The sequence below is a fragment of the Streptomyces sp. NPDC017225 genome (genome assembly GCF_044331465.1).
GTDB lineage: Bacteria > Actinomycetota > Actinomycetes > Streptomycetales > Streptomycetaceae > Streptomyces.
In genome coordinates this window covers 1-55,832 of record NZ_JBIRNE010000034.1, presented here as the reverse complement: position 1 = coordinate 55,832, position 55,832 = coordinate 1, and the positions used below count along the sequence as shown (strand labels likewise).

The window sequence follows — 55,832 nt, the reverse complement described above, 5'->3', positions numbered from 1 at the left end:
CCCCGCGCGCGGGTCCGGAGGCGGCTTCGCCGCCTCCACTTGACAGCGCTTCGCGCTGTCTGCTATGCGGCCCGCTTCGCGGGCCGCTGTGATCCGCTTCGCGGATCACGTCTGCGCCTGCGGCTTGAGTGGGGGAACTAGGTGGAACCCGCCAATCGGTGCACCCCTGTGGATAGCCGCGTTTCCGCAGGTCAAGCCCACTTTTCGAGGGGTTCCGGCCTCGCCGTCTGATCACATGTGATCGCAGAACCCGCCATTTGGTGCACCCTTTTTCCACATGCCGAAAATCGAACAGAGGGAGGGGGGTGCACGGGATGGCTGGTTCGGCGTTGACCAGCGGAAACGGCCGTCCGGCACCCCCTCTTGTTGGGAATGGTTCCCAACAACCTGTTCGAGTAAGAGTCACCACCTTTGTTTCACTCCTTACGGGGCGGGGTGCGCCCGTGGCCGATTCGGGGTCCATGGACCCTGTTTCTGCTGGTCAGCGCTGAATACGCCATCCCGTGCACTCTTTTCCCACACCCCGCCGGAGCGGCGAAAGTCGCTGTGCGCTCGCGTGAGCCCCTCGACCCCCGTTGCGCACTCTGGGCCGACCGCGCGCAGCTAGGCCCGGAGAGTGGCGCCTAGGCCCCTTCTCGACCCCGTTCCGGGTGACCCTGCCCGGGTGGTCGGCCGTCCGGCCCGCACGGCGCGACACTCTCAACGCAACTCACAGTTCAACTTGTAGTTGAGATGCAACCTGGCTAGTGTGGGGACCGCACCAAACGCCACGGACCGGCCGCGGCGGACCGAACGGAAGAGGCTCGAATGACCACAACTCCCGCACTCCCGATGCCCGTTGCTGAGGCGCTCGCCGAGGGTGCCCCGCGGAACCTGGGTGCGCTCGCCGGCTCGGCCACTGACCGCGGGTGGGGCGCCATGGTGGAGCGGGACGGCGACGTTTGGACGCTGGTCATTGCCACCCCGCAGGACTCCCGTACGGAGCGCTACACGTGGCGCGCGGGTAAGTGGTCGACGTCCAACCCGCGCGGCTACCGCGCGGCGCTCAACTTCTACCGGGCGGAGGCGGACGGGGCACCCCGCGCGACGGTTGCGGACGCTGCGCCGGTCGAAACCGTCGAGTGCGGGGAGTGCGCCGACGGTTCGTGCGTCGACTGTGCGGCGGAGGCTGCGGACCGTAAGGGCGCTGAAGAGTTCCGGGTGAAGGCAACTAAGGCGCACACGCGCATGTATGACGGGTTGAAGAAAGTCAAGGCTGCGCACAAGCGGGGCAACGCTGCCCAGGAACGGGCGGAGGCGGCGGCGGAGCGTGCGAGCGCTGCGGCGGCGGCGGAAGATGAGCGGCTGTCCGCGCGGGTGGCCTACGCGGACGCTCTCGTATGGTCCCTCCCCCACGGTTCCGCGGAGCGTCGCGCGGCTTTCGGTGAGTGGCTGGCCGCCCGTTGGGACGTGTCGGAGGGTCCCGCGGCGGAGGCGTGCGCGGAGGCGGATGAGTACCTGTCTCGTGTGCAGGCGAGTGCGTCGGAGGGTTGGGCCGACGATGAGCGTGCGGGTTGGGAGGACGCTCTCGAACGGGCGGAGCACGCTTACAAGGAAATGATGATCGAATACGGCACGTTCGAGCGGGAGGAACCGCGCGGCGTGATCGTGCTCCCCTCCCTGTTCGAGGCGGAAACGGCGTGGGAGATCATCCGCGCGTACTCCCGTGACCTGACTGCCCTTGTGCGCCATGCGGAGGCGGCGGCGGATGCTGCGGAGGCGGACGCCAAGCAGGTTGAGGCTTGGGCGGACGCTGCGGAGGCGGCGGAGGGGGACGACGCTGCGGACGCACTGACTCTGTTCACCCTGGGGGCCCCGGACGCGCGACAGGAAGAGTTGGCGCGTGCGCACTACGGGGTGTCGGACCGTGTGGCGGAGGCGTGGGCGGCGGACGCTGCTCCGGTCGCTCCGGTCGCTCCGGTCGCGGAGGCGGCGGAGGCTGCTCCGGTCGCTCCGCAGAGTGCGGCGGAGACTCCGGCCGAATCGACCCCCCGGACGCGGGCCCGTACGGCGCCGTCCGTGGCGGACGTCGAGTGCGCGCGTAGGGCGGCGGAGGAGTGGCCGGAAGCGATGGAAGCGCGGTCGCTCAACGACCGATACGAGGGGGAGTTCCGTCGCTCCGATCTGCTGTCGGAACTGTCCGTGTGTGGTGAGCGGTTCCCGTTCCGCTTCCATTTCGAGTCGGGCGGCGGACACACCGTGACGCTTCCGACGGGGGACGTGCGCGGTACGTGGGGTGAGGTCACGGGGTCCGCTATCGCGTACGTGATCGCGGAGCGTCCGGCGTCGGTGCTGCGCGCGACGGCCGAGACGGCGCGCGTGTACGGCATCTATGCGGAGCGGGCGGCGGAGCGGGCGGAGGAGCACGCGCGGACGGCCGTTTTGGTCGGCATGGCGCGTGCCGCTCTCGACACGGTTCGCGAGTTCGCGCAGCGCATTGACTGGGATGGGCTGACAGATGAGCAGTACGGCAGTGCCCGGGGTGCGGTCCGTGAGGCCGAACAGTGGGCGGAGCGTGCAGAGTCCGCGTACGGGCGGGGGGACGTCGACACGGCCCGTTGGGCAGCGCGTGACACTCTCGCCGTCGCGCGCTGGTTCGGGCTCGCCGCGCCGTCGGCGCAGGAGTGCGCGGAGCGCGCGCCGGAACCGCGCGCGGTTGCCGGGCGGGCCCGGCCGGAGGCGTCGGCGTTCCTGCTGCGCATCACGCGCCCGGGGTGGGAAGGACCGGCCGGAAAGGTCGAGGTTCCGACCGGCGGGGCTCCGGCCGGTAGCGGTGTGACGCCGGACGTTCCGGCGGAGGCCGAGGAGGCGGAGACCGCTCCGGAGCCGGCGCATTCTGGGGAACTTGACGCGGACACTTCAAAGGGCGACGCCACCCCCGGCGGGGAAGGGGGGTTTTCCCGGGAACTTGACGCGAACGCGTCAAAGGAGGCGGCTCCGGAGGGGGCAGGCGCGGCGACGGAGAGGGCGCCGGTAGCCGCGGTCCCGCGGGTCGTGCGCCGCGCCGACAAGATGCGGGAGGCGGAGGCGGCGGCGGACGCTGCGGAGGCGGCGGCCGGTGTGCTCGCCGAGCTGTCGGCGGAGGCGGCGCGCGTAGCCGACTGCGCTCCCGTCGGTGACGTCCGGGCCGTTGCGGCGGCGGAGGCCGCGGACGCGCGTTGGTACCGGATGGATCGGCAGGCATGGCACGCGCGCTACGTGGCCGACCGGCTGCGGACGGAGGACGAGCAGGCTCGCGCGGACGTGGAACGGGCGCGCACGGCGGCGGCGCGGCTGCTGTCGGGTGAGGTTCCGGCCGGTCGTGGCGCGTGGCTGTCGGCGGACGGCGGGGCTGTCGTGACGTTCCCCCTGTCGTGGGAGTCGGACGACAATCCGGCGGCCGATAAGGACGGCGCCTTTGTCGCGGTGCTCGCGGATGCCGTGGCCGCCCGGGATGCGGGCCGCACGCTCAAGGCGACGGACGTCCCCAGCAAGGCGAAGACGGGGCGCGGCCCCGGGGCGGAGTTCCGCGCGGCCGTGGCCACGTCCGGCCGTCCCCTGGTGGACCTGTGGAAGGCTCCCCGGATTCCGGCGGAGGGTAAGCCGCTCGGCGCCGAGACCCTCAGCGCGTGGGACATGGCCGGTGACGTGATCTCGGAGACGGAGGCCGCTCCGGGGGTGTGGCTGCCCATGGCGGCGGTCCAGCTCGCCGAAACGGCGTGCGGCAACGGATGGACGGTGGCCATGCAGCGTGAGAACGACGGCCGGACCGTGATTGTGCGGGCGGCGGGGACGGCGGAGCGGCGGGGCGAACCGGTGGCCTACGAGCTGTCGGCGGTGTGGGTCGACGGCGCATGGTGTGAGGGCCGGTCCGGGGTGTGGGTCAACGGCGGGCGGCACCGGGGCGGGGCGCCGCTGTGGCGGCCGAAGGAGCGCGGCAGGCAGGCCCCGAGCATCCTGGGCACCCTCGCGCACGCGGCGGAGGCGGGCGCGCTCGCCCCGGCCGCCCCGCCGGCGGGAGTGGTGAGCGCTCCGGCTCCGTCCGGCGTCTCCGATCCCGGGACGGCGGAGGCGTGGGACGGCGAGGGCGGCGCGGCGCCGGGCGTTGTTGCCCCTCGGCCGGTGGCGCAATCCCGGGGACTTGACGCGGACACTTCAGGCGGGGGCGTCGCCCCGGCGGTCGGCACGGCGCCGGACGGCGACACCCCGGCCCCCGTCGCGGCCGGTGCGGCGGAGGGGGAGGCGGAGGCGGCAGACATCGTCATCCGGCACACCCACGAGGACGGCACCACCGTTGAGGGGTCCGCCAAGGGTGACGGGGTGTGGGAAGCGTTGCGCGCGCTGGGTTGGACCTACCGGCGCAACCCCGGAATTTTCATCCGCGGCAGCCGCTACAAGGGCGCCGACCGGTGGAAGATCAACCGGGCCGCGGATGCGGTGCGCGCCCTCGGCCTGTCGTGCGCTGTGGTGATCGAAGAGGGCATGTCGTTCGCCGAGCGGGAGGCCGCCCGCGTGGATGCGGCCGAGGAGCGGGCGGAGCGGTACGCGGACCGGTCCGGGCGTGCGGCGGCCTCGTCGCAGTCCGCGCGGGATGCCTCGGACCGGATCGGCGAACGGTTCTGGATGGGACAGCCGATTTTGGTAGGCCACCACTCGGAGGGGCGCGCCCGCAGGGATCAGGAGCGCATGAACAACGCGATGCGCAAGAGCATCGCCGAGGGCGAGCGGGCCGGTTACTGGGCATCCCGTGCGGCGGCGGCGGAGGCTTACGAGCGGTACCGGAAGAACCCGGGGCGCACGCTGCGCCGTATCGAGAAGTTGGAGGCGGAGCGGCGCGGCGTTCTGCGGGAGCGGGACGGCGTTGACGACAAGGGCCGCGCGGCTGACGTGTGGCGGCGTGAGCCGTCCGAGGCGCGCCGGGAGGAGTTGACGTGCCGTCTGGCCGAGTACGACGAAGAGTTGACGTACTGGGCGGAGACGATCAAGGAGGCGGAGCGGCGCGGCTTCAAGGTGTGGGGTCGGGCCGACTTCGTGAAGGGTGATTTCGCGCGGTGGCGGGGGTCCTGGTACGAGGTGACCCGGGTCAACGCCAAGACGGTGACCGTGCCGCACATCCACGCCGCGTTTGACGGCGGCGCCGTCGGCGCCGTCGACGGATGCCGCGTGGTCACCCGCGCGGCAACGGCTGAGACCCGGCACAAGGGCAGCACGTACACGCTTCCCTATAACGAGGTGAGCGGGCGCATGTCGGCCGAGCAGATGCGGGCCGCCCTGGCGGGTGAGCCGGTCCCCGCCGACCCGCGCGACGTCACCCCGGAGGCCGCCGAGGTGGAGCGGGCGGCCGAGCGCCAGGACCAGGCCGCCCCGGCGTCGGTCGCGCCGCCGGCGCCGGTGAGCGCTCCGGCTCCGGCTGGTGTGTCCGACCCCGGAACCGCGGCGGCGTGGGAGGGCGACGGCGGCGCCGTGCCGGGTGTCGCTGTCCCTCGGCCGGGGGCGCAATCCCGGGAACTTGACGCAAGCACTTCAAAGAGCGATGCCACCCCCGGCGGGGAAGGGGGGTTTTCTCGGGGACTTGACGCGGACGCGTCAACTGGCCTGGCGGGTGGCGCCGCCGAGGGGGCGCCGGTCGCCCCCGTGCCGCAGGACGGTGCGGCGCTGCGTGATGCGCTGATCGCTGCGCACGGCAACGAGGATGCAATGCGGGCGGCTGACTGGTGGTGCGACTCGCACTGTGCCACCTGTGCCGACGGCCGCGAGTGCGCCGACTGCGAGACGTGCACGGCGTTCGCCGCGCCGTGGCCTGCCCGCTGGGCACGGCGCCGCGGCAAGGGCGCTCCGGAACGGCAGGTGCACATCTGCCACGGCCCCGGCGGCATGTCGGAGGGACAGCGCCTCGCCCTGGGCGGCGACGACAGCGCGGACGTGGACGCGGTGGGAATCGAGATCGAGGCGGACGCGGCGGCGACGGCGCGCGCCGCCGGGTACACGATCATTCACGCGGACGTGCGCACGGTGGACCCGCGCCACCCCGTGCTGACGACGGTTGAGCGGCTGCACTTCTCCACTCCGTGCCCCACGATCAGCAGGGGCGGGAAGGGGTCGGGGGTCAAGCCCGCCGAGGTCGAGCGGTTCATGGACGTCATGTTCCACGCGGCGGAGTGGCTCGGTCACATCGAGGTCGAGGACGTGTGCCAGGACTACGGCGGACCGCACGACTACGACCCGCAGCAGGGAGGCGACGAGTCCGGCGAAGCGGCATGGGACCCGGACACGTACGAGGGTTCATGGCAGATGGTGTGCGGCACGCACGACGAGGACACCGACGAGTGCGGCGACGACTGCACGCAGTGGATCGAGACTCAGCACTGCATGAGCGGGCGCGCCGCCGCGGTGGGCACCCCGGACGAGTTCCGCGCCGCCGCACTGGAGGCGTGCGCCGACCAGCGAACCGCGCTCATGGCGGAAGTGATCCTGTGGCCCATGGTCATGCTCAAGGGGGGCGGCGCTCTCCAGTCGGTGACCATGGAGCAGTCGGACAACCTCATGAAGTCCGCGGCCCCCCTGTGCGCGGCGATCGAAACCGAGCTCCGTGAGTCCCTGGAATTCGATTGGGTGTCGTTCCAGGTGGAATGCGCATCCCGGTACGGGGCAGCGTCGCGCCGGTCGCGTACCTGGATGGTCGCCGTACGCGACGGGGAGCCCGCGGGCGCCGTGTGCACGGCCAACCGTGACGAGGTGCACGCCTATGAGGCCGGGCTGTGGGGCGGCCGGAAGGACAAGATCCCCGCCACCCGGCCCGATATGGCGTACCGGGTTGACTTCCTGGGTGGACGTCAGCCGCTGCCCGCGCTCACCGTGGCGCAGGCGCTCGGGTGGGATTCCGGGCTCGTGGTGGACACGCGCGGCGTGCGCAGCCTCGACCCCAGGACGGGCAGGCCCAAGGGCGGCGGCTCGTTCTCGGCTGACGTGGTGTCCCAGTGCGTCACCGCCACGTGGTACGGCGCCACCCTGCGGCGGGCGGACGAGGCGCAGGGCTGCGCGTCCCTGGGGAAGGCGTTCACGCAGCAACAGCTAGCGCTGTTGGTCGGCTTCCGGTGGGATTACCCCTGGCAGCACGTAGGGCGCGGGGTCGGCATCCGGAACATGGCACAGATGGCGGCCGATGCGGTGTCGCCGTTCATGGGCATGGCCGTGACCGGCGCGACCGTCAAGCGCGCCCGACGCGTCTGGTACCGGCGCGCCCTGGCCTATCAGCGCGCTCTGTACGCGTACGCGGAACAGCTCTGGACCGACGAACAGCGGGCCCTCGTCGCCGATCACCTGCGACCCGGAGACGTGCAGGCACAGGCAGGCGTGCGCGGGTTCCCGCGGGCCCAGGTGCCCCCGATGCTCCCCGCCCCGCCGGTTCGGCTCATGCTCGAACGGGGGCCCGTACGCCTCGAACTCCCCCCGGCGGCGCCCGGCCGCGCCGTCCGGGAGTCGAGCGAGCGAGGCAACGGCCGCGCCGGTCGTACAGTGGCGGCCCGTCCCGTGGGGCGACGCCTGCCGGTAGCGGTGCCCGTCCGTGCGATGCGTGCCACGGCCCCCGGGGCAGGGGGCGCGGTGCCGCGTGAGCCGCGCTCGGCCGCGGCGGCGGCCCCTGTCGGCGGACCCCTGTCGGGTCCGGCAGAGACCCGGGGGAACGGGGGTGTTCACGCAGGTCACAGCACACGACAGGGCGCCACGCGACAGGGCACACGACAGGGCACACGACAGCTGTCCGAGGGTGCAGAGCGGGCGTTGCCGACGGGCGGGCCGGGGCGAACCCTGCCAAGGGGTGGGGGGCGGGCGCCGCCCTCCTCGGCCCGGCCCCGGGCCGGTCGGGACCTGCCGGCACTTCCTGAGACTTGACAGGAACGCGTCAATTGTCGCGTGAGGGTGCCCGGCCCTCACCGTGAGGACCGGGCACCCTCACGCGGGTCAGGTCATCGGTGGACCTTGATACAGGGGTTGCCGGACGACTTCTTGGAGACCGCGCACAGCCATGTTCCGTCGGGGAAGTTCTTGTTGATCTTCCACGAGGTCGAGGCGAACTTCGTCAGGCCGGCACTGGCGAACTTGGCCTCCTTCCACCTGGTCACGTAGGACGAGGTGGCCGCCGAACCGGTGTGCCGGTAGACGCGGAACGCCTCGCCGTTTCGCTGCCTGGTGCTCATGACGCTGATGGAGTCGACGTGCAGCCCCTTGCCCTTGACTGAGATCGACACGGCCTCGTCGGTGTCGCTCCCGCTCATCGGGACCGCCGCCGAGGAAGACGGGGCCAGGAGAACAACGGCACCCGCCGTGGCGACGGCTGACTTGATCGCAATGGTTCGCATGAACCGGCAACGACTCGGTTGATCATGAGGCAACGGGTTAGCCGACGCGCAGCTTCCGGCCCCACCGCTCGACGGCCTTGGCGTCGCAGTACTCGCACAGTGGCGAGCGGGCACCGGATCCGTACTTGTGGGTGGGGCGTCGGCAGGTGGAGCACGGGCCGATCTGGTCGCCGGGACAGGTGCGTGCGGATGTATCCGGCTCGGTGATGGGCGGCACAGGGGAAGTCATTGCGGGTCCTCGTCTCGGCGGCCGACGTCGGCCACCTCGAACGAAGAATAGAACGCCAGCCCAGCCAAGCCCGGGAGACTGGCCTCGCGGGCAGTCGGCCGACGCGCCCGGAGGATTGCGCGGGTCATCCGTCGCCACGCCGCATCTTCACTGCGGTACTAAAGATCAGGGCGTCAGATGGGCCCCTCGTCCGGGGGCTGTCCTGTCCGTTCCGGGACGCTTGACGGCGTGATGTGCCACGGTGCCGCCATGACCACCACCGGCCCGGCATCCGACCCGATCACCGCGGACGATCTCCCTATCCGTGCCCCGCTCATCCCCGGCGAGACGACCCTCTCGTACCTCTCCCGTACGGCCGCCGCCAACGGCCTTGACCTCCCCGCGCTCCTGGGGGCATTCGACGGCCTCGACCTCCCCGTCGGCACCCTCGACCCGCAGCGGGAGGAGGTCCTCCTCCCTGCCGAGGCACTCGACCGGCTCGCCGTCCTGGTCGACCGCGACCCCGAGCAACTGACCCGCGCCCTCCCCAGTACCCACCCGGACCGTGTCGCCGCCGTCCAGGCCCCGCGCATCGAGCCGTGGCCCGACGAGCTCGCCGCCGCCCCCCTCCCCGCCTGCCCGCTGTGCATGGAGCCCGGGGCGTGGCTGGCCGCCACCGGTCACAGGTGGCGGCCGTGTCCCTGCGGCCGTCGATGGCTCGCCGGGGATGACGGCGGGTACCTCGTCGACACCGGTCCCGTCCCCGATCTCGGCCGCGCTCTCCAACGGCACCGGCAGCTCGTCCACCGCCTGGGCCCGGCCGGTGACGCCCTCCTCGCGGACGCCCATCAGGTCATGCTCTGGTGGTGGGTCTCCCTCCCCCGTCGCCGCGGCCCCGGCCGCGAGGACCGGCAGGCCGTCGCCGACGTCTGGCACGCACGCGAGGACGCCCTCGGCATGACCCGGCACCGCCGCCGGGCCGCGCCGGTCGTCGTCTACCCCGAGGCCGTCACCCTCGCCGAGCTCATGTGGACGTGGGAGGAGCGGCGCAGGAGGCGCGGAGCGTCGGCCGCGGCCTGGGTCGAGAGCGTTGTCGTCGAGCTCGTGCCGGCCGGCACCCTCACACGGCAGGAGCGCGCGCCCCTCGACTACTGGCTAGAGCAGCACCGGCCCGAACCCGCCGGGAAGCCGTCCGGCCGCACGGTCGCCGACCGGCGATGGAACCGGCTCCCTCCGCTGCACCGACGGCCGACCGAGCCCGGCCCCTTCCGGGCGCCCTCCTGCCTCATGTGGGTCTACGGCCTGCCCCTGACTTCCGTCACAGCCGTATGCCCACGCTGCGACGGCCGCGCGCCGAGCTGCCGATGGGTGCCCTACCCGGAGTGCACCGGCCTGCCTGAGAAGCGCACCCGCTGACACTCCCCGGCACTACGGTGCCGACAGGACGACAGGCCGCCCCCACCGGTAGTAGGGGCGACCCGCCGCGTCCCCCATCATCACAGACAGGAAGGCACCACCCATGGCAGAACCCGCCCCCACCCGATGGGTGCCGCCGAACCCCCGAGAGCTGCCGGAATGGCGCGCGCAGCTCGTCGAATACACGGCCTCGAACCCGTCCAACGTCGCGATGCGCGAGGCCATCCGCGCGGGCCGTTGCACGATCGTTCCCACGATGCGCAACGCGCCGATCGAGGCCGACACCCTCGCCGCGATCCTGCTCAACAAGGCCGAGCGCGCCCGGTTGGAACAAGCAGAGCTGTACTACGCCACAGCCGACATGACGGCCCTCGCCCTGGCCGCCGCCGCCACCCCGCCCCGGGAGCGAGCGAGCATCGATCGCCTGCCGGCGGAGTCCGGACTGATCGTGTTCGGCGAGCCCATCGGCGGCTACGTCGAAGACGTCGGGGCCGCCCTGGCGGACACTCTCGCCGCCCGGCCGGGGGTCGATGCCAAGATCACGACACCGATTGTGGCCGCGTCGTGGACCGCATGGACCCCGGAAGACGTGAACGTTGAGGGTGCCCCGGTGACATGGGGTCACACCACCCGTGACGGCTACGCCGCGATTCCGCCCGGCACTCGGGGAATCTGGGTGACCTTCTACAGCCCCCGGGGCCTGTTCTCCGGGCTGGCCCCGGAAACCGTGCTCGGCACGATGCGGGACGGCTCAGTCATGACGGCCGGGATGATCGAGGCGGAACGGAGCAAGGTCCCCGGGGGTCCGCTCAACTGGGACAACGAGGTGCTGTTGATCGAGGGCGTCGGGTTCGACCCCGCCCGGCCTGACACCACCGACGTATGGACGCACACCCTTTACACCGCCTGGCAGCTCATGACGTCCGACGGGGGGACTCGGTGGGCCGAGGTGGAAGAGATCCCCCGGGAGCGGTCCGGCAGGAAGCGGGACGCCCGACAGGGCATCACCGGCCCGTCGGCTGTCCGCGTCGTCAATGTCCACACCGCCCAACGGCCGCCCCGGGAAGCCGCCGACGCCGACGCCGCAGCGAGCACCGGCCGCCGGGAACCGTCGTGGTCCTGCCGATGGCCGGTGCGACCGTACCGCCGCTCAACGTGTCTCAACCCCCGCGGGCACGCAGCCGGAGACTGCCGGCACGAGGACCGCATCGTTCCCGGACACATCAAGGGACCGGAGGGCGCACCGCTCCGCACGGGCGCCACCGTGCACCTATGGGACCGGCAGCCGCAGGCCGAGACGTAGCCGCAGCCGACCGAGGGCCCCGCCGTACGTCACGACGGGGCCCTCGTCATTACTCGAAGCCCCTATGCCCCCAGCTCACAAAATATGAGCCACCGTCATACGCCCTGGTCGTGATGGGGGTGCACCGAATGGCAGTTTCAGGGTCGCCGTCGGCCCCGACTTGCCCAGCTCGCGGGCGCAGGACCAGGGGCGACGTCCCGCAGGGGTGCACACCGTGGCGTACTCGGCTCAGGGGGGTGCACGGAATGGCAGGTTCGGCGCGACCTGCGGTTTCGTCACGCGAACCCGGGCGACGCTGCCGGTATCCGTGCACCCGTGGCGAGTTCTGCGGAGCTCCTCCCGGCCGCCACGCCAAAGGGGCAGACTCGACCGGTGCCCGCTCGACCACCAGGAGGACGACCACCCATGCCCCACACCGAACCCGCCACGGCCGAGAGCGAGCTCGTCGACCACCTGCGCAGGGACGCCACCTTGCGTGGCGAACGCCCCGGATGGACACACAGCAGCGTGGCAGCCCTCCTCCTCGCGCACGGCCGCCTGTTCACCCCGGCCCCGTGGCCCGACGGCGGCACACCGCCCGGCGAACCCGGGAAGTGCTACGTAGAGGCGGCGTCTTGGGCCTGGGCCTCCGAGGGCGAGCTCGCCTATGTCGAAGGCTTCGCATGGGATATCGCCTGGCCCGTCGAGCACGCATGGTGTGCGGGCCCGGACGGCAACGCACGTGACCTCACCTGGCCCCGCCCCGGCGGCGCGTACGTCGGCCTTCCCGTGCGCGCCGAGGACGCCCGGCGCATCATGTGTGAGAGCGGTCCCCTACTGCACGGGAACGGCTTCGCCTCGGACCTCGCGGTGAAGTGGTGCCGTGAAGGCGTACCCGCCGAACTCCTCGTCGATGTCGGCCGTGCCGTCCCCGCCGCCGACTGACCGCACGCGCTCGACGGCCCGGCCCGTGCGTACGCTCGATGGATGAGCGTCGAGGAGATACCCGAGGCGGTGCCGGCCCGCCCGTGGCGACGAGAGGACGGCCCCCCACCCCAGGTGAAGACATGGCCCCCGGGAGACCGGCCCGCCCTCCTGGTGCGCTCCGCCGGGCGATGGCGCTACGCCCCGGTCAAGGCGCGGCAGGACTGGGCCGACGGCCGCGTCATCTATCAGGTGGAGGTCGACCTCCTCGGCGACACCACCGTGACCCATCGCCTCTACGAGTGGCCACAGCCCGGATTGCGGTCCGTGCGCAAGCCCGCCGCGACCGGCTCGAACGAGGCCGGAATGCCGCGCCCGACTGCGCGCGAGTGACTCCTCGCCGAGCTGCCCCCCGTCAGTAACGGACACACGACGGCGGCCCGGCGGGAAGGTCCCGCCGGGCCGCTGTCTGGCAGAAGTCAGCCCTTCGGAATCGGCGGGGTCGGCGCGCCCTCCGACTTGTAGGGGTTGGCGCATGCGTACACCACCCACCCCGCTTGCCGCTTGCCGTTGACCTTGATCACGTGCGTGTACCAGCGCTTTTCTGCGCGCTTGTAGCCCCACTGGTCGTAGGTCACCCGTGTCCCCTTCGGCAGGGCCCGGATGATGCGGGAGCGCTGCGAGGAGTCCGCCCGCAGGTTCGCCCCCTTGCTGCACGAGATCACAGTCGTGTCGGTGCTCTTGGCCGAGGCCGCCGCGGGGAAGCCCAGCACTCCCCCGGCTGCCCCCAGGGCAACCAGGGCGGCGGTAGCGGTGCGCGTCGTTGGATTCGTTGATCGCATACCGGGCCCAACACCGACCGCGGGGGCGCCGGTCACGCTGATGCCTCCGGGACCACCCTGACGGGGTACCTGGCGAGCGTGTCCGGAAATCCGGACACCAAGCGCCGCAAGGGTTGTAGGCCCTCGGGAGTGACTTTCTGCGGGGCCCGGTCCCTTCCGGGTGCCGATCATGGCTACCGTCTACGCCATGACAGTAACCACCCGGATTCCGACCCTCTCGGACGATCTTGAGTATCTCTCGATCGTCACGCAGTGGGACACGGAAGCGCTCTATCACCAGTGGTCCGCGGCGACCCTCGTCCCGGAGACCTTCCGGCCGGCGCAGCCCTCCCGCGTGTTCGTGGTCACGAACAACAAGGGTGGCGTTGGCAAGACGACTACGGCCGTCGAGCTTGCCGCCGCCTGGGCGTCCATGGGGCTGCGCGTCCGCCTGATCGACGCTGACCCGCAGAACGCGGCCATCACGTATTGGCTCGGCGTCGAGTACCCCGCGCACCTGCCTGTCGAGCAGCGCTACAACCTCCGTCACGTCTTCCTCGGCGAGCCGGTTGACCCGCAGAACCCGAACGGTGCCACCCGCGATGTGTCCCTCGACGAGGCCACCTACCCAACCCGGTTCGAGAACCTCCACGTCGTGCCCTGCACGCCGGACCTGACCCGAGTTGAGTACGAGCGCACGAGCGGCACAGACAACGCCCTGCGGTACGCCATCGCGGAGTCGAAGGAGCCTTTCGACGTGACGGTGATCGACGCCTCACGAACGATGAGCCTCGTTACGCTCGCGTGCCTGATCGCCTCTGACGACGCGATCATTCCCGTGAAGCCGGGAGCACTCGACGCTCAGGGCGTGCTCAGCATCAACACCACAATCGAGAAGATCCAGAAGCGCGAGAATCCGAAGCTGCGCGTCGCCGCCATCCTCACCACCATGTGGGAAAAGAGCGACCTTGCCCGCGAGGTTGAGGAGCAGGCCGCCGAGGACTACCCCAACGCGATTGTCTCCCCCATCAGGAAGACGACCAAGGTAGGAGAGGCCCCGGCCACCCATCAGCCCACCCGGCTGCACGCCCCCCGGGCAACCGCAGTCGCCGACTACGGGCAGGTTGCCCGGCTTCTGTTGGACCCGGTGAAGGCTGCATGAGCACTGAGACCCCCGGCCAGACCTCCGGCCGCCGTCGGAGGCGACTCGGCATCACGACCAAGGCCACGGAATCCCCGAGCGCGGGCACGGAGACGACGGGAGGAACCGGCGCCCCCGCCGACGGCGGCGCCGAATCTCCGAGCGTGGACACGGAGATGACGGGGGAAACCGGCGCCCCCGCCGACGGCGGCGCCGAATCCGCCGGCACGTCGGCGCCCGCTGAGACACCGGAGCTCACTGGGCAGGCAGAACCGCCCGAGTATCAGGACCAGGAGGACGACCTCCTTTCCAACTTCGGTGGCGGCCTGCCCGCTGCGGTCGACCCGTTCGCCCCGCAGCTCGTCGACCGGACCCGTCTCCCGAACGTCCCCGGGGAGCGGCTCGCCGTCTACGAGGCTGCGATCGAGGCATCACGCGGAACCCTGGCCGACAACGTCACCCGGGCCCGGTTCCGCGCCGAAATCGAGATTGGGTTCGTCCTCGACGCCATCCGCAGCGAGCCCGAGCTCTACGTCTCGGAGTACGGCACGATCGAGAACTACGGCTGGACCCGGTGGGGCTACAAACGGTCGACCATGTACGAGCTCATGGACACCGCCCCGATTCGCCTCGCCGCGGCATCCGGAAAGACCGTGTCCGGAAATCCGGACACCAAGGGCCGTAAGGCATTGAGGCCCCCCGCGCCTCGCGCCGCCATCGAGGCGGCACCCTCCGATGCCGGTACCGAGAAGGCTGGAACCGCCCCGAACGACGCCCGCACCGTGGAGACCGGCACCGCCCCGAAGTCGGTCAAGGTGGAGCTGTCCAAGTCGGTTGCGCTGGAGCTCGTCCCCGTCTGGCGTGCCCAGGGCGAAGAGGTGGGCCTCGCCATGCTCGCCGAGGCGAAAGAGAAGGCCCAGAAGCGAGGGGGCAAGATCACGGCGGCTCTGGTCCGCGGAGTCGTCAAGGACTGGGGCGCGGCCGTCGAGAACCAGGACCAGGGCGACGCGGGCAAACTCCTTCCGTCGGAGAAGGAGCAGCGAGAAGCGGTGAACAAGACCCTCGCCAACGCCGCCGCCGCCGTTGACAAGCTCGTCGCCGTGCTGGACAAGCTCGACATGGAGAGCGTCCCGCCGCTCGATCACGCCGAAGCCGAGCGGCACGCTAAGTCCATCCGGGCGGGCGGCCGGTGGCTGAACAGTCACGTCAAGATCCCCGCGGAAGTGGTCGACGCTGAACTCGTCCAGGACTGAGGCACACATACGGCCGGGCCCCCGCTCCTGCGCGGGGGCCCGGCCGTATGTGCGTGAGAGAGCGACTCAGCTAGCGCCCGTACCTACTGCGGCACAGCTCGGCGATAGCGGGATCAGTCACGCCGTGAGCGGCCCGACAGACGTCCCGCATGGAGTACCCACCCGGAGGTGCCGGCGCGGGACGAGCTGGGCGCGGCGCAGCACGGCCGGGCGGGGAAGGGGCCCGCTCTGCTCGGCGGGGTGGTGCCGAAGGCTGGACCCGGCGCGGTCGAGGTGCGGCCGGACGGGTGGCAGGGGCAGGCTGCGCGGCCTCGGTCGCCGAGGGGGCTCGCTTGGATCGGGGTCGGGGTGCAGTCGAGGAGGGCGAGGGCGAGGGGTCCAGGCCGGTGTGCGCGAGTGCCTCGCGGGCGGGAGCCTGGCTGACGTCGAGTGGACTCGGCGCCGCGGAGAAGGCGGGCCGGTGGCGGATGGGTGCCTTTCCGTTGTCCGGAGGGACGGACACGCACCCTGCGGCGAGGGCGGCGAGGAAGGCGGCAGCGAGACAGATAGCGGGGCGGCGCACCTGTCCACCGTGCCCGATCAGTCCCAGCCGGGCGCACCGCCGCGCGAGGATTCCACCCGTACCAGGGACAGGGAACAGCCGAAGCCGCCCCCGCTGTCGGTGCTGTCCCGAGTGCCGCGAGTACAAGCTCGCGCACGACTCTTGGCAGTGGCGCCGCCCGTCCGCCGCCACCCGGTAGCAGTGGTGCCGGCGAGACGTCCGCCCGCCGGACCGGCAGCATGTCGCGCCGCCCGCAGGGCTGGGGGAACGAGGGCGGCGGCGCGGGCCACACCGGACAACAGGCAGGCCGTCGGCAGCGGGTGCGACCGCCGCCGCTGCCGGGTGGCAGGGGCGAGCTCGACCGGTCGCACCGTGGCGGCGGAAGAGTCGAGGAGCTCCTCGCCCCCCTGGGCCTGGTCCTCGACGACGTCCTCGGCCGCCGCCGCGACGGCGGCGCGGGCCGGGTCGTAGATGGCGGCGAGTCGGGCGAGTTGCTCGCCGATCCCCCGCGTGCCTGCGAGCGGCGCGGCGAGCTCGTCCCAGACCTCCCCGGCGAGCTCGACGTACGCCCGGCCGCCGAGCACTGTCACGGCCGCCCCAGAGATCCCGAGCTCGTGTGCCTGCCGACGCAGCGTCTCGCCGTCGACCGTGCCCGGGTCGCCCACCCGGAGGTCATAGTTCAAGAGGTGCCGGTCGAGTTCGACAAGCCCGTACTTGGCCGACAGGATCACCACGCGCCCTGACCGGCCGCCCTGGGTGAGGACGTCGGCCGCCCGGCGCATCGCCCGGTGGTAGCTCCCCACGTAAAGCGCTCCGGCCCGCTCGCCGATCACCGGCTCGCCCTTGCGGACCCCGTCGGCATACACCGCCTTCCGACCCCCGCACGCCACGATCACGACGCACTCGCGCTCCTCGGCCGCCGCCCGACGACGGCCCGCCGCCGTGATCCGGACGTCTCCCGCGTCGAGCTTCCACACCGCCTCGGCCACGGGCACCGTGCGGCCCTGGGGGCGCGTCCACTGGACGAGCCCGGCCGCCCCCAGGGAGCGGGCGGTCCGCAGGTTCACGGACGCGGGGAGGAAGCCCTCGGGGTGCGCGGCGGCGGTGTGCAGCCAACGGCGCTGCACCGGAGTGAGCTCGACGGCGGGGAGCTCCTCGTCCTCCTGGTCCTCGACGACGTCCTCGGCCGCGGCCTCCTCGACCGGCGCCTCGTCGACCGGGAGCTCCTCGCCGTCGAGGGCGGCGAACAGGCGGGCGCTGCGGCGTCGCTCGGCGGCGCGCAGCTCGGCGAGCTCGCGCTCGAACGCCTCGGCGGCCGGGTCCGGGGTGCGGTCCGCGGCGGCGAGGAGCTCCTCGGCCTCGGCCTCGTCGTGCATGGCGTACAGGGACACCGGGCCCTCGGCCTTGACGACGTCCCACGCGATGCGCGCGGCCTGCTCCCACATCGGGGCGGCCGGGTCGACGTACCGGGGAAGCGCGGAGATCCCGAGGAAGTCGGCGACGGCGGTGAACGCCGCGGCACGGAACCGCCGGGCGTACGCGCGGGCCCCGCCGGAATCGGTGTATTCGAGGGCATCCTCACCGGCCGCGCTGCGGGCCCACCGGCCGTAGACGCGGGCGGCCTTGGTGGTGACGGCCTCGACGCGGGCGAGGTAGCGCGGGACGGCGGACAGGTAGCGGGCGACGCGCTCGGGGTCGCCGGACACGTCGAGGTGCAGCTCGTCGGGCGTCGGCGCCGGGGCGTCGGGGCTGGCCGGGTTGTAGTGCGGAGTCCTGTACGGGTGGCGGGCCTCTACCCGGTAGATGACGGCGAGGCGGCGGGCGGCGGCGGCGCGAGGCTTGCCCTTTCCGGCGGCGCGGTCGAATTCGAGGGCGGCCTCAGCGCGGCCACGGTCGACGGCGATCCGTGTCCGGGTGACGTACTCGGCAGGCATTCGGCGTGGCTCCTGTGGTCGGGTGTGTGATCTCCGACCACTTTCCCACGCTTGCACTATGACTACAAGTTCAACTCACAGTTGAATTCAAAGTTACAGGCAAAGGGGGCGGGCCCCGGTGACTACCGAGGCCCGCCCCCTGCTCTGTACCGCCCGCCCTACTCCTCGCGGGCCGCGTCCCTGCCCTCCTTGATGAACCGGGCGGGATTCGCTTCCTTGGCGACCGTTTCCACGTACCACGACATGGGCCGGACGCCCTCCTCCTTGCAGTAGCCCGGATTCGGGCCGAGACGGAATCCGCCCGGCAGCGGAGAACCGTCCGGCTTGCGCGGCACCACCGCGCGGGCCGTCGGGTACGCCGAGGGATAGATCACGCAGTCAGACAGAACCGCGAGCGGGACCAACCCGAGCGCGTTCCACGTCTTGACCATCTTCCGGTGAGCGCCGACCCGCGCCGCACTGATCACCGCGGCGCGAATGTCCGGCCGCCACGTCGGCCGCTTGAGTGCCGGCCACGGGGCATTACGGCCCGCCCTCTTACCCTGCGGCCGTTCCCGCAGCTTGCCGATGCCGCCCTTTGCCGTCTGCTTGATCGCGGACAGGAGGGCGACGGCCTCGGGGTCACGCTCCTTGATCGTGGCCATGGCCGAGAGATACGCCTCCTCTGGCATGTCGGCCGTGATGCCCAGATCGGCGAGGGTGGCCATGTAGGCATCCCTCAGCCGGTTGTGCCACAGGTCGAGGTAACCGCCCGACTCGGGCCGCAGCCACGCCGCGATGGGCCGGACCTCGATCCCCAGCTCGACCGCGTACGCCAGAGTCGGCGTCGCGTACCAGGCCGGGCCCGTCGGCGCCTTCCCGTCCGGAGTGAACGGAGAGGGGAACCCGGCCGGGAGCGTCTTCCACTCCTTGGTGGCGAGATCCTTCGTGCGCAGCTCGGCACCGGACAGGTCAACGAGCCAAGACCCCGGGATCTTCTTGTCGAACCGCGGCCCGTCCGTATAAACGGCCTCGCCGAGTCCCACCGTCAAGCGGCTGGCTGCTGCGAGAAAAGCGGTGTTCACGTCGAGGCCGACGACGTACGGCGCGGCGGCCTCGGCCTCGGTCGGCTCCCGGTGCCACGCGAGGGCCTCCTCGGCGAGGACGTGCGCCGGGTCCTTGGCCTCGTCCCGCGTACGGTCTGCGGCGAGCGGGTGCTCGTCCGGGGCCTCGGGCGGGGCAGGGTCGACCGGCTGAGAGAGGGAGCCCTCGACCGGCACGCGCCGCAGGCGGCCGGTTCCGCGGTCCCGGACGAGCCGGGTCGGCGGCCGGACAGCGGTCATCAGGGCCAGGCTGCATGCAGCCGTCGAGCCGCTCGGCGTGATCACGCGCTCGGCGTACTGGCCGAGGACGTACGCCAGGGCGGCCGGGTCGGCGGCGACATCCTCGACCCCGCCCCACCGCAGATGATCGGCAAACGCGCCCCACGGGACGGTGGCGACGTGGACCTCGACGCGGTCCCGGAACAGGAAGGACCAGGGGGAGAGACCCGCGCGGGACAGCTTCCACCCGCCCTCTTCCACCGCCTTGACCGCGGGGTGATCGTCCGACACCCGCAGCCGCTTGCGGTCGTCGAGCCGGGCGGGCAGGCCGAGGGCCTCGACAGCGCCCTCGGTGAGGACCAGGAGCGGGCCGGACTCCTCGCCGAACTGAGACAGCCGAGCGGCCCCGAGGCCGTAGGCGACGGCCCACTCGGCGGCCGTGGCGAGGTCGACGACGTCCGCCGGCACGTCCACGCGCTGAACATCGGGACGGTGGCCGACGAGGGCGCCGCCCTCGGCGTCGAGGACCAGGAGGGGGGCGGCGTAGGTCTTCTCGGTCAACGTCATCACCCGTTGTAGTCCAGCTCGATGTAATCAATGTCCGTGAACTCGACGTCGAGGCGCTCGGCGTCCGTGCCGGGAGTGCGGAAATACTCCTCCGCGAGGCCCTCCCCTAGAAGTCGCTGCAACTCCCCCTCGTCACCCGCCCGCAGGGCGTCGAACACCTGCGGAATCAGATGGTCGGGAACTTCCTCGCTGAGGCGGCGCATTCGCGGGTCATCGGTGCTGCCCGCATCGGAGGTGAACCCGAACCGGGCCCGCGTCTCCACGAACATGCCGCGCTGCTGGGCCTCCTTCTGTGCCTTCGCCGTCACGCGCGGCTGGTGATCCTTGGCCGCCTCCTTCTGCAAACGGCCGAGAATCTCAGGCTTGCTCTTGCCGATGTTGCGATCGCCCTTGACGTACCGCTGCACCGTCCTGCGGGAGACGCCGAGACGCTCGGCCACCCGCGCGGTGTTCCCCTTCTCCTTACGCATCAGGGCGTTGAACTGGCCCCTCGCGGTCTTCGGGGTGCTGCGCGTCTGGAACCGCGCTCGCATAGCATTGATGATCTTCCCCATGGCCACGGCTCCTCTCAACTGATCTGGTAGACGGGGGCGAGCAACGGGTCCCTGCCCGCCTCAAGGCAGTAGCCGCCGCCGCACATGACCTTGCCGGGCAGCGTGGTTCGGACGGCAGTCCGGCAGTGCGAGCACTCGGTCACTCTCGGCGCGGTCCGCTGCGTGACCATCTGCCGGGCCGGGATCACGTACTCGGGCGTGAGCTTCTGCAAGAGCTTGGCCAAGTAGCCGTTCGGCCTGTACGCGTCCCGATTCTCCGAGGCGTCCAGCGCGCGGAGGAGTGCCTCCTCCGGCCAGCCGTTGCGCAGGCACCACGTAACCGACCGGACCGCAAAACCCCGCTCCTCATCGGTGACCCCGACGAACCAGCGGACACGGTCGATGACGGACTCGGCACGTGCCGGCGCCTCCTCCCACGCCGCTCCTTCCAGCTTGCGGGCCTTGAACCCGCTCAACAGGGTGAAGCGGTCCGCCTGGCGGCCGCGGTTCTGCCCGTTCTCCCGGATCGGCACCGTGCGGAACTGGACGAGGTCGTCACGCACGAGGTGCGCCCGGTGGCGCGAGATGGTCCGCAGGCTGACACCCGCGATCTTGGCGAGCTCCTCCATGTGAACCTGTCCCTCCCACCCGATCCCGGCGAGGGCGACGAGACATTTCGCACAGGTGGGGTCCGGCGCAACGACGTTCGCGGCCCACTCCTGGGCCCCCGGCAAGAGGCGCTGACCGATGCCGCCGCCCAGCGGCGTGCGCCGGTCGGCGTCGATGCGGGAGTGTGCGAACAGGTGCGCCAAGTGGTCCTGCGTAGCGCGCTTTTTGAGGCCGACCACCCGGCCGAGTGTCTCGGTCGTGAGCCACGTCTCGGGGTCGGCGGTCTGGTGTTCTTCGAGCGCCCCGTACACCTTCCGGCAGGAAGGGCAGTCGTCGGGACTGATATCGCGGTGGGGTGCCACTTATTGGCCTTTCCGTCCGCTGCGGTGTCTCTCCGCGGGGTGCGCGGGTAGACTCCGCTACAGACCTAGAGCAGGGTCCACGCGGAAGCCTCGACGGGCGGGAGCTGGTAACTCCCGACAGATCCCCGGCGGGGCTTTCTGCATGAGGTAGGCGGGGGGTCTGCGAGCTAGACCGTGATGACCTCCTGCGAGCCGCCAATGACGTTGGCGATCCGGCGGGGGGACAACTTCTCAACGGCGTGCGTCGGACCGCACAGGAGATCGGGAACCGGGATTCCGTAGTGGGCGGACAGGCGGTCGACGTCTCCCAGGGACCACGCCGCACCCCCGTTCTGCTTCCGGCTGACCTGCCCCTGAGTGATCCGCAGGCCGCGCGCCAAGATCGTCTGATTCTCCCCGCACGCGCGCATCAGGGCCGCGACCGTGATCCGGAGCGTGGTCTCGCTCGAACTCAAGGCGGCTGCGAACTTCCCCATATGCTCTGACCTCACTTTTTGTGAGCTGGACTCATAACGACAGCTAGACGGGTCCGTTGGTTCCGGCCCAACCGGTGGCCACTCTTCCACGGTTTCACATCAACTACAAGTCTTGCTTGTAGCGATGTTGCGTTCGTGTCATCCTCGGAGCATGACCACCACACCGCGACTCGCCAAGCTGCGAGAAAAGAGCGAGGCATCCGAGGCGCAGGCCGAGAAGGACAAGCGGGCGCTGCTGGCCGCGGCCGTCGAGGAGGCCATGAAGTCGACGGCATACGGTCACCTGTCCGCCGTCGCGAAGGAAGCCGGCATTGCCTCCCAGTACCTTCGGACTCTGATCGAGACGGAGCACCCCGGATGGCTCGCCAGGGCTGCCGAGGAGCGCAAAGCGGCCAAGGCCGCCAAGGGGGCCGGGGGATCGGCCGCCGCTTGATCGTCCGCGCCTGACACCGCCCGCACCCGTCCGCCGGGTGCCAACCCGAGGAGTGACCCCGTGAGCGCCCTCCCCGCAGAGGAACCCGTCAACCCCTACCGGACCCATTCCGGCGGCGGCCCCCGCACCGTCACGCAACTACGAGCCGCCCTCACTGCTGCCTCGACTGCCGACCGCGAGCAATTCGAGGCGCAGCTCGGCGACCTCGACCTCGACGACCCCGAGGAGTACGCCGCCCTGGTCCGGTCGTGGCGGCACCGCCTCGTCATGCGCACCCGGCCCGAGATCCTCGCCGCCGTCGCCGTCTCGACCGACCCCGCCGCCCCGCGCTTCACGTCCGAGGAGATCCTCGCCGCCGACGGCCGCCAGGGGCCGGGCCGGTGACCGCCGGCACCCCCTGGGCCGTCGCCTACAGCGAGACCGGCCGCGCCGGTCTGGCCACCGCCACCGCCGAGGAGCGGGCCGCCGTCCTCAGCTTCGAGAAGCGCGTCGCAGCTTCGCCGTACACCTGCGGCGAGCTGTACCCGGACCGCGTCGGCGGCCTCTACACGGCACTACTCAATGTCGGCGGCCGGATGGCGTGGACCAGCGTTCTGTACCGAGTCGACGAGACCCGACGCGAGGTGCTGATCGTCGCCATCGTGTCCGGTCCCTGACCCACAAGCCGAGCCGCACGGGCGGCGGGCGATGTTGCCCGGGGCAAGCCCGCCAAAGGCGAGAGCGCCCGCCCCCTGATGGGGCGGGCGCTCCTGTGTGTTCATCAAAGAGCGGGTGACGTCTCGTCGTGATGCCCCTTGACCTGCAAAGGGAGAGGGCCGTACACCAGGCGCACCCGATGGCAGGCGCCGACGAGTCGTGCGAGCTCGATCACGCGGCCGGTCTCGTCGCGCGTGATCCGGTCCACCAGGAGGACCGACGATTGCGGGCTGATGCCGAGCCGTGCGGCCTGATCGGGTGTGGCAGGTTCGACCGTGACCGATTCCTCGGCCTGCGCCGGAAGGATGCCGGCGGCCACCACTGAGCCAAGGGCGCCGCCGTCGCTCTGGTCGGGGTGGTCGAGGCCCGCGGCCTGGGCGACGTCGAAGGGGTGCCACTCCTCGCGTAGCGCCGCGGTGCTTGCGTCGAGCATGGTCGAGCCCTGGTGGCAGACGACGGGCGTTCCTGTGGGAACGGCGAGGAGTTCGGCGACGTCGGCGGGAGCATCGAGCGTCTGAATCGTGGGCGTCCCCTCCCACGAACCGGGGGCCGTCGGGTCGAGGACTTGCTCGTATCGGTGCACGGTCACCCGAGGGCGGGGCGGGTCGAGGACCACGGTCCCCCGGCCGCGGCGGGAGACGACGTACCCCCAGCCTTCCAGCTCCTTGTAGGCCCTGTTCACGGTGGCTTTTGAACCCTCACCGGCTGCGACGAGCTCGGGAATGTGCGGCAGGGTCGAGCCCACCGGCCGAGTGCCGTTGCGGATCTCCTCGGCGAGCCGCTCGGCAAGCTCTCTCCACTTAGGGGCCATGCCCTGCGCTCCTCCCGTCGGTGCACTCAGTGAAGCACACGCCGGCACCGAAAGATTCCCCATTCCTAGGAATGGCGTTGACAAGGTTGTGTGCGGGTGGCATGGTCGTTCTCGGCGGTCATTCCTAGGAATGAAAGCTGAACGCCATTCGACCCGCTGCCCTCACGGGCGCGGCCCCGACGCGTCTAGTCCACGCTCCGGGGCCGCTAGGCGGACAACTCATCAAGGGAGTTGATCCACTTGCGCACCACCATGCCGGAAACGGCCCTCCACATGCGAATCGGCTCGGCCGACTCCTCCGCCGGAACCGTCCCGAGCCGTCTCGACCTCTCCGCCGAGCTGGGCCTCGACGTCGACCTCGTCCTCGGCCCCATCGGTGGCGACTCCGACGAGCTCGACGAGCTCGCCCGCCTGTACGCCTTGGCCGACATGGCCGACTCCGGGTTCATCCCGACCGGCGCGAGCCTCGACCTGATCGCCGGAATCGTCGAGGAGATCGAGCGCGAGGACGACGCCGACGGCTACGAGGCCGACGACATGTTCGCCGCGGGGTGGGCCGCGTGACGATCACCCGCAGCACCGCCGCCCGCGCCTTCCGCGGCCTCCTCGGCTCCGCCGACCGACTGCACCCCGCCGCGCTCCTGGTCCTGGTCCTCGCCCTCGCGGGCCTCGCCCAGCTCGCCGCGCCGTTCGTCGTGACCCTCCTCACCGCCCTGGTGACCGGCGCCAAGGCCGCCGCCCTCCTCGTCGGGGCCGCCGTCCTCGCACGCCTCGCCTTCCGCGTGGCCGCGCTCGTCCCCGCCCCCCGCTCCGCCCCGCCGGCACCTTCGGCCCCGCCGGTCCCCCCGGCCTCCCCGTCGGTCCCCGGCCCCCGCACCCGCCGATGATCGCCGTCGCCCGGCGTGCCCTCGTCGTCTCGGCCGCCGGAATCGCCGCCGCCGTCCACCACATCGCCACCGGGGCCCTGACCCTCTTCCTCGTCGCCGACTGGTTCGCCGTCTCGCTGATCGCCGGACACGAGGGACAGGCCACCACCGCCGCCGCCGTCGGCCTGGTCCTCGCCGTCGAGGGCATCCGCGCCGCCCGGTTCGGCCGCCCCTTCCCCCACTGCCCCCTGTGCTTCATGGCCCGCCGCCCCCGCCGGGCCGCCCGTAAGGAGACTGCCAAGTGAGTACGTCGTTCTACGAGGAGCGCCGCCTCGACCGCAAGAACGAGCGCGAGGAGGACCGCCGCGACCGTCTCGCCGAGGCCGATGCCGCCCGCAAGGAGCGTCTCGCCGAGGCCGAGGCCGCCCGAATCCGGGACGAGGCGCAGGCCGAGCAGCGCCGCAAGGACCGTGAGGCCCGGCAGGAGGAGGAGCGCCGTCTCCGCGCCGAGCGCAAGCGCGAGAAGGCCCGCCGCAAGGCCGAGCGGAAGAAGGCCCGCGCCGAGTTGCTCGCCCGGCTCGGCAAGGAGGGTGACACCGTCGGCGCCCTGGTCGTCATGGCGTGCGGCATCGTCCCGGCCTTGTTCTTCCAGCTCCGCGCCCTCAACGGGGAGAACCTCCCCGGGATCATCAGCCTGTGCCTGGCCGTGATGCTGGAGGCCGGGGCGTGGGTGGCCACCGTGAGCGGCGAGCGCGCCAAGCGCGAGGGCCGCCCCGTCGGCCGCTTCCGGGTCGTCATGTGGGCCTGCGCATCGTTCGCCGCCGTCATCAACTACTCGCACGCGCCGGGGGAGCCCGGCGGGTGGCTCGCCTGGGTCCTCGCCGCCGCGAGCTACGCGGGAGTCTTCTTCTGGGAGGTCCGCGGGTGGGGCCGTCACGGCACCAAGGCCACCCGCACCAAGGCCCAGCGCAAGGAAGCCCGGCGTCGCCGCCGGCACGACCGCAAGCGCCGCCGCCTCTTCCCCGCCGTCTACGCCCGCTACACCGACATCCTGACCGCCCACCCCTACAACACCGTCAACCGTGACAAGGCGTGGGAAGACGCGTGGCAGGACACGCACGGCGCCGGTCTCGCCATCACCGCCGGTGTCATCGCCCACCGAGGCCGAGCAGACAAGGCACTCGCCGCCGCGCACGGCGTGGGGGTCGAAACCCTCGCCGTCGAGCAGCTCCTCGACAACCTGTTCCCCGGCGACGGAGGCGACGACGGACCGCCCGCGCGCCGCTCCTCGCGAGGCCCGAACGGCGGCCCGAGCAAGGGCGGTCGAAAGACGACAACCCTTGGGCGCAAAGGAAAGCAGGCCGTCGGCCGCCTCACCGGACGGACCGCTCCGAAGGTCCCCGACAAGCCCCTCGACCCGGCCGACCTCGACCGCGTCCGCACCCTCGCCGACCTCCTCGGCGGCGCTTCAAAGCTCTCCGTGAAGAACGTCCGCGAGGCCGTCGGCGGCGGTAACACCCGCTACGCGATGCAGCTCCGCGACGCCGTCAAGGCCGAGAGGAAGAGGGCCCGATGAGCACCCCCAGCAGCAGCCACACGCCGCCCCGCTCCCTCATCCTCGCCGTCCCCGCCGGCACGTACGTGACGATCACCCGCGCCCCCGAAAACGGATGGGGCCCGGCCGCCCTGATCGGCGCCCTCCTCCTGGTCCTCATCCTCTGGGGCCCGGCCACCGTCCGGGCCGGTGCACGGTCCATGGCCGTCCACCGGGCCGCCAAGAAGGCCAAGGCCAAGAAGGAGGAGGACAAGTGACCCGCACGACGGCCGCTCTGAACGCCTTCCGGATCATCGCCGCCGAGCTCGCCGACTGGGCCGACACGGCAGACCAGGACGGGCACCACGGCTACGCGCAGACCTGCGCCGACCTCGGCCTCGTCTACCTCGAATTCGAGGACGCCGACACCGCCCACCCCCGCGTGACCACCGCATGGTGCGCCGCGGAGTCGGCCCGCATGTCGCTGACCGACGGGACCGGAATCGAGGCCCGAGCGCGCATCGCCCGCGCCCGTCTTCACCTCGCCCTCGCCCGGCGTGAACAGTCCGCCGACCTCCCCACCACCTGAGCCGCGCCACTCGATCGCACCGCCCCGGCCGCCCCGGCGGCCGGGCCCCTGCCCCGGAAGGAACGCCAGACATGAGCACCACCGAGACCGAGCGCGGACCCGAGACCGAGGCGCAGCTCGTCGACCTCGCCGCCTACCGCGACGCCGAGACCCTCGACCGCATCGAGGAGACCGCCCGCGAGGCCGCCCGCCGCACCCCCGCCGGCATCACCGACCTGACCACCGGCAGCGTCCGCCTGGACAAGGTCGAGGAGGCGCCCCTCGCCGCCCCGGCCGACGCCGAGGCCGCCGTCGTCGAGTTCACCGACCCCGACGACGACCCCGGCACCCTGGAAGTCCTCGACGAGCGCGCCGGATGGAACCTGCGGGCCCTGGTCCCCGAGTCCCTCACCGACCCGGGCGTGTGGCGCCAGCGCCGCGCCGAGTGGACCAACGCCGCCGCCTTCCACACCCTGCGCTCGCCCGTCTACCTGTGGCGCGCAACCCGCGTGGCCAGCGTCGGCGCCCGCGCCGCCTCCCGCGACGCCTGGTCCTACCTGTGGGCCACCGAGTACGGCGAGATCGCCGACAAAGTGAGGCGCACCAAGGCGGGCCCGGAGCACATCGCCGACCTGCGGGCCGACCGCCGCAAGGAGGCCAAGCAGCGCCGCCGCGAGCCGGTCACCGTCTACGCCCTGACCGGCTGCACCACCTACGTGGCCGCGCTCCTGGCGCTCGGCGAGACCTGGGGTTGGGTCATGGCCGCCCCGCTCCTCCTGCCGCTGTTCGGCGTGCTGTACGCCCTCGGCCGCCGCGAGCTCATCCGCCGCGAGCCCGACGGCACGTTCACGATCACGGACGCGGTCGACTACACCGGGGCCGGGGTCCTGACCGAGGACGGCCTCAACGACGCACTGCGGGCCCGCAACGTCGGCATCCTCAAGGAAGGCGAGTCGGTCACCGTCAAGGGCTTCATCGCCCGCGAGGCCGACGACAAGGCGTCCGTCGTGCGGTTCGAGCTTCCCCGCTCGTCCGGCAAGACGGCCAAGGAAGTTGCGGCCAAGCGCGACCCGCTCGCCGCGGCCCTGGCCGTGGACTCGATCCAGCTCTCGATCCGGCAGGACGGACACGAGGGCGAGGTCTACATGCGCGTTGCCGACTCCCACCCGTTCGGCGGCAACCCGGTGCCCTCCCCGCTCCTGCACGCCGAGGAGTGGGACATCTGGAAGGGCGCCCCCACGTTCGTGGACGAGACGGGCCGCATCATCCCGATCGAGCTCCTGTTCTTCGGCCTCCTGGTCGGCGCCATGCCCCGCCAGGGCAAGACCTTCACGGCCCGCGCGGCGGCCCTGGCTGCGGTCCTCGACCCCACATGCCGGATCGTCGTCGGCGACGGCAAGGGCGGCAAGGACTGGTCAGCGACGGCCCTCGTCGCCGAGGCGTACATCCGCGGCGTGACCACGGCCGCAGTGCGGCGCCTGACCCACGTCCTTGAGGACCTCGTCGAGGAGATGACGGAGACCTACGACGCTCTGTTCGAGCTCCCCGACGAGGTGTGCCCGGAGGGCAAGCTCACGCCCGAGATCGTCCGGGATCACGGAATCCGCCCCGTCGTGCTGATCATCGACGAGGTACAGCGCTACTTGGAGAGCGACGACAAGGAGTCGGACGACGACAAGGTCACCTACGGGCAGCGCATCGAGAAGGCGCTCACCGACCTGGCCAAGGTTGGCCCGGCCGCGGGCCTGATCCCGATTCTCGCCTCGCAGAAGCCGACCGGCGACGCTGTCCCGAGCGCCATCCGTGACGCCATCCCGCAGCGCATTGCCCACCTGTGCGCCACCTACCAGATGAGCGACTCGATTCTCGGTACCGGTTCGGCCGCCTCCGGCTGGAACGCCAAGGACTTGGCGCCCGCGTTCAAGGGCATGGGCATTCACGCCGACGAGACCGGCTACCGGTTCATGCGCTCGCTGTTGATCAACCTCCCCGAGTTCCGCGGTGTCTGCGAGCGCGGCCGGGCCCTGCGCATCGCCGCCGGCACGCTCGCCGGGGAGGCCGCAGGCGACGGCGGGCGGCGGGCCCGTGTCGGCGGCATCCTCGCCGACCTCCTCGCGGTGTTCGAGGAGGCCCGCCTCCCGGAGCGGATGCCCACGGCCGAGATCCTCGACGGCCTCGCCGTCCTCGACCCCGGGACGTGGGCGCCCGCCGCCCTGGGGATCGGCGAGGAAGACCGCGCCGCCTACGTCCGAGCGGGCGGGACGGCCGTGCGGAAGGCCATCGACGAGGCTCTCGACGGAACCGAGCGCACCCTCGCCGTCCGGAGCTGGACGAGCGGCGGCCGGGCCAATGGCTACTACCTCGACGACGTCCGCACCGCCGCCGGGATTGCGTAGAAATGCACCCCGGTACGGGGTCCGTACGGATCGGAACGCCGCAGGTCAGCGCCCGGTACGCCATCCGTACGGACCCCGGCCCCGCCGGTACGCCGAACTGTCCCCGCGGCCCCCGTACCGGCCCCGTACGGGCCTCTGACCGGGCATAACCCGATCCGACCCGGCCCGTACCGGCTCCACAAACCCATGCATACCGATCACGCCGAGGAGCGTCGCCGATCATGGAAAACGACACCCACACCCGCGCCGAGGCCGCCGTCGTCTACCGCCCCGAGCCGATCAGCGGTCACCCGCTCGAAACCCGCCCGATCCTCTCCCCGGCCCCCATCCCCGGCGCCGTCGAGGCTCGCACCGCGGACGGCCGCACCGTGTGGGTGTACGCCGACCTGACGGCCCCCGCCGGCACCGAAACCCCGGCAACCGACCCGGCCCCGACCGCGGTCCCCGCCTGGGCCAAGACAACGGCCCTCCTCCTCGTCTCCGCGTCCGCCTCGCTCGTCCTCGCCGCCTACGCCGTGAAGGTGTTCGCCGAGGCCGCCGCCGCCCTCGCCGCCGCCCTGGTCCTCCTGGCGAAGATCGCGTTCGTCCTGGCCTTCCTCGTCGCCCTGGTGGCCGCCGTCGTCAAGCGCGGCCGGGGGCGCGGGACGCAGACGGCCACCGCCACCGCGACGGCCACCGTCGGATTCCTTGGCCGGGCCAAGGCCACCGCCACCGCCACGATCACGAACCGATAGGAGCCACCACCCATGTCCGCGATCAAGGTCCGGAAGTTCACCATCGGCGGCGCCGCCGTCCGCTGCCCCAACCGGCCGAGCAACTCCACCCCGCGCGAGCTGACGCTCATCCCGACCAACGAGGGCATCAACGCCACCTGTGGCGAGATGCACCGCGACGAGAGCGGCCGACGGCGCAGCCGGGCGCAGTGCTTCTTTCCCGTCGAGAACCTCACCCCCGCCCAGCTCCGCACCATCGCCCAGGCCGAGCCGGGGAAGCCCTTCCGCCTGGTCCTCAAGGGCGGCGGCGCCGTCGAGGGCGTACTCGTCGCCGTGGGGGCCGCGCAGTCCACCGCCGCCCGCGCCGCCGCCGCTGCCAACGCGAAGGCAGGCACGGCGGCGACGGGACCCGCCAAGCCTGCCGGGAAGGCGACGGGCGGGGCCATGGCCGCAGCCTTCGGCGCCATCGCCGCCGTAGCGGGCGCGGCCGGACAGACGGCCGCCGCCGCCGGACAGATCGCCACCGCCGGGGCCTCGGCCGTCGAGTCCGCCGCGAGCGTCGGCCGCGAAGGCATCGGCGCCGCCCGCGACGGCATCCGCGAGGCCGGGGCCGTCGGCGAGCGCCGGCACGAGCGGAAGATGCGCGACGACGGCGGCGGAGCCGAGGACTGACCGCAGGATCGGCGCCCCCGCGGGCCGCGTGAATCGGCCCGCGGGGGCGCCTCTGCGTCTGGGACCTGCGGAGATGAACCGAACGGGCCTCTTCGGACGGCTGTAACTTTCAAATCAACTCACAGTTCTACTTGTACTTGAGATACAAGCTGTGTCATCGTGGAACCTCCGCACTACACCGAAGGAGAAACCCCTTGAAGGACACCGCTGGCCAGCCCACAGCCCCCGCCGAGGAGGAGATCCCCCTCCCGCTCCCCGAGCGGTTCCGCAAGGCGTACGAGGCCGAGCTCGGCAACCTCCACCAAGAGGCCGACAGTGCCCCGTTCCGGCAGGTCTGGCAGCACGTCACCAGCGGACGCACCACCGCCCCGTGCTGGCTCCTCGGCCCCCTCGCCGACGTCGCCGCGCTCCTGGTCGACGTCGCCGAGGAGTCCGACGCCCCCGCCGCCACCCGCGCATACCGCCGCCTCGGCGCCGTCGAGCTCCTCGCCCTCCTCGGCCACCACGGCGCCTACCCCTGGCCCCGCACCGGTCACGGTGTCCGCCCCTGGGGTGACGAGGCCGCCCACTGCGAGGACTGCGCCGAGCGCATCGGGCACCGCGCCCCGATCACCGGCCGGTGCGGGGCCGCGCTGCCGACCGACCCGACCCCCTGCACCGGCCGCCCGGTCGTGACCGTCCTCGACTCCTCCAACACCGGCGCGCACGGCTGCGAGCACCACGCCGCCCGCCTCCTCGCCGCCCTCGACGGCGGCCGTCCCGTCGCCCTGCCGGACGCCCCGGACGGGGCCGCGCTGCGGGTGTTCCGCGCCGCCGCCGCCGAGCGGCCCGCCCGCCGGACGTCGAGCCTGCGCGAGCTCGCCACGGGCGCCCCCGTCAGCTGACCCACCGCAGACCTCCGGGGCCCCGCCGGGGCCCCGGCCACCACCGCAAAACCGAAGGAGAACAACCGACATGACCACTCGCAAGATCGCCGCCGAGACCACCGGACCGGTCACCATCGACGCCACTCTCAAGGGGCACGGAGGCGTGATCTCCGTCCGTGTCGACGACAAGTGCGAGCGCGCCACCCTCACGATCAGCACCACCGACGACGACGGCCCGGCCGCCGAGGCCGTCCGCGCTGCCACCCTCCGCCAGTCCGCAACCGGCCTGTACGCCTCCGTCGTGGGCAAGGGCGGCACGAACACCGGGACCACCACCATCATCACCGGGGGCCGTGGCGGCATGACGATCATTCAGAACGCCGGAACCGTGCACGGCGAGATGGTCGGCATGAACTTCGCCGACGGCGACGTGACCGTGAACGGGGTCCGTGTCTCGGGCGGCGGAACGGTGATCGCTGCCACGGCGCCGGTCGAGATCGTCGCCACCGTGCCGCCGGGCAGCAAGGTCATCGGAAACACGCAGTCGGCCGACGTCGAGGCCCTCGGCACCTTCGCTGCGGTGAGCGCCTTCACGCAGTCCGGTGCCGTCCGCGTCGACACGTCCAACAAGGTGACCGCCTCGACGCAGTCCGGCGGGGTCACCGTGGACAAGGCGGACGAGATCAACGTCAAGACCATGTCCGGCGGGGTCTACCTCAACGTCACGGACGTGGTCGAGGCCAAGACCATGAGCGGCGCCATCACGATTCAGGACTTCGCCGGCACCGCCCGCCTCAAGACCATGTCCGGCGCGATCCGCGTACACGCGACGGGTGGCGGCGACCTCGACGCCAAGACCATGAGCGGCGCCATCGACGTGACCGCCACCGAGGCCGCGCTCGCCGACAACCTCGACGTCCGCCCCCGCTCCATGTCCGGCCGGATCAGCGTTCCCAGCCGCCGGACCCCCGGCGCGAGCCCGCGCCGCCGTCGCTGACCTCACCTCCTGGACCCCCGCCCTGCTGCCGGGCCCCGCTGCGTGAATCACCGGGGCCCGGCCCGCCCCTCACTGAGAGGACAACCACCGTGAAGACCGGAACCCGAACCAACGCGCTCGCCAACACGATTCCGCTCGGAACCGCCCGCCTCCGTCTCGTGATCCTGAGCCTCGTTCAAATCGTCGTCCCGGCCGTCGCCGCCCTCGCCACCGCCTGGGCCGTCGAGCCGCAGCTCGCCGCCGACGGGTCCACCCGGGTCGCCTGCCTCGTGCTCGCCGCTGTCCTCGCCCTGTCCGGCGTGGACAGCGTCGTCACGAACGCCACCGAGGGCGCTTACCGCCGCGCATACGGCCGCGTCCACGGCCCGCGCTCCTGGTCCTGCGAGGACTGCGCGCGCGAGATCAGGGCCCACGAGTGGACCCCGTGGGAGGCCGCCGCGTTCGAGGCCCACCTCTCCGACCCGCGCGCCCACAACTGCAACCGGCAGGGCTGACCGCTCGCACGCCACCGGGGCCCGCTCGGGTCCCGGTCCGATCGAACCGAGAGGAAGACGCCCGCATGACTGCGAACCGCGCCGCCGCCTACCCCGCCGTCTACGCCCTCCTGCGCATCGCCGCCGACGTCGCCGACCACTGGGTACAGAGCGACCACCAGGCCCAGCACAAGGCCAAGCCCGGCGCCGAGGGACACACGGCCCTCGCCGGACACGTCGCCTCGTACACCGCCACACAGGCCGCCGCACTCCTGATCGGGAACCGCGTCCTCGGCCTCGGACTGCGCCCCCGCTCCATGGCCGCCGCGCTCACCCTGTCCGCGTGCACGCACTACCTGATTGACCGCCGTTGGCCCGTCCGCAAGACGGCCGAGGCCACCGGAAAGGGCTCGTTCTATGAGCTCGGCGGGCCGCTGGGCGGCGCTTACCTCTTGGACCAGGCGACACATCACCTGTTCGAGGGCTTCGCCGCGTACCTCGCCGTCCGCGACTGACGCACCCCCGCCGACCGCACACCCACCCCGGCCGGGGCGGTGAAGGACTACCGCCCCGGCCGCCTGCATCCCAGGGAGTACCCCGCATGACCGACACCACCGACGGCCGCCGCGTCCTCGACCTGTACCGCGAACTCGCCGACCTGCAACGCGAGTCCGACCGACTGCGCATCGCCACGGCCGCGCGGCAGGCGTTCGAGGACGTCGTCACCCGACACGACGCGCTCGGGAAGGAAGGAACCGACCCCCAGGAGGCCGCCCTCGTCCGGGAGGAGGCCGCCGAGTACCTCCGTGGCCGCAGGCCGGTCCCGCCGCCGGTCTCCCCGGCCGAGCTGATCGCCCACGCCCGCAACCGGATCGAGGTACTCGGCCGCCTTGCCGCGGCCGGGATCGAGGGAGCCGCCGAGGGAGTCGCCGAGGCCGAGGCCGAGCTCGCCGAGCTGTGCCCGGAAGAGGCAGAGATCGAATTCGTCTCCTTCGGATACCTGCACGGCCCGGCGCCCGAGGCTGACCTCGTCATCGACATGCGCCGAAGCTTCCGTGACCCGCACGTAAGCCCGGAGCTGCGGAACCTGACCGCTGCCGACGAACGCGTGATGAACGCCGTCCTCAACACCGACGGCGTTCCCGCCCTGGCCCTCGCCGTCCGTGACGCGGTCGACGCCTTCCGTGCCGGCCCCGGCGGCGGGACGGTACGCATCGCCGTCGGGTGTGCCGGGGGTCGCCACCGCTCGGCCGCGCTCGTCAACCACCTGGCCACCCTCTACGCCGACGAGCTCACGGTCAGCGCCCACCACCGCGACATTCACCGGCCGGTCGTCGACCGGTAGGGCAGCCGGCACAGTCGCCGACGACCCGTGCCGCGCGTGTGGACTGAGCAGTACCGGCCGTCACATGTGGCGGCACGAACGACACCGAAACGCCCGGCCTTCGCGGTGGAGGCCGGGCGTTTGCGTGTCTCCTGAATCGCAGCTCGTCATCGAGTGACCACTCGGACGCATCGGCGGTATGTCCCCAGCTCACACAGCATGAGAGATGCTCATTTCCACCGGTGAAAGCGTGAAGCGGCCCCCCGGTGCGTGAATCACCGAGGGACCGCCAGAAGCAAGGATAGAGGCAGGGGCGGAGGGCCTCACCTGCTCAGGATTCAGCGATCAACTCCTCGGCAGTCTTGGCCAGTAGAGCGGCTGACGCCTTGGTGTCGTGATTGAGGACCAGCGACCGACGCGGCAGCCGGGCGAGGAACTCGGGCAAGGTTTCCGAACCGAGTGCGGTGGCGGGGGTCAGTCCGAAGACGTCGGGGTAGCGATCCTCGGTCTTCTCGTCGAACACATCGGCCGCGGTCAGCGTTCGCCCGTTCTCCACGAGCCCCGGAGTCGCATCGGGGTTCATCGTCGGAAAGAGGAGCCCCGCCGCGCGGGCTTCCGTGGACAGGGTGAGGCCGAGCCACGACGAGAGCTGATCGGGGAAGAACTGAGGCTTCCGTTCCTTGCCGTCCGCACGCCACAGCGGCTCGCGGCGGCCGTCCATGAGGGCCTGCGTCACCGTGGGGTGCTGGGTGGGGTGGAGCTGCCCGCCGTCGAGGACTTTCTCCCGTGTCCGGTCGTACAGGCCGACGGCATCGAGCAGGCCGAAGCCGAGTGCGGCGGCCGACGGCCAGGGCAGCACCCGCACGTGACCGTCAGCCTCGGGGCGGACGAAGATCCGGTCATTGGCCAGCAGGCCCCACCCGGAGAGGGCGAGGAGAAGACCGGTGGTGGTCTTGCCCGCGCCCTTGTCTCCCAGGGTCAGGACTGCCCTGCCGTTGTAGGTGGCGGCGGAGGCGTGGAGCACAGTCCAGCCGTCGGCGAGGAGCTGCCCGCGGACCAGTTCGCGGGCGAGCCGGGCGGCGGCCACGGCGACCGGTTCCGGCTCGTCGCCGACGATGACCAGGCGGCGCCCCGTGGCCTGGTAGCCGATCCGTTCATCGGGCTGTACCGCGTACGTGATCCCTTCGTGGTGGGCAACGAGGGTGCGCGCGTTCGCGTAGGTGACCTCCTCGTGTCCGTAGTCCGTGACGAGGGCGCGTACGTCGTCCACGCGTTCCGGGTCGACGTCGGCGAGGACCAGGCCGCCGTCGTCGGCGAGAGCGCCGGGTCCCGGGTCGGCGGCGGCAGTGGCGTTCCACCAGGGGCCGAAGTAGCGGGTGGACCAGTCCGTGACGGCTCTGTCCTGACTGGCGACCGTGACGGTTGCGGTGTCGGCGTGGATACGCGTTGCGCTCAAGGGCATGTCGTGGCTCCTTGCTCGTGATGGCTGATGGTGCGGTAGGCGGCTTCGAGGCTGGTTCGGGCGGTCAGTAGGTCTGCCGTCTCGTGCGGGGCGAGTTGCAACGGCTGAACGGTCGGGCGGCCGGCACGCACGTGCAGTCGGATGCCGAGCCACACCCCCGCGCGGTTGACGGACAGCACGTCGGTTCCGTCCTCAACGTCCAGGAGCTTGCGCAGGGCGGACAGGACGGCGGCGGCCGGACCGTGGCGGGTGCGTCCGATGGCGACGTTGATCCGACGGGGGCGGTTGGCGAGTTCGGCGCGGACCAGATCCAGCGGCACCGTGCACGGGGCGCCGTGCACGGTGGTGGTCGAGGCGCAGATGACTGCGCCGTCTCCGTGTTCGCCGATGACGTAGCCGTCCACGGCCGAGACGGGCACGCGGTGATGGGCCGCGAGGGCGAGGCGGTAGCGGGCGGTGTCGGTGGCCGACCCGATTCCGTAGGTGGGGGCGCGGCTGATCGTGCCGAACAGGCGTGAGAGCACGTCAACGGGGTTGGTCACCATGACGACGGGGCGGCCGTAGCCGACGAGGGAGCGGGCGAGTTCGGCGATCAGTGGGGCGTTCGCGGCGAGTCCGGCCATGCGCACGTTGCGGGTCGCGGTGTTGGTGAACGTGGCCCTGGGGCACATCACTACGGCGTCCGCCTGGTCCAGGTCGGCGACGCTGGCCGCCTGGACGTGAGTACCGGCGTGGACGACGTGGGCCATGTCGGCGAGATCAGTGACCAGACCGGCGGCGCTGTTGTGCGTGCGAGACGTGATCAGCAGTCGGTCGCACCACGGCTCGCCGACGAGGAGCGCGGCGACGGTTTGACCGACTGCACCGGCACCGACGATGCCGACCGTACGGCCCGTCACCGGGTAGCCGTCCGGGTCACGGTCCGCAGGGCGAGCCGCCAGGCAACATCCGGAGGGGTGCCGGCCGCGAGGGGAGCGCTTACGAGGTCCAGCAGCATGCACACGGCCTCTGCCCGCTCGATGACGGCTCGGGCGTGCTCGGGCAGCGGCAGCGCGGCGGGAGCGGTGAGGTAGGTGCAGAGGATGTTCACCGTGTCCATCAGCCACGTCACGAGGAGGCGGCGCAGCCACAGGACGCGCACGGCCCCCCGCAGGGCGCGCATGTGGTCGTTCAGGAAGGCGGCGATCCCGTCCACCACCACGGCGGGACCGTCCACGGGCGGAGCGGAGACCAGCGCGAGGAACGTGCGGGAGAGGAGTTTCGCGGCGTCGTGGTGAGCCGGCCCCCGGGCTAGGCCGGGGTCGATGAACACCGGGGCCTCGGTTGGGCCGTCGGGCCACAGGATGTGTTCCGGCTTCAAGTCGCCGTAGACGATCACCGTCGGTCCGGTCGGTGGAGAGAGACGAAGCTTCAGCAGCCGGGCCACGACCACGCCGACCACGGCAACGATTCCCTGTCGGGACCGTTCGTCGAGCCGGTCGAGGCCAAGCCGGTCGATGTAGAGACGGCCGGAGACGCCGTTGAACTTGCGGCGAAACGTGCCGTCGATGCTGCGCTCCGGGATCGGCGCGGCGTCGACCTGGGCCGCCACCGGAGGGCGTTGCAGACCGTCAAGGGCAGCCATGGCAGCGGTGAGCAGGGCACATGTCCGCTCGGGCTCCTTGGCGATCAGGTCAGCGAGGGTCGGACCGGTGACGGACTCGGTGAAGAGGACCCCGCCCGCATAGCCGGTGCACCGGCCGACTCGGACCCCGGCCGTGTCGAGGGCGCAGAGCTGTGCGGCCTCCCGCGCGAGAAGCGAGCTGGGGGAGGTGGCGTAAGCGGCCTGCGCCGCACGGACCTTCTCGCGGTCCCCGGCCACACCACGCAACACGGAGACGAGGGACAGGCCGAGGATCGAGTCCTTCGCGAAGAGGTCCCGGCCGCCGACGCGGGCGCGGTGTACGTAGCCGGTGACCGAGGGGACGCGGTCGCCGAGCGTCAGAGGTTCGCCGGGCCACAGACCGGCGGCGGCGCGGTGGATGCGGTCGGTGCTGAGCGCGAACAAGTCGGCGGGCTTCGGTAAGGCGGTGCCGGTCATGCGGTCTCCTCGGCGGTCGGCAGGGCCGGGCAATGGCTGAGGTAGCTGCACCAGTCGGCGGTGAGGTGCAGAGGGGCGGGGGAGGTTCATCGCTGCTCTCCGGTCCCCGTCTTCGTCTCGCGGGTCCGGCGGCGCGTGATCGCGTCCATCGCGCTCACGCTGCGCTCGCCGTCCTCGACACGGCGGCGGTAGTCCTGCCAGTCCTCGGCGGTCCAGTGGTCCAGGGTCGAGGGGAACGCCTCCTCGGCGCTCGTCACTGGTCCACCTCAACGGGCTGAACGCCGTACATGCCCGCGCAGCACTCGCAGGCGCGGAGATCACCCACGGGGTGCCGGGGCGATGCTGTCCCCGCGCACCACACGCACGACGTGCCCGCGTGCTGTCGGTCCGTCAGGGCATCCCGGTTGATCGTCGGGGCGTCTACCAGTAGCGGCTGGGAAGGGGTTGTGCTGCGCGTCGTCATGATCAGTCGCCCTCGCGCTCGCGGTTGATTCGGGGTGGCCGTCCCCGACGGGGGATGCGAGGACGGCCACCGGGCCCAACGCGCCTCGGGGCCGGGGCGCTTAGGGCTGACACCAAGTCAACGATCACCATGCGTTGTGGGACCATCACAGATGCGGCATGTGCATACGGATATGCGCTCAGCGGGTACGGGCAGACGCCGGATGCCGCATGGACTCGTAGCGTGGGGGACGTCGTGGACTTCCAGACAGGTCCGATCCGGGACGCTTCGCGGGCCGGGGACTACGGACATGTCATCGAACTGAGCCGCAAGGCGCGGCAGATGACGCAAGCAGCACTCGGGCAGGCCCTCGGCCTGTCCCAGTCCGCCGTCTCCCGTCTGGAAAAACGCGGCTCAGCCTCATACAGCACGGACGTCCTGACCGCGGCGGCTGCCCATCTTCAGATTCCGCCGGCACTGGTGGGTCTGGCCGACGGGCGAACGTCGCAGGTTCAGACGAGAGACGACGATCCCATGCACCGACGCACCGTTCTTGGTGGCGCGGTCGCCGCGATGGCAGCCCCCATCTTGGCCCCCGCACCAGATACGCACGACGCGACCGGCGGCCAGGCCGCGGCCCTGCGCCTGACGACGAGCGCTTACCGCAGACTCGACGGCACCACCCCCTCACGAGACCTTGCGGAAGCCGTGGACGGGCATATCCGCCTCATCCAGACCATCACCCGAAGCACCACCAGCGACGCGGACCGGGCAAGACTGGCCGCAGCCGGTAGCGAGGCCGCATCCTTCGCGGGCTGGCTCGCATGGGACAAGGGGGACCACGGGTCGGCGCGATCCTGGTACGGCGGTGCCATCAAAGCCGCCCGAACGGCCGGGAACCCGCTCCTGACCGCCTACCAGACCGGCACGCTTGCCCAGTTCGAAGCGCACGCCGGAAACGGCGTCGAAGCCCTGAACCTCGCCCGCCGCGCTCGGCGAGTACTCGGCGAGCACCGTCCGGCCGTCGCCGACGCCTGGCTTTCCAGCGTTGAAGCCCTCGGGTACGCAGCAGCCGCGGACTCGCACCGGTCCGACCGAGCCTTGGCCGCGTCCCGCGCGGGAGCAGAGGCCCTGACAGCAGACCAGGAGCCGCCGCCTTGGCCCTGGGTGTTCAGCTTCACCCCCGACAAGGTGGCCGCCTGTCGTGTCACCTGCGGCGCCCGTCTCGGCCTCCCGGAGTGGGTGCTGGCTGAGGACGTAGAGGCCCTGACCACAGGACACGCGAAGCAACGCGCCCTCTTGGTACTCGACATAGCCGCCGGGCACCTTGCCGGCGGACGAGTGGAGGCCGCGTTCGCTCTCGCCTCGCGGGCCCTCGACGTCGGCCTTCAGTACCGGTCCGGCCGGATCGTGGAACGCGTCCGCGGCGTGCGCCGTAGCCTCACGACCACCTCACCGCCCAAGGTTGTGCGGGACTTCGACGAGCGCCTACACGGCGTCTACCTGTAGGAGAGTGACCACGGCATGAGGGTTGGTATCACCGGGCACCGCGGACTGAGTACGGACGTGGAGAAGAAGGTACGGGCCTTCCTGACCGACCGAGTCCGGCAGTACGACCCGGCCGAACTGGTCGGCGTCTCGTGCATCGCTGACGGACCCGACTCCTGGTTCGCTGAATCCGTCCTGCGGCACGGCGGCCGACTTGAGGTCGTCGTCCCGGCAACCGAGTACCGCAAGAGCCTGCCCGACTGGCATCACCCCGTTTACGACCGGCTCGTATCCCGCGCGGCCGACATTCACCACACCGGCATGACCGAGTCGACTTCGGAGGCTCACCAGGCTGGTTCCGAAATTCTCGTCGGCCTCGTAGATGAGCTGATGGCCGTATGGGACGGGAAGCCAGCACGAGGGTACGGAGGAACGGCGGACGTGGTGGCGTACGCCGAGCGAACCGGCATCCCGGTACAGGTGCTTTGGCCAGACGGGGCCGAGCGCTGAACGTGCGCGCCCTTGATGCCCACTGACTACCGAGATCCCGCGCGCCCGGCCCCCCGAGGGACCGGGCGCGTTGTGCTCGCCGAAACCTCACGGCTTCCCGGTGTGGCCATGCGCGAGGATCACTAGGGCACGCCCCGGCCGGGCGTGCGGGACAGAAAGGGGGGAGACGTGCTAGCCCTACAGGACCCGAGGGACATCATCGACGGCCTGCCCGGCGGTGCGCTCGGCCTCGGCGGGGGCGGCCTACTGGCCGGGATGATCGTCGTTGCGGTGCTCGCCAACCAGGGCACCCCGGCGGACCGCGAGAAGTTCAACCGGAGCATCGAGCAATTCCTCGGCAACGCCGCCGCCGGCATCGGCCGTTACATCAGCGGGCGCGAGCTCGTCGGCCCGCCCCGCAGCGAAGCCACATGGTGGAGGGCGGGCGCACCCCTGCCGGACGACAAGGCCACCGAGACGCCCGTCGAGCAGCTCGGCGCGCAGCCGAACGTCACGGCCGCGGTGTCCCTCGACAAGAGTTCGGCGGGCAGCCCGCCGTCCCGCCGGTCCGTCGTCCGCGTCCTGACGACGCCCGTGCGCGTCCTACTCGGCGCCCTCGCGGGCCTGTGGCGCGTCCTGCGTGTCTGGCACCGCTGGCCGCGCGCCGCCCGCTCCATGGTCCGTTTGGCGCCGGTTCCCTTGGCGTGGGGGTGGTGGCGATTCCCTGCCGAGACGGAACTCGCGCTTATCGCAATCGGGGCGGCCGTCCTGATTTCAGCCCTCACCAGTCCGGCCGGACTCGGATGGTGGCGCGTCCGACCTGTGTGGACAGATAGACAAATCTATGGCCCTGGTGTGTGGGTGGCAGTGCGTCAGATCCTTCGTATGGAGGACACCGAACCGCGCGCACGTTGGCTTTCCGTCCCGGACAGCTTTCGCGCGAATGACGCACGAATCGTGCTACGGATTCCGGCGAGTTGGATCGGTGGTCCCGAAGCCGTCGCCGCAATCGAGCGAGTCATCGAGGAGCGGGTTCCCGGCGAATGGGTTCCCCAGTGGGAGCGCACCGGGAAAGAGCACTACGTCCAATGGACACCCAAGCCGAAGCCCGCAGCGAAGCCCGTACTTCCCGACTACGTCCCGTGGAAGTCGACGGGAGACCCGCGCCGTGTATTCGTCGGTCTCGCGATTGAGGGAGACGCGATTACCGACGCCGTCATTCAGACGCAAAGCGATACACCGCACTGGGGCGTGGCCGGTGATACCGGATCGGGTAAGTCGACAGTCCTCTACATTCCCGTTGTCCATGGCCGTCAGAATGGTGAGCTGATCGACGTCCTCGACACCAAGAGGAACAGTCTCGCCGAGGCTGAAGGGTTCTCGGGTGTTCGCATCCATAAGACCGTCAGGGAGTGCATCGCTGCATTTGCAGAATTCCTCACGTCGATGATGGCGGCGGAAGCAGCAATGCAAAAAGGGGAGGACCCCGCCCTACGGGCTCAGCTCGTCCCGCGCACGCTCGTCATCGACGAGCTGCCGACTTTGATCAAGCTCGCATATACATGGTGGCGATACGGACTCAAGGGAAAGGGGACGCCTCCTTTCCTTGACTGGCTCTCGATCATCCTCCTGCAAGGTCGCTCCTCGAACCATCGTGTTGTCGTGGGAACGCAGCAGTTCGCCAACGCTTTTTTCGGTGGCACCATGGAGCGCGCCCAGATCGGAACGAGGATTGCCGTAGGCCAGCAAGACCGAGTTTCCTGGGGCGTGGCGTTCGGCCAGAGCACCCCTGTTCTTGGCTTCGACGCAGGCATTAAGGGAAGGGGGGCCTACTCGGATAAGAGGAAGGACCCCGATGCCGATTACCTGTACGTCCGGGAGATTCAGCCGAGCTACATCACACCCGACGTGGCGAGACTGCTTTCGCAATGCGCCCCGGCCCCGGCATGGTTCGATGCCGGCGCCATGGCGCCGTGGATCACGCCTGATGTCCTGGGGGAGGTCAACGCAACCGCGGCGACGGGCAACTTCCTCCCCGGCGGCAAGTACGGGCCCCCGGCACTGCCGCCTGTCGGCTCCGCCGCAGCGAGGGGGGCCCTGGGGGGTTCGCCCAGCTCAAAGCAGACGACAGCACTCCTGACGACAGGGGACGCGACAGGGGACGCGACAGGGGCCGGCGCCGCGCTCGTGCCTGCCCAGGCCAACGGCCAGGACCAGGGCCAGGCCGAGGAAGTCGTCGAGACGTACAGCCTTGCCGTGGCGTTCGAGCGCGGCATCATCCCGTACAAGCCGAGCACAATCCGGACCTATTTCAAGCGTGGCGAAAAGCGCGGGATCAAGCCCCCGGAGGGCATTAGCGACGGGCAGACCTCGTTCTACAGCGAGGAGGAGCTCAGGGCGTGGCTGGAGGCTTGGCAGGCATGGCAGGAGAAGAACAACACCACGACGCCCCGTAAGACGGTCGAGGATGACAAGAAAACCGAAGGGGCTCCTAGTGCCTGACCTTGACACGCGGAAAGAGATTGCCCGCGAGTACTTGCCAAAGGGAGGGTCTGACCTCACAGGAGAAGGAGGCGCGTTCGTCTCCGTCGACTTCGTCCATGGCGGTATCCGGGCTTATACGTCCACCGAATACGCGAGAGTCGCCCCGTCCTCGTGGGCAACGGATGGCACATGAGATGGTCGATTCCTCCCGTCGGAAACGACAAGGCGAATCGGCTAATCGGCGATATCGCGGACAGTTCCGCGAGTCTCTTCCTCGCAGTATCAATCCGTGAGGCGCCGGACCCGCGCGGTGTCATTCTGTATGCCGGTGCCGGGGCATGTGTCGACCAAATCCAACGACGGTGCGCCGAGGAGTGGCGAGCCTTCTGTGAGGGGTCGCGATAGGTGCTGAAAAGAATCGGCGAGGGCGCCCGAGAGTTCACTCGGCGCCCTCGCCTTTCTGCTCAGCGGAGTCACGAGACTCTAAGGATTGAAGGAGGTCCACGGAAACGCCAAAGGTCACCGAAAGGATCGGGAGCCACCGGGACGGTACATTCTGCCGCCCTCGCTCGACATGGCAGTACGTCGATTTCGTGACCTTGAGTAGATGTGCCACGTCCTGTTGCAGTAGACCCGCCCCGATGCGCATGGAGCGCAGAGAACTCGAATCGCCCTCCTCGATCAATTCGAGAACAGGAACCCCGAGAACGCACGCGAGTTGCTGCAACCGCTTCGGTCGAGGAAGCCGCCCCGTGCTTTCCCAGGTGGATACCGCTCCCCTGGAACACTCCAGAATGGCGGCCAATTGACTCTGCGTTAGCCCGCGCATCCCGCGCAGATGCCGCAACCGTTCACGGCGTATCCGCACCCCTCTTGCCCCCGTCTCGTTCGGCCGTGTGGGGCGGCACTCTAGCGGCCGTGGATCACCGCCGCTCGCACCCACGTAACGGCCAAGCCACAACGCACACGGAGGGTTACCAACTTCTTTGACGCTGTGATCGACCCCGGCATATGGTCGATCAGCATGTGACCACAAGTGGCCCAAGTGGGCTTCGTCGCGGGGGAGGTTGCTGGGAGTGGTGTCGCTCGGAACCATCGGCCGGAAAATCATGGGCCTACCGGAACCAAGCCGGGACAGGTCGGCCAAGGAACCGGCGGCGGGTGTCCCGCATCAGGGGGAGGCGCCGCGGCCGGTGAACCCCTGGGAGAGCGCGGGGGCGGAGCTGCGGCAGCAGACTGCGCCGTCCTCCCCTCGGACCGGCGCGGCCCGGCCTGCCTCGACGACGAGCCGGGCCACCCCGTGGACTCCCCAGGACGAAAGATCCGGCGCCGTGTTCGCGCGCCGCTTCGGTCGCGGCCTGATCTGGTTCGTGTTCGTCCTGGCGGCCGTCACCGGAGTGCGCTCCTGGTTCTTCCCCACGGAAGCGCCCGCCCCCGAAGCGCCCAAGGTGACGACCGAGGCCACCTACCCCAACGAGGAGGCGCAGGCCGTCGCCGCGCGGTTCGCCCGCGCCTACCTCGCATGGGACGAGGAGACGCCCGAGGACCGCGAGCAGCTCCTCGCGTCGGCCCTGCCGGCGGGAGCCGACACCACCATGGGATGGGACGGGCACGGCCGTCAGAACGTGCTCGCCGTGCAGCCGGGCGCCGTCATCAAGACCAAGAACGATCAGGCGCGCGTACGGGTCGAGGTGCTGATCAGGCCCGAGGCCGCCGAGACGGAAACCGCCAAGGGGAAGAAGACCACCCCGGCCGACGAGCCCGCCCGATGGGTCGGACTCGACGTGCCAGTCGTGGAGACGTCCGGCCGAGTCGTCGTCACCGGTCAACCCGGCCTCGTCGGCATCCCGGCCAGCGGCCCCAAGGCTCCCGAGCTGCCCACCACAGAGACGGACGCGGAACTCAGCGCCGCCACCGAGAGCGCCGTCGACAAGTTCTTTGCCGCCTACGCCAAGGGGGACACCGACGCCGTCACGGCCCCGGGTGCCAAGGTGCCGGCGCTGCCGGACGGCGTCGAATACGGCGGCCTCGGCTCCTGGTCCGCCGACGTCGGGAGCGGCACGGACCGCACCGGTACCGCCCGCGTGGTTTGGACCCTCGGCGGCGCCAAGGTCGAGCAGGTCTACCGCGTGACCATCACCCGCGTGTCGACGTCGGATGCAAGCCGTTGGCAGGTCGACGACGTCCGCGGCGGGTCCGCCTGACCTGCGAATGTCCCCAGCTCATAAATCGTGAGCATTCGTCATAAGCCCTGCATAACCTGCCATTTCACGTACAAGGGGGAACCCGTGGAACCGTCCCGCCTCGTCGAGCTCGCCGCGCCACTCACCACCGGGGCGGAGCTCAAAGACTGGATTCTGATTTTTGTGGGGAACCTGTTCGCCGCCTTCCTGGCCATCCGCGCGTTCGGATGCTGGGTCAAGAAGGAGTGGGGCGAGATGGTCACCCTGTTCGTGGCTGCCGTCTTCGTCGGCGCCCTGGTGTGGGTGCCCGCCTCCGTCCAAGAGGTCCTCAAAGGCGTGTGGAACACGGTCTCGGGGACTGCCTGATGCGCGTGGGCCACACCTACACACAGCATTTCGACCTTGAGACCCGGCAACACGAGCTCCTCGGCCTCGATCTCGGCGAGGGCGCTCCGCGCCGCGCCCTGGTCCTGGGCCTCTCGCTCTACGTCCTGTGGACCGGCCCCCTGTTGCTCCTGTTCGGCCTCCCGGGAAAGATCACATTCACGGCCTACTTCCTGCCTCCGCTGATCACCGCCGTCTACGGCACACAGCGGTCACGGACCACCGAACGGCGCTGGAACATCACCCGGTGGAGCATCGGCACCAGGTACCTCGTCCTCGGCCACCGGCCGATCATCTGCGCCGGACGGCGAGCAGCCAGCCGTAGCGAGTGGCTCAGCCGCCGTGCCCGCTGGTCCGCCAAGGTCGAGATCCTCGCCGAGTCGCCGATCGGCCCGTCCATCGAGCGGTGGCTCGGCGCCGACGAGTCCGCCCCGGCCGGTGCCGGCGCCCCGATCAAACTCGCCGCACGCCCCCGCCTGTACGGCCCCGATGCCGTCGGCAAGGCGTACGGCCGCAAGGCAATCAAGCAGCACATGGGGGAAACGTCGTGAAGGTGCTACAGCGGTTGGGGCAGTTCCTCGGCGTGGGCGGTGACCGCTCCGCGCTGCCTCCCCAGTACGTCGCACTGGCTGACGGCCTCGTCGTGACCGACAGCCACACAGAGGCGTGGTACGTCCTCGCGTCCTCGAACACCGACCTGATGAGCGAAGCGGCCCGCGACGGCGAACTCGACGCCGCGAACTCCGCTCTCGCCCGCACCCTCGCCGGGCATGACTGCCACCTGCGCGTGCTGTGGTCCCCTCTGCACGCCGCCGACTACGAGGCCGAGGCCGCGGAACTCTTCACCGCCGGGGGGTGGCAGGAGTGGGCACAGATCCGCGTCGGCCGCCTTGAACAAATCTCCCTGCCCTCGCGTCACCTGTTGCTCGGCGTCCGCCTGACCGAGCGTGCCGGACAGGCGCAGAAACTCGGCCGCCGCGGTGTCGAGGGGGGCCTCGGTCTGAGCTCCTCGACCGTGGGTTCCCGCGAGCTCGCCCGGCTCGACGCCCAGATGCGCCGCCTCGGTCGACGCCTGGAGTCCTCCCCCTGGAAGGCACAGCCGGCAAGCGTCGAGATGCTCGCATGGATGATCAGCCGCGAGCAGCACCGCGGAACGCCGATCCCGGCCCCCCATGCCGGCGTCATCGCCGGGGCCAAGCTCGCCGCCCTGACCCGGGGCCGCATCCTGCCCCACCCCGACCACCTGCGGGTGGTCGACGCCCACGGCGACGTGACGGCCTGGGTGTCGGTGCTGACCATGTCGGGCTTCCCCGAGCAGATGGAGAGCCCCGGAAACGGCGAGTGGTTGAGAGTCCTCTCCGAAATCAACTATGTGCCCGAGGCGACCGAGGACGACCTCGACCTCGACCCCGGCGCCCTCATCCAGCCCGTGAGTCCCGAGGCGTCCGTCAGGTACCGCGTCATGCCCAAGCGCGACGCTCTCAAGAAGGTGGACGAGGCCCGCCGGTTGGCCAAGGAACAGCGCCGCAGCGCCGCGCGAGGGTCCGCCGAGGACCCCGGCCGGGACATCGAGGAGACAGAGGACGTCATGGCCGAGCTCACCCGCGACATGCGGCGTGAGGACGTGACCCTCGTCGAGGACCACCCGCGGCTGATCGTGACGAGCGAGACCTCCCTCGACGACCTGCGGGCCCGTGTCGACGCCGTGATCACGCACTATGGCGGCCTCGGGATCGAGGTCAGCGTAGGCGAGGAGGAACAGCGCGAGCTGTGGCTCGAAATGCAGCCGGGCGACCAACTGCGGGTCCCCGACCTCGGCCACGTGCGGGACGTCACCGCTCTGTCCGGCTCCTGGTGGTGGGGAGGTGCCAAGGTCGGCGACGACCGCGGCCCCATCGTCGGCTACCTCACCGGCTCGACGCCCGGCGTGTTCCGCAACGACGTGACGGCGGGATCGGACAGGGGAGATGCGACGACAACGGCGTTCGTCGGCAGGTCCGGCCGAGGCAAGACCACGGCCATGATGCTGAGTCTCCTCGACGCCGGTTTCCGCGGCTCGTACGCCCTCGCGCTCGACTTCAAGGGCGACCTTGGCGGCCTTGTGACGGCTGCCCGCCGATTCGGCCTGAACGCTCACCTCGTCGAGACGGGCCGAGACTTCGCCGGGGCCTGCGACCTGTTCACGCTCCTGGCCGGGGACGGGGTCGACGTCGCCCGCGGTGAAGTGCCGGCGCAGCTCTCCATCGCCATCCCCGATTGGCTGCGCGAGGCAGGCGCCGAGACGCCGATCACCCGCGCGGTGAACGAGGTCATCGCCGCTGGCGAACCCGCCACCTGGAAGGTGATCGAACACCTTCGGACGATGGATGACGAGCTCGGCCGCAAGGCAGGCGAAGCCCTATACGAGCTGTCGCAGAACTCGTTGGGCGCCCCGTTCATGGGACGCCCGACCGGCGGCGCCCCGCCCATCGTTCCCGAGCCGGGAATCTGGGTCGTGCAGATGCCGGGCCTGTCCCTGCCGCAGCCCGAGGAAGCCCGCCGCGACTGGACCCCCATGAAGCGCCTTTCCGTGGCCCTCATGCATTCGATGCTGGCCTTCGGCATCACCACGGCCGGGCGTCGAGACCTGCGCGGCCTGCGCAAGGTCGTTGCCGTCCCAGAGGTCCACGTCCTCACCGCGACGCGGGAGGGCTCCAGCTTCCTTCAGTACATCAGCCGAGTGGGCCGCGCCCTGGCGACGTCGCTCCTCCTGGACACGCAGGACCCCGAGTCGCTCGTCTCGATGGTCGGCGTCCTCGAACAGCTCACGACGGTGGCCGGTTTCCAGCTCACGACGCGGGAACAGCAGGACGCCTTGGCCGAGCTCCTCAGCCTGCCCAAGGACGCCCACACCCGGGCCCTGATTCAGTCCGTCGGCCTTCTGCCCGATGGGGAGATCCGACACGGTCACTGCGTGATCAGGGACCGCCGTTTCTCCTGCGCCACCGTGCAGTGGGACGTACCGAGCGAGGAGCTCCTCAAGCTCCTGGACACCTCACCGAAGGCCGCCGACAACGGCGACGGCTCCCGCCTGACCATGGAAAAGGTGTGACGCAATGATGCGGAAGACCACGGCCGCCGCCCTCGTGGCCGCCGGCATCCTCGCCGCTGCCGGGTGCTCCTCGTCGAGCGACGACGAGGGCACCAAGGACAAGGGGACCGGCGGCGGACAGCAGGCACCCGAAGACGACGCCCTCCTCAAGGTGGCCAAGAGCTACCAGGAAGCCGCCAACTCCGTTGACTGGCGTACCTCTTGCGGCCTGAGCTCCTCCCGGCTCCGCGGCGGCACGGTCGAGGAATGCGTCGAGCGGAACACGCCGGACACCCCGGCCGCCGAGGAGCCGAGCAGCCCCTCGCCGACGTTCGAGCCGCCCACCTACGCCGACGGCTCGACACCCGAGCCCATCGCGTCCAGCACGCCCAGCGGACCCGAGCGGGCCGACACCGGCCCCGTCACCCCCTCGGACGTCGTCGAGGTTCCCGCGGTCGGCACCCACCCGGCCGGGTACGGAGTGCTGGTCACCTACACCGTGCAGTGGCCCGACAAAGACGCCTTCACCACACGTCACGCGCTGCGCCTGGTCCGCGAAGGCGGCGCCTGGGTCGTCGACCAGCACGAGGAAGTACAAGACGGCGACATGGGCCACGGGTCACCGGTCCGCGCCGCCCTGACTGGGGGATAAGGGTGCTCGTCTACTACAACTTGCCGCGGCTGCGGACCGTGGCCATTCCCTTCCTGTTCGCCTTCACCACACTGATGGTGCTTGCCGGACAGGCACACGCCGCGGATATCGACCCCGTCGGCGTCGGCGACCTCATGCCGACGCCAGACAGCAAGGTGCCCGAGGGGGAGGGCACCCTCTACGAGACGTACAGCAATCCCACGCTGTGGCAGCTCGATTCCGACTACGGCAAGTGGGACATCCTCGACCCGATGGCCGAGGCAATCGCAGACCTGTGCATGGGATTGATTGCCGTCATTGGCACGTCGTGCGTGGTGATAACGCAGTGGCTTTTCCAACTGACGTCCATCCCGCCGCTTGAGGAAGCGATCACCAAGAGCATCGGCGGAGCGGCCGAGGGCCTCACCGCGACACTCCTCCCGAGCGCGCTCGCCGTCGGCGGCCTGGTCGCCTTCGTCCAGCACAAGCGAGGCGGCGGAGGCGGGGGCCTGTCGCAAATCGCATGGGTGCTGATCTCCGGAGTGGTGTCACTCTCCCTCCTCACGAGCCCAGCGGCCTGGGTCGGCGGTATCGACACCGCCCGCACGGTCGGCGCCAACGTCACCATGAACGCGACGTCAGCGGGCCTGGGCGACGGGTCCGGCGACTTCCCGTTCAAGCTCGACCACGAACCCAAATTCACCGGGGACGGGCGGGACGATTCGCTCCGCAAGTCGAGCGACTCCGTATGGCGTGCTTACGTCGCCACGCCGTGGTGCGTCGCCGAATTCGGGAGCTTCGAAGCCTGCGAGAAGTACGGGAAAGACCTCCTAGACCAAGGCGCTTCCAAAGAGAAGCGCAAGGAATGGCTACAGGAGCACGTCACCGAAGAGACGGTCGGAGAGGACTCCGGGAACTGGATCGAGGGACACAGCCCCGTAGGCCGGATCATGATTACGGTCCCGTCCCTCGTGGCCGTGATCCTCTTCGCCGCCCTGGTCCTCGTCCTCGCCTTCACCTCGTTGGCGAGCCTCCTCGGCGCCCTCATGCTCCTACTGACCGGCGTCATCTTCGCTTGCCTGTGGGTCATCCCCGGACGCCCCCGGCAATGGGGCCTCGCCTGGTTCGATCAGCTCCTCGCCCGCACCCTCGAAAGCCTCATCGCAACGATGGTGCTCGGCGCCGTCCTCAGCTTGCAGACCGCCACAACGCAGATGTTCGGCCAATACGGATGGCTCCCCACCATCGGTCTGTCCATCGCCGCCGCCATCGTGGGGATGAACTTCCGCGCTGTCGTCGCCCAAATCTTCGGAGTCCGCGGCACCACAACCGGCATGCTCGGCGGAGTCCTCGCCGCGAAGATGCTCAACGGCAACAACAACAACGGCCGCCGACGCCGACGCGGCCCCGACGACTTCGACCACCAGCCGGTGCGCACGGTCCCCCGCGGCCCGCGCCGTCGAGGAGGAGGCGGCGGAGGCGGGGGAGGCGGAGGCGGTGACGACCGGCCGCAGCTCCCCGGAGGCGGCGGAGGCGGCGCGACCGATGACCTCGACGTCGTCCTCACTCGCGTGCCGCGCCACCGACCCCCAGCACCGCCACCCCGGCCGCTACCGGCCCCCTCGGGCGGTGGCGGAGCGCGTCCGGCACTGCCCGCCGGCACCGGAGCCGCGGCAGCATCCGGCGGCCCGGTAATCACCCTCGACCGCGACCGGCCCGACGTCACGGGCAAGGCCCGCAACACCCTGCCCCCGCAGCCGTCCCGGCCGCGCCCGACCCTGCCCAGCGGGAGTAACGGCGCCACGACGACCGGGGACTCGACGAGCCGCCCGGCTGGCACGTCGGCCGGGACACCGGTCATGCGGCCGGAGACTGGCGCCGCGCCCAACTACGCATTTCGGCAGGCGCCGCCCCCGGCCGCCCCCGGCGAGCCCAAGATCATTCAGGGAACCGTCATCCGCAGCACGCCCAACGGGCCGCCGCGTCCGACTACGCCCCGACGCCCGACGGGCAGCACACAACCGCCGCCCCGTGCCATCGCGCCGGCACGCCGCAACACAGTTCCGGCGCCCAGGAACCGCACAGGACAAGGGGGGTAGGCCCCATGGCGAAGAAGACAGAACCCACGCCGGAAGAGTGGCGCGAGCTCCTCGCCTCGATGCAGTACCCGGAGGAGGTGAGGAAGACCAAGGGCCGCCGCGCCCGCCGGGCGGCCAAGTCCGCCCACCGCGAGGAGGTCCGCCGCACCACGAAAGAGTGGGTCCGCGAGGAACGCCGCCGGGACCCGATCCGCCCCGCCGGGGCCCTGATCATCGTTGCGGTGATCCTGGGCCTCGGCTTCGGGGCCCGCTACCTGTGGCCCCAGGACCACGACGACAAGAACCCTCGCGCCACCGCCACGGCGAGCCCCACCCCCGACGGCCAGCAACCGCCGCCCACGACCGCCCCGAGCACGCCCTCGGCGTCGCCCAGCTCGTCCGCGGCCGTCAACCTCGACGACCCGGACCACGTCGCCGAGGAGGCCGTACGCCTCTACCTCACCCGCAACCCGCCCAAGGACGGCGAGCACACGGCATCCGTTCTGCGGGCCGAGCCATACATGACCCCCAGCCTGGTTGAAAACCTCGCCGCCCACACCGACAAGCAATGGGCCAAGCTCGTGAGCCGAGGCGGAGTCTCCACCGTGCACACGGTCAAGGTCGAGCCCGCCGGAACCGATCTGCCCGTTGATACCCCGATCCGCGTATGGCGCAAGACCACGGCGAAGGTCGACGTCGAGGGATACGAGGACTACAGCGAAACCACGGTTCTACAGGTCGAGTTGACCAACGGAGACGGTGACGGCTGGCGCGTCTCCCGAATCCTGGGGCTGTAGTGGACGCACGCGACGCCGCCCGCGCCCTGGGGAAACTCGGCGGCCGGGGCCTCAAGATCAAAGCGACCGCGATAGCGTCCGTGGCGTTCGTGATCTTCCTGTTCGTGGTCGGCATCTTCGGCGCCGGCATCGGAGGCAAGGCTCTTGCCGACTCCTGCGGAGACCGGGGCACGCCCAATGTGGACTACGGCGACGAGGGCGACGCGGAACCCCAGGAGCCGGGAACCGGCAAGATCAGAACACAGCAGATAGAGAACGCGAAGATCATTGACAAGGTGGCCGCCTCCGAGGGCCTGTCAGGCAGAGCCACGCTCGTCGGCTTGATGACCGCCCTTCAGGAGTCGACGCTCATCAACCTCAAGCACGGCCACCTCGACTCTCTCGGACTGTTCCAACAGCGCCCCTCACAGGGCTGGGGGACAGCGCAGCAGATCACGCGCCCCGAGTACGCCGCCGGCATGTTCTTCTACGGAGGCGACGTTCACTCAAGCGTCGGCATCCACGGCCTGACGGACGTCAAGGGATGGGAGTCGATGGGCCTCGGGCAGGCAGCCCAAGCGGTCCAACACTCCGCCCACCCGACGCTCTACGACGGGCAGGAAGACGCCGCCCGGCAGATCGCCAAAGAGGCCGGCATCAACCTGGAACGGGAAGGCAAACCGGGGGCGCCCTACGAGAACGGGGGACAGGAGGGCGGCACCGGCACGGGGAACGAGGACCAGGCCGACGAGCCCGACACCGACGCCGAGTGCTACCCCGAAGGAGCCGCCGACCGCCCCGGCAAGCCCGGCGAGCCCTTCCACGACGGTGACGCCCCGTGGCCCGGGGACGTCAAGAACCCCCGCAGCACCGAGGAGGCCATCGCGTGGGCCGAGCAGGAAGCAGAGACCGGCGGTAAGGACTGGTATCGCGCGTGCCTCGCGTTCGTTGCCAGGGCGTACGGCTGGAACTTCTCCGGGGTGCCGTACGCCATCGACCACTACCGCGAGATGCCGGCCAGCATGAAGCACGACAAGGACAGGAACCCCCCGCCGGGCGCCCTGATGTACTGGGAAACAGGGGGCCGAGCGGGTCACGTTGCCGTGTATCTCGGAGACGGGAAAATCGCAAGCAACGACATTCGCCGCCCTGGCTATATTGACGTCGTCCCGGCGACGGACATTGAAACAAAATGGGGATCAACGTATGTCGGATGGGCACCGCCATATTTCCCCAAGGGCGGATAGATCGGAGAAAGAACAGTGACCATCACCGACCCCGACCAGATTCCTGCAACGCCGATCTACACCATTACCGTCAGCTCGAACGGGGCCGCCGCAGTCGACGGCGAGAAGGTCACCGAGCCGGGCGCCGACCCCGACAGGGCCCGCGTCGAAGCCCTCGCCGAGGTACGGATCAAGGCCGCCTTTATGGGCCGTCCCGTCCGCGTCAACGCCAAGGAGGCCGACGGGTCGACCTGGCCCCTGATCGTGGCCGTAGACGGCACCGTGACGACGCTCGACCACCCGCACCCCACACCACCACCAGCACCCGCCCGGGTGCCCGCACAAGCGCCCCTTACGGCCCCCACGACCGCACCCGCAGCAGCAGCCGGCGCGCAGGCGAACCACGCCCAGGAGCACGCCGCCCAGGCCGCCGCTGCCATGCGTGAGGTTGCCCCGGAATGGACCGCCCGCGTACCAGAGCAGCACGGGCCCCTGTGGGCCGAGATCGTCGCCCACGAAACCGCCGGCAGGCTCCCCGAGGCCACCGCCGCCGCGGCCCAGCTCGAAACCGCCCTCATGGGCGCGTACGGGCCCCTCGCGCCGGTCACCGTCCAGGTCATGACCACCCGGGCATGGCTGACGCTGCGCCAAGTCGAGGCGTCCGAGGAGTGGGCCGAGACGACGGAGCTCCTCGTCCAGACGGCACAACGCCGACAGGAGGCCAAGGCGCCCGAGGAGGACACCAAACGCCTGATCCGCAACGCGCATGCGGTATGGCACCAGCTCGCCAGGGATGACGCCGACTTCGCGCGCGAGACGGCCGAGCCGGTGCTCGCCCTCCTCGTCACCGACCCCGACAACGCCGACCGCTCACGAGCGATGATCCGCCTCCTCGAACGGGGCGCAGCGGCGTAGCAGGGCACCACCACCGAGAACCCCGAGAGACCCCCCTCCCGACACACAGGGAGGGGGGTCTCGCCTGTTCCAGGACAGGGCGCAGCAGGGGGCCACAGCCAGGCGCCGCCGGGCGCAGCACAGGCCCTCAAGAGGCCCTGACGGGCCTTTTCTTCCGGGGCGTGGCCCAGGGTGCCACACGGCACGCCGCGCACCGCCCTACGGGCCCTAGCGGGCCCTCCGGGCGAATCGCCGGGCGCCCTCCGGGCGCGTTCACCGGCGATTCGGTCCGCTTCGCGGACCGCCCTTTGCCGGGCGCCTTCGGCGCGTTCACCGGCAAAGGGTTGTCGGCCCTGCGCCTTCGGCGCGCACCGGGCCGACAAGCACGCGCCGCGCCGTGCGGCCTCCTGGGTCACGCCCCGGAAGCACGACACGAAAGGCGCTTACTTCCGTGACCCCAATTACCTGCCCGCAGTGCGGCGGTATCTCGGCCTACTACATTCGCCCCGACGGATTGTTCGGCTGCTTCGAATGCGGCGACATTCTCGACCGGCGAGACATTGACCTCGACGGTTGCCGGGTCTGGGTCGTCGACGAGAACGGGATCCTCAACGTAATTGCGGACCCGGTGGAGGCCCGCAAGACGCTTCACGAGCACCTCGACGACTACCTCAGCGAGCCCCTCGATTCCTACTGGGAGCCGAGCATTCTCAATGCGTTTGAGTGGGCCACCGCCGACGTCCTCGACGCCATGAACGCCGGTCTTCGCATCCCCGAAATGGAGAACAACAAGTGACCAACGGAACCCGCTATCAGCTCGGCACTCCCGACCAGGAATGCCGATACCCCGTCCGAATCGACGGACAGCACATCGGCCGCATTTACCGGTGGCACGGCGCATGGTACGCCGCCCCGGTGGGGCTCTCCGACGAAATCCGCATCGGTAAGGGAAACAGGAAGGACCTTGCCGCCGCGTACCTCGTCGCAATGTACGACCTGCGACAGCTCACCCCGCAGGAAGAGAGCGATCTCCCCACGCCCCGTGAATTCGTCGGCCCCGTTCCACTCCTCCACCCTCGAATGCCCGCCACGCCCCGCAACAACGAGGCAGCGCACAAGGCCATGGCAGGGCTCGCGGAATTCCTCTGGACCCCGCTCGGCGGCTACCCCGGCGCTGATAACCCGTGGTTCTTGCGGTGCCAGCTCTGCGGATGGCAGGGCCCCCGCTACTGGTCCCACCTGCGGGGACGCAACGGAAACCCGCCCTCGACCTTCCGGCACCCCGGATGCCTCGACGCTGAGAAGGTTCGCGTCGCAATCGCGGCCTACGGCATGACGGAGTAACCGGCACGGCCTAGAGGTAAAGACTAGGCAAGAGAAAGGGTGGCGCGTGAATCGCCACCCTTTCTCTATGCCCAAATGCGCGGCCAATCGACAGCCCTACGGGCTGGGCCGCCTTTATGTGGCCTTCGGCCACGGGCGGCCTGGTCCCGCTTCGCGGGACTTCAAGGAAACCCGCCCCCCTAAGTGGCCTTCGGCCACGGGGCGGAAAAGAAACGGCCCTATCGGGCCGCCGCTAAAGCGGTGGGCCCCTTTAAGGCGCTTCGCGCCGGGGCCCGCCCCTGCGGGGCAAAGGAAAACGGCCTTCGGCCGTTTGATAAGTGTCGGTTGAGGTATTTCGATAAAGCCCCGAAATGGCCATGAAAGGGACCGTCATAAAGAGGCGACCACCACGCTTGACAAAGAAATTGAGAGCCCCTATGGTGAGGAGCGTTAAAGAAAAGAGAATCGAGGTATAAGGGAAATGGAAAACGCGTTCGAGGGAAACGGAACCGACGGGGTCACCCCCTCCCCTCCTAGCCAGCATAGCCGCGAAGCGGCAAATACCCAGGTCAGAGGCCGCGAAGCGGCCAGAGCAACCCCCACGGCCCCCGTGAAACGGGGGCTTCGCTCCGCGAAGCGGAGCCGTCGACGGCGTGAAACGCCGTCCAGGGATCGGCGAAGCCGATCCCTGGTTGTAGGCGGCGAAGCCGCCTACGGACCCGCGCGCGGG

At 70.7% G+C, this 55,832-nt stretch carries 52 protein-coding genes; 38 read left to right on the top strand and 14 right to left on the bottom strand.

All coding sequences use genetic code 11. The features are described from left to right. The first annotated feature begins 807 nt into the window (after nt 1–807). Nucleotides 808–7,908, top strand: coding sequence for a DUF3560 domain-containing protein (locus ACH4NX_RS37145; RefSeq protein ID WP_398130230.1), 7,101 nt, complete (start codon nt 808–810; stop codon nt 7,906–7,908). A gap of 74 nt (nt 7,909–7,982) precedes the next feature. Here ACH4NX_RS37145 and ACH4NX_RS37140 read toward each other — a convergent pair whose 3' ends face one another. Together ACH4NX_RS37140 and ACH4NX_RS37135 are read right to left on the bottom strand one after the other, a co-directional pair. Further along, a complete protein-coding gene (locus ACH4NX_RS37140) occupies nt 7,983–8,291 on the bottom strand; it encodes a hypothetical protein (protein WP_361016681.1) in 309 nt (102 codons plus the stop codon). A gap of 121 nt (nt 8,292–8,412) precedes the next feature. Further along, on the bottom strand, nt 8,413–8,604 hold the full coding sequence (locus ACH4NX_RS37135) for a hypothetical protein (protein ID WP_361016679.1): 192 nt from the start codon (nt 8,602–8,604) through the stop codon (nt 8,413–8,415). Between the two features lie 249 nt (nt 8,605–8,853). Between ACH4NX_RS37135 and ACH4NX_RS37130 the strand changes: the two genes are divergently transcribed. From ACH4NX_RS37130 to ACH4NX_RS37115, 4 genes are all read left to right on the top strand, one after another. Further along, nucleotides 8,854–9,999, top strand: coding sequence for a TniQ family protein (locus ACH4NX_RS37130; RefSeq protein WP_398130231.1), 1,146 nt, complete (start codon nt 8,854–8,856; stop codon nt 9,997–9,999). 103 nt (nt 10,000–10,102) lie between these two features. Then, nucleotides 10,103–11,302, top strand: a complete 1,200-nt coding sequence (locus ACH4NX_RS37125) for a hypothetical protein (protein WP_398130232.1) — start codon at nt 10,103–10,105, stop codon at nt 11,300–11,302. Between the two features lie 405 nt (nt 11,303–11,707). After that, nucleotides 11,708–12,226, top strand: coding sequence for a hypothetical protein (locus ACH4NX_RS37120; protein ID WP_398130233.1), 519 nt, complete (start codon nt 11,708–11,710; stop codon nt 12,224–12,226). Between the two features lie 42 nt (nt 12,227–12,268). Then, a complete protein-coding gene (locus tag ACH4NX_RS37115) occupies nt 12,269–12,598 on the top strand; it encodes a hypothetical protein (protein ID WP_361016668.1) in 330 nt (109 codons plus the stop codon). A gap of 86 nt (nt 12,599–12,684) precedes the next feature. Here the strand turns inward: ACH4NX_RS37115 and ACH4NX_RS37110 are convergent, their stop codons facing one another. Beyond that, the gene (locus ACH4NX_RS37110; RefSeq protein WP_398130234.1) at nt 12,685–13,047 is read right to left on the bottom strand and encodes an SH3 domain-containing protein; all 363 of its coding nucleotides are present in this window, start codon (nt 13,045–13,047) and stop codon (nt 12,685–12,687) included. Between the two features lie 187 nt (nt 13,048–13,234). Between ACH4NX_RS37110 and ACH4NX_RS37105 the strand changes: the two genes are divergently transcribed. Together ACH4NX_RS37105 and ACH4NX_RS37100 are read left to right on the top strand one after the other, a co-directional pair. Continuing rightward, nucleotides 13,235–14,188, top strand: a complete 954-nt coding sequence (locus ACH4NX_RS37105) for a ParA family protein (RefSeq protein ID WP_398130235.1) — start codon at nt 13,235–13,237, stop codon at nt 14,186–14,188. Further along, nucleotides 14,185–15,420, top strand: a complete 1,236-nt coding sequence (locus ACH4NX_RS37100) for a hypothetical protein (protein WP_398130236.1) — start codon at nt 14,185–14,187, stop codon at nt 15,418–15,420. The genes ACH4NX_RS37105 and ACH4NX_RS37100 overlap by 4 nt, the downstream gene beginning before the upstream one ends. Nucleotides 15,421–15,999: 579 nt before the next feature. Here the strand turns inward: ACH4NX_RS37100 and ACH4NX_RS37095 are convergent. The 5 genes from ACH4NX_RS37095 to ACH4NX_RS37075 all read right to left on the bottom strand — a co-directional run bounded on the left by ACH4NX_RS37095 (nt 16,000) and on the right by ACH4NX_RS37075 (nt 21,743). Beyond that, on the bottom strand, nt 16,000–17,895 hold the full coding sequence (locus tag ACH4NX_RS37095; protein WP_398130237.1) for a DUF6884 domain-containing protein: 1,896 nt from the start codon (nt 17,893–17,895) through the stop codon (nt 16,000–16,002). Between the two features lie 158 nt (nt 17,896–18,053). Next, nucleotides 18,054–19,763, bottom strand: a complete 1,710-nt coding sequence (gene tap / locus ACH4NX_RS37090) for a telomere-associated protein Tap (protein ID WP_398130238.1) — start codon at nt 19,761–19,763, stop codon at nt 18,054–18,056. Further along, on the bottom strand, nt 19,763–20,317 hold the full coding sequence (tpg, locus tag ACH4NX_RS37085) for a telomere-protecting terminal protein Tpg (protein WP_398130239.1): 555 nt from the start codon (nt 20,315–20,317) through the stop codon (nt 19,763–19,765). Before tpg ends, tap begins: the two co-directional genes overlap by 1 nt. 14 nt (nt 20,318–20,331) lie before the next feature. Further along, nucleotides 20,332–21,267 (bottom strand): hypothetical protein, encoded by a 936-nt coding sequence (locus tag ACH4NX_RS37080; RefSeq protein ID WP_398130240.1) that lies wholly within the window; start codon nt 21,265–21,267, stop codon nt 20,332–20,334. Nucleotides 21,268–21,434: 167 nt separating this feature from the next. After that, nucleotides 21,435–21,743, bottom strand: coding sequence for a helix-turn-helix domain-containing protein (locus ACH4NX_RS37075; RefSeq protein WP_361016647.1), 309 nt, complete (start codon nt 21,741–21,743; stop codon nt 21,435–21,437). 151 nt (nt 21,744–21,894) lie between these two features. On the opposite strand from ACH4NX_RS37075, the gene ACH4NX_RS37070 reads away from it, so the two are divergent. The 3 genes from ACH4NX_RS37070 to ACH4NX_RS37060 are packed head-to-tail and all read left to right on the top strand — an operon-like array spanning nt 21,895 to nt 22,832. Continuing rightward, nucleotides 21,895–22,176, top strand: coding sequence for a hypothetical protein (locus ACH4NX_RS37070; RefSeq protein WP_361016644.1), 282 nt, complete (start codon nt 21,895–21,897; stop codon nt 22,174–22,176). A gap of 60 nt (nt 22,177–22,236) precedes the next feature. Beyond that, nucleotides 22,237–22,560: a hypothetical protein gene (locus ACH4NX_RS37065; RefSeq protein WP_361016642.1), complete on the top strand. Its 324-nt coding sequence runs from the start codon at nt 22,237–22,239 to the stop codon at nt 22,558–22,560. Then, nucleotides 22,557–22,832: a hypothetical protein gene (locus tag ACH4NX_RS37060; protein ID WP_361016640.1), complete on the top strand. Its 276-nt coding sequence runs from the start codon at nt 22,557–22,559 to the stop codon at nt 22,830–22,832. The genes ACH4NX_RS37065 and ACH4NX_RS37060 overlap by 4 nt, the downstream gene beginning before the upstream one ends. A 104-nt stretch (nt 22,833–22,936) precedes the next feature. Here the strand turns inward: ACH4NX_RS37060 and ACH4NX_RS37055 are convergent, their stop codons facing one another. Next, nucleotides 22,937–23,683, bottom strand: coding sequence for a GntR family transcriptional regulator (locus ACH4NX_RS37055; protein WP_361016637.1), 747 nt, complete (start codon nt 23,681–23,683; stop codon nt 22,937–22,939). Between the two features lie 240 nt (nt 23,684–23,923). Here ACH4NX_RS37055 and ACH4NX_RS37050 point away from each other — a divergent pair, with 240 nt between their 5' ends. The 14 genes from ACH4NX_RS37050 to ACH4NX_RS36985 all read left to right on the top strand — a co-directional run bounded on the left by ACH4NX_RS37050 (nt 23,924) and on the right by ACH4NX_RS36985 (nt 34,113). Then, entirely contained in the window at nt 23,924–24,247 is a 324-nt protein-coding gene (locus tag ACH4NX_RS37050; RefSeq protein WP_398130241.1) for a hypothetical protein, read from the top strand. After that, nucleotides 24,244–24,570: a hypothetical protein gene (locus ACH4NX_RS37045; RefSeq protein ID WP_398130242.1), complete on the top strand. Its 327-nt coding sequence runs from the start codon at nt 24,244–24,246 to the stop codon at nt 24,568–24,570. Before ACH4NX_RS37050 ends, ACH4NX_RS37045 begins: the two co-directional genes overlap by 4 nt. Beyond that, complete coding sequence (locus ACH4NX_RS37040; protein ID WP_398130243.1) at nt 24,567–24,854, top strand: hypothetical protein; 288 nt, start codon at nt 24,567–24,569, stop codon at nt 24,852–24,854. The genes ACH4NX_RS37045 and ACH4NX_RS37040 overlap by 4 nt, the downstream gene beginning before the upstream one ends. Then, a complete protein-coding gene (locus ACH4NX_RS37035) occupies nt 24,851–26,125 on the top strand; it encodes a hypothetical protein (RefSeq protein WP_398130244.1) in 1,275 nt (424 codons plus the stop codon). Before ACH4NX_RS37040 ends, ACH4NX_RS37035 begins: the two co-directional genes overlap by 4 nt. After that, on the top strand, nt 26,122–26,361 hold the full coding sequence (locus ACH4NX_RS37030; protein WP_361016623.1) for a hypothetical protein: 240 nt from the start codon (nt 26,122–26,124) through the stop codon (nt 26,359–26,361). Before ACH4NX_RS37035 ends, ACH4NX_RS37030 begins: the two co-directional genes overlap by 4 nt. After that, nucleotides 26,358–26,672: a hypothetical protein gene (locus ACH4NX_RS37025; RefSeq protein ID WP_398130245.1), complete on the top strand. Its 315-nt coding sequence runs from the start codon at nt 26,358–26,360 to the stop codon at nt 26,670–26,672. The genes ACH4NX_RS37030 and ACH4NX_RS37025 overlap by 4 nt, the downstream gene beginning before the upstream one ends. A 71-nt stretch (nt 26,673–26,743) precedes the next feature. Next, nucleotides 26,744–29,047, top strand: coding sequence for a hypothetical protein (locus tag ACH4NX_RS37020; protein WP_398130246.1), 2,304 nt, complete (start codon nt 26,744–26,746; stop codon nt 29,045–29,047). 221 nt (nt 29,048–29,268) lie between these two features. Further along, the gene (locus ACH4NX_RS37015) at nt 29,269–29,781 is read left to right on the top strand and encodes a hypothetical protein (RefSeq protein WP_398130247.1); all 513 of its coding nucleotides are present in this window, start codon (nt 29,269–29,271) and stop codon (nt 29,779–29,781) included. Between the two features lie 12 nt (nt 29,782–29,793). Further along, nucleotides 29,794–30,432 carry a hypothetical protein gene (locus ACH4NX_RS37010; protein WP_361016612.1) on the top strand — a complete coding sequence of 213 codons (639 nt, stop codon included), beginning with the start codon at nt 29,794–29,796 and terminating at the stop codon, nt 30,430–30,432. A 194-nt stretch (nt 30,433–30,626) separates the two neighbouring features. Further along, nucleotides 30,627–31,316 (top strand): hypothetical protein, encoded by a 690-nt coding sequence (locus ACH4NX_RS37005; protein ID WP_398130248.1) that lies wholly within the window; start codon nt 30,627–30,629, stop codon nt 31,314–31,316. A 70-nt stretch (nt 31,317–31,386) separates the two neighbouring features. Then, nucleotides 31,387–32,295 (top strand): DUF4097 family beta strand repeat-containing protein, encoded by a 909-nt coding sequence (locus ACH4NX_RS37000; RefSeq protein WP_398130249.1) that lies wholly within the window; start codon nt 31,387–31,389, stop codon nt 32,293–32,295. Nucleotides 32,296–32,384: 89 nt separating this feature from the next. After that, on the top strand, nt 32,385–32,789 hold the full coding sequence (locus ACH4NX_RS36995; protein WP_398130250.1) for a hypothetical protein: 405 nt from the start codon (nt 32,385–32,387) through the stop codon (nt 32,787–32,789). 65 nt (nt 32,790–32,854) lie between these two features. Next, the gene (locus ACH4NX_RS36990; RefSeq protein WP_361016601.1) at nt 32,855–33,283 is read left to right on the top strand and encodes a transcriptional regulator; all 429 of its coding nucleotides are present in this window, start codon (nt 32,855–32,857) and stop codon (nt 33,281–33,283) included. 86 nt (nt 33,284–33,369) lie between these two features. Then, nucleotides 33,370–34,113: a hypothetical protein gene (locus ACH4NX_RS36985; RefSeq protein ID WP_398130251.1), complete on the top strand. Its 744-nt coding sequence runs from the start codon at nt 33,370–33,372 to the stop codon at nt 34,111–34,113. A 310-nt stretch (nt 34,114–34,423) separates the two neighbouring features. Here the strand turns inward: ACH4NX_RS36985 and ACH4NX_RS36980 are convergent, their stop codons facing one another. From ACH4NX_RS36980 to ACH4NX_RS36965, 4 genes are all read right to left on the bottom strand, one after another. Then, nucleotides 34,424–35,554, bottom strand: a complete 1,131-nt coding sequence (locus ACH4NX_RS36980) for a hypothetical protein (protein ID WP_398130252.1) — start codon at nt 35,552–35,554, stop codon at nt 34,424–34,426. Then, nucleotides 35,545–36,453, bottom strand: coding sequence for a lactate dehydrogenase (locus ACH4NX_RS36975; RefSeq protein ID WP_361016592.1), 909 nt, complete (start codon nt 36,451–36,453; stop codon nt 35,545–35,547). The genes ACH4NX_RS36980 and ACH4NX_RS36975 overlap by 10 nt, the downstream gene beginning before the upstream one ends. Beyond that, nucleotides 36,450–37,634: a phosphotransferase gene (locus tag ACH4NX_RS36970; protein ID WP_398130253.1), complete on the bottom strand. Its 1,185-nt coding sequence runs from the start codon at nt 37,632–37,634 to the stop codon at nt 36,450–36,452. Before ACH4NX_RS36970 ends, ACH4NX_RS36975 begins: the two co-directional genes overlap by 4 nt. An 86-nt stretch (nt 37,635–37,720) precedes the next feature. Then, on the bottom strand, nt 37,721–37,891 hold the full coding sequence (locus tag ACH4NX_RS36965) for a hypothetical protein (RefSeq protein ID WP_361016586.1): 171 nt from the start codon (nt 37,889–37,891) through the stop codon (nt 37,721–37,723). 440 nt (nt 37,892–38,331) lie between these two features. On the opposite strand from ACH4NX_RS36965, the gene ACH4NX_RS36960 reads away from it, so the two are divergent. From ACH4NX_RS36960 to ACH4NX_RS36950, 3 genes are all read left to right on the top strand, one after another. Further along, nucleotides 38,332–39,585: a helix-turn-helix domain-containing protein gene (locus ACH4NX_RS36960; RefSeq protein ID WP_398130254.1), complete on the top strand. Its 1,254-nt coding sequence runs from the start codon at nt 38,332–38,334 to the stop codon at nt 39,583–39,585. A gap of 15 nt (nt 39,586–39,600) precedes the next feature. Beyond that, a complete protein-coding gene (locus tag ACH4NX_RS36955; protein WP_361016581.1) occupies nt 39,601–40,074 on the top strand; it encodes a hypothetical protein in 474 nt (157 codons plus the stop codon). A gap of 168 nt (nt 40,075–40,242) precedes the next feature. Beyond that, nucleotides 40,243–42,555 carry a type IV secretory system conjugative DNA transfer family protein gene (locus ACH4NX_RS36950; protein ID WP_398130255.1) on the top strand — a complete coding sequence of 771 codons (2,313 nt, stop codon included), beginning with the start codon at nt 40,243–40,245 and terminating at the stop codon, nt 42,553–42,555. Nucleotides 42,556–42,976: 421 nt separating this feature from the next. On the opposite strand, the gene ACH4NX_RS36945 is transcribed toward ACH4NX_RS36950, so the two are convergent. Continuing rightward, nucleotides 42,977–43,633 carry a helix-turn-helix domain-containing protein gene (locus ACH4NX_RS36945; protein WP_398153386.1) on the bottom strand — a complete coding sequence of 219 codons (657 nt, stop codon included), beginning with the start codon at nt 43,631–43,633 and terminating at the stop codon, nt 42,977–42,979. A gap of 235 nt (nt 43,634–43,868) precedes the next feature. On the opposite strand from ACH4NX_RS36945, the gene ACH4NX_RS36940 reads away from it, so the two are divergent. The 11 genes from ACH4NX_RS36940 to ACH4NX_RS36890 all read left to right on the top strand — a co-directional run bounded on the left by ACH4NX_RS36940 (nt 43,869) and on the right by ACH4NX_RS36890 (nt 55,123). Beyond that, nucleotides 43,869–44,741 carry a conjugal transfer protein gene (locus ACH4NX_RS36940; RefSeq protein ID WP_361016572.1) on the top strand — a complete coding sequence of 291 codons (873 nt, stop codon included), beginning with the start codon at nt 43,869–43,871 and terminating at the stop codon, nt 44,739–44,741. Between the two features lie 84 nt (nt 44,742–44,825). Further along, nucleotides 44,826–45,086, top strand: coding sequence for a hypothetical protein (locus ACH4NX_RS36935; RefSeq protein ID WP_361016569.1), 261 nt, complete (start codon nt 44,826–44,828; stop codon nt 45,084–45,086). Beyond that, a complete protein-coding gene (locus ACH4NX_RS36930; protein ID WP_398153385.1) occupies nt 45,059–45,655 on the top strand; it encodes a hypothetical protein in 597 nt (198 codons plus the stop codon). Before ACH4NX_RS36935 ends, ACH4NX_RS36930 begins: the two co-directional genes overlap by 28 nt. Then, nucleotides 45,652–48,195: an ATP-binding protein gene (locus ACH4NX_RS36925; RefSeq protein WP_398130258.1), complete on the top strand. Its 2,544-nt coding sequence runs from the start codon at nt 45,652–45,654 to the stop codon at nt 48,193–48,195. Before ACH4NX_RS36930 ends, ACH4NX_RS36925 begins: the two co-directional genes overlap by 4 nt. A 4-nt stretch (nt 48,196–48,199) precedes the next feature. Next, nucleotides 48,200–48,826, top strand: a complete 627-nt coding sequence (locus ACH4NX_RS36920) for a hypothetical protein (RefSeq protein WP_398130259.1) — start codon at nt 48,200–48,202, stop codon at nt 48,824–48,826. A 2-nt stretch (nt 48,827–48,828) separates the two neighbouring features. Then, a complete protein-coding gene (locus tag ACH4NX_RS36915) occupies nt 48,829–50,904 on the top strand; it encodes a hypothetical protein (RefSeq protein WP_398130260.1) in 2,076 nt (691 codons plus the stop codon). A gap of 5 nt (nt 50,905–50,909) precedes the next feature. Further along, nucleotides 50,910–51,680 carry a hypothetical protein gene (locus ACH4NX_RS36910; protein ID WP_398130261.1) on the top strand — a complete coding sequence of 257 codons (771 nt, stop codon included), beginning with the start codon at nt 50,910–50,912 and terminating at the stop codon, nt 51,678–51,680. Beyond that, the gene (locus ACH4NX_RS36905) at nt 51,680–52,906 is read left to right on the top strand and encodes a peptidase M23 (RefSeq protein ID WP_361016551.1); all 1,227 of its coding nucleotides are present in this window, start codon (nt 51,680–51,682) and stop codon (nt 52,904–52,906) included. Before ACH4NX_RS36910 ends, ACH4NX_RS36905 begins: the two co-directional genes overlap by 1 nt. A gap of 15 nt (nt 52,907–52,921) precedes the next feature. Then, on the top strand, nt 52,922–53,800 hold the full coding sequence (locus tag ACH4NX_RS36900) for a hypothetical protein (protein ID WP_398130262.1): 879 nt from the start codon (nt 52,922–52,924) through the stop codon (nt 53,798–53,800). 430 nt (nt 53,801–54,230) lie between these two features. Then, a complete protein-coding gene (locus tag ACH4NX_RS36895) occupies nt 54,231–54,575 on the top strand; it encodes a hypothetical protein (protein ID WP_361016545.1) in 345 nt (114 codons plus the stop codon). Next, entirely contained in the window at nt 54,572–55,123 is a 552-nt protein-coding gene (locus ACH4NX_RS36890; protein WP_398130263.1) for a hypothetical protein, read from the top strand. The genes ACH4NX_RS36895 and ACH4NX_RS36890 overlap by 4 nt, the downstream gene beginning before the upstream one ends. The last annotated feature ends 709 nt before the right edge of the window (nt 55,124–55,832 follow it).

Bases quoted from the DNA above. Each gene is read 5' to 3' on its own strand.
- tpg (WP_398130239.1), bottom strand. From the start codon at position 20,317: ATGGGGAAGATCATCAATGCTATGCGAGCGCGGTTCCAGACGCGCAGC.
- ACH4NX_RS37145 (WP_398130230.1), top strand. From the start codon at position 808: ATGACCACAACTCCCGCACTCCCGATGCCCGTTGCTGAGGCGCTCGCC.
- ACH4NX_RS37120 (WP_398130233.1), top strand. From the start codon at position 11,708: ATGCCCCACACCGAACCCGCCACGGCCGAGAGCGAGCTCGTCGACCAC.
- ACH4NX_RS37110 (WP_398130234.1), bottom strand. From the start codon at position 13,047: ATGCGATCAACGAATCCAACGACGCGCACCGCTACCGCCGCCCTGGTT.
- ACH4NX_RS37095 (WP_398130237.1), bottom strand. From the start codon at position 17,895: ATGCCTGCCGAGTACGTCACCCGGACACGGATCGCCGTCGACCGTGGC.
- ACH4NX_RS37020 (WP_398130246.1), top strand. From the start codon at position 26,744: ATGAGCACCACCGAGACCGAGCGCGGACCCGAGACCGAGGCGCAGCTC.
- ACH4NX_RS37115 (WP_361016668.1), top strand. From the start codon at position 12,269: ATGAGCGTCGAGGAGATACCCGAGGCGGTGCCGGCCCGCCCGTGGCGA.
- ACH4NX_RS37070 (WP_361016644.1), top strand. From the start codon at position 21,895: ATGACCACCACACCGCGACTCGCCAAGCTGCGAGAAAAGAGCGAGGCA.
- ACH4NX_RS36985 (WP_398130251.1), top strand. From the start codon at position 33,370: ATGACCGACACCACCGACGGCCGCCGCGTCCTCGACCTGTACCGCGAA.
- ACH4NX_RS37140 (WP_361016681.1), bottom strand. From the start codon at position 8,291: ATGAGCGGGAGCGACACCGACGAGGCCGTGTCGATCTCAGTCAAGGGC.
- ACH4NX_RS36990 (WP_361016601.1), top strand. From the start codon at position 32,855: ATGACTGCGAACCGCGCCGCCGCCTACCCCGCCGTCTACGCCCTCCTG.
- ACH4NX_RS36920 (WP_398130259.1), top strand. From the start codon at position 48,200: ATGATGCGGAAGACCACGGCCGCCGCCCTCGTGGCCGCCGGCATCCTC.
- ACH4NX_RS37130 (WP_398130231.1), top strand. From the start codon at position 8,854: ATGACCACCACCGGCCCGGCATCCGACCCGATCACCGCGGACGATCTC.
- ACH4NX_RS36945 (WP_398153386.1), bottom strand. From the start codon at position 43,633: ATGGTTCCGAGCGACACCACTCCCAGCAACCTCCCCCGCGACGAAGCC.
- ACH4NX_RS37135 (WP_361016679.1), bottom strand. From the start codon at position 8,604: ATGACTTCCCCTGTGCCGCCCATCACCGAGCCGGATACATCCGCACGC.
- ACH4NX_RS37055 (WP_361016637.1), bottom strand. From the start codon at position 23,683: ATGGCCCCTAAGTGGAGAGAGCTTGCCGAGCGGCTCGCCGAGGAGATC.
- ACH4NX_RS37100 (WP_398130236.1), top strand. From the start codon at position 14,185: ATGAGCACTGAGACCCCCGGCCAGACCTCCGGCCGCCGTCGGAGGCGA.
- ACH4NX_RS36910 (WP_398130261.1), top strand. From the start codon at position 50,910: ATGGCGAAGAAGACAGAACCCACGCCGGAAGAGTGGCGCGAGCTCCTC.
- ACH4NX_RS37125 (WP_398130232.1), top strand. From the start codon at position 10,103: ATGGCAGAACCCGCCCCCACCCGATGGGTGCCGCCGAACCCCCGAGAG.
- ACH4NX_RS37010 (WP_361016612.1), top strand. From the start codon at position 29,794: ATGTCCGCGATCAAGGTCCGGAAGTTCACCATCGGCGGCGCCGCCGTC.
- ACH4NX_RS36980 (WP_398130252.1), bottom strand. From the start codon at position 35,554: ATGCCCTTGAGCGCAACGCGTATCCACGCCGACACCGCAACCGTCACG.
- ACH4NX_RS37040 (WP_398130243.1), top strand. From the start codon at position 24,567: ATGATCGCCGTCGCCCGGCGTGCCCTCGTCGTCTCGGCCGCCGGAATC.
- ACH4NX_RS37000 (WP_398130249.1), top strand. From the start codon at position 31,387: ATGACCACTCGCAAGATCGCCGCCGAGACCACCGGACCGGTCACCATC.
- ACH4NX_RS36970 (WP_398130253.1), bottom strand. From the start codon at position 37,634: ATGACCGGCACCGCCTTACCGAAGCCCGCCGACTTGTTCGCGCTCAGC.
- ACH4NX_RS37015 (WP_398130247.1), top strand. From the start codon at position 29,269: ATGGAAAACGACACCCACACCCGCGCCGAGGCCGCCGTCGTCTACCGC.
- ACH4NX_RS37030 (WP_361016623.1), top strand. From the start codon at position 26,122: ATGAGCACCCCCAGCAGCAGCCACACGCCGCCCCGCTCCCTCATCCTC.
- tap (WP_398130238.1), bottom strand. From the start codon at position 19,763: ATGACGTTGACCGAGAAGACCTACGCCGCCCCCCTCCTGGTCCTCGAC.
- ACH4NX_RS37075 (WP_361016647.1), bottom strand. From the start codon at position 21,743: ATGGGGAAGTTCGCAGCCGCCTTGAGTTCGAGCGAGACCACGCTCCGG.
- ACH4NX_RS36955 (WP_361016581.1), top strand. From the start codon at position 39,601: ATGAGGGTTGGTATCACCGGGCACCGCGGACTGAGTACGGACGTGGAG.
- ACH4NX_RS37105 (WP_398130235.1), top strand. From the start codon at position 13,235: ATGACAGTAACCACCCGGATTCCGACCCTCTCGGACGATCTTGAGTAT.